Source organism: Aestuariirhabdus haliotis (assembly GCF_023509475.1).
In the GTDB taxonomy this organism is placed as follows: domain Bacteria; phylum Pseudomonadota; class Gammaproteobacteria; order Pseudomonadales; family Aestuariirhabdaceae; genus Aestuariirhabdus; species Aestuariirhabdus haliotis.
The window spans coordinates 1-57671 of the sequence record NZ_JAKSDZ010000013.1 but is presented as its reverse complement, the minus strand read 5'-3'; the positions used below and the strand labels follow the sequence as shown (position 1 = coordinate 57671).

Sequence of the window (57671 nt, the reverse complement as noted above, 5' to 3'; positions counted from 1 at the left end):
CGCATTGTTTAGCTATAACACTAATAATTCCGAGGCGAACCATGATCCCAAGAACTGTCTATGACTCCGATCAGGAGCTCTTTCGCGACTCTGTTCGCAAGTTTCTCGAACAAGAAGCCGTTCCTCATCACGCACAATGGGAAAAGGACGGGCAGGTTTCCCGTGAGCTTTGGAGTAAGGCAGGTGAGCAGGGTTTTCTTTGCCCTACAATGCCTGAAGAATATGGCGGTGTCGGGGTGGATTTTCGCTATAACGCTATCGTCGATGAAGAGATTGCCAAGCTGGGACTGTCCGGCATTGGCTTTGGTCTGCACTCCGATATTTCGGTGCCCTACGTCTTGAACTATGGATCCGAGTCGTTGAAGCAAAAGTATCTGCCCAAATTGATCAGCGGTGAAATGGTCAGCGCCATTGCCATGACGGAACCGGGCGCCGGCTCGGATCTTCAGGGCCTTAAAACGACCGCCATACTGGACGGCGATGAATATGTACTGAATGGATCTAAAACATTCATTACCAACGGTCAGATGGCAGAGCTGGTGGTTGTAGTGGCAAAGACCGACCCGAGCGCAGGCGCCAAAGGCACCAGTTTGCTGTTGGTAGAAGCGGGTACGGCGGGTTTTACCAAGGGTAATAATCTGGAAAAAGTGGGTATGAAAGCCCAGGATACCTCTGAGCTGTTTTTCCAGGATGTTCGAGTGCCCAAGGAGAACCTGTTAGGTAGTGAGGGTATGGGCTTTATCTATCTTATGCAGGAGCTGCCGCAAGAGCGCCTGTCAGTAGCGGTCAATGCGATTGCCAACGCACTGTCGATTTTTGAGCAAACCCGTGAATATGTGAAGGAGCGCCAGGCCTTTGGCAAGAGTATTTCTCATTTCCAGAATACTCGCTTCAAGTTGGCTGAGATGGATACCGAGCTGACCGTGGCTCAGGTGTTTGTCGACAAATGTCTGGAGCTGCATGTCGAAGGTAAGCTGGATGTGCCTACTGCGGCGAAAGCCAAGCTTCACGCGACTGAGGTTCAGTGTCGTGTGATCGACGAGTGTCTGCAGTTGCACGGTGGTTTTGGCTATATGTGGGAATATCCGGTGGCACGGGCCTGGGCCGATGCTCGGGTGCAGAAGATCTATGCCGGAACCAACGAAATCATGAAAGAGATCATTGCTCGTTCTTTATAGATACTGAACGTACCACAAGAGCTTTCAGTCATCTGTAAGCCCATAATAAAAAGGAGCCAAGAAGGCTCCTTTTTATTATTTACTGTGAAAAGGGTTAGTGGCCGGCCTCCATCATTATGGCTTCTGGTTGCAGAGGTGTGCCGCGCTGCTGGCGCTCGGCCTCGGGCAGCACATCCATACTAGGCCATAGCCCGGTTGTCAGGGCCGTGGCGTAGTCGTTGTCCAGACCTTGCTGGATCATTGTGCGCTGCTCGGCGACAGCGTTGTAGCGTAGTCGATGCCAGCTGGCTCGAACGCGTTCGGCCAGGGGTTCCAGTAGCAGATACCAGCCGTCAGCTGTGCCATCGTTGGCCGGCATGCCAATAGCACCACTGTTTAGCCAATAGTTGCCAGGCGCCAGAGTTTCTCCGAAAGGGATGCCGCAATGACCGGCAATTAACAGGTTGGCAGATGTGGTTTGCAGCTCCTGCTGTTTGTCCTCAAGAGCACTGGAAGCAAACAGGAAGCGATTGATGCGCGAAGGGGCGCCGTGCACGACAGAAACCGAGAAACCGTTCCATTGGAAATTGAGTTGTCCGGGAAGTTGCGCCATCCAGCGGAGGTCTTGCTGTGATACTCGCCCGCTGGCGTAGCGATACCAGTCTACCGACAGAGCAGCGCAGGCCGAGCCCTCCTCGAAACCGCAGCCACAATCTGCGGCCTGTTCAACCAGAGACTCTTCGCAGTTTCCCATAATCGAGGTGCAACCCCAGCTACGAATCTCCGCAAGAGTTTCGTTCGGGCGGGCGCAATAGGCAATCAGGTCTCCGGTGCAGATGCAGTTTTCGGGCGGCAGGGACAAGCCTTCGGCAGCGCGGCGTATCGCCCTGGTTGCCTCCAGATTGCTATAGGGGCCGCCAAACACCAGTAGTGGCCCTGGCCCCGGAAGTGGGTGAGTGCTCACGCGGGAGCACTCTCACTGGTCAGCCGATCTTTGTTTGCTGTCATCAGGCCAAGGGCGAACAGGACGCAGCCAGCGACCAGAACAGTCACGCAAATAATGAGGAGCTTGGTGTATTTGTGCGCTTCTCCCATCAGCTGACTGTGACCCGAGGACTCGGTAAAGTAGAGGGCCGCACCGCCCACCGCAACTACGAAACTGCCCAGATAGCTCCACAGGGGAATATCCCGGCGCCCGCCAAGCAGTGAGAAAAAGATCACCGGCAATAGGTACATGGAGGCGGTTCCACTCACCGCAACGGCACTGAACAGATCCTTGTTGCCCACAAATACCAGTAACACACCCAGCAGCATAAAGAGCAGCATGACTCCGCGACCGTTCATGACTTGCCGGGGCAGCAGTTTCATATCGATAACAACCAGTTTGGACGAGCTGGAAAGCGTACTGTCCAGCGTCGACATGGCGGAGATTACCAGTGCAGCATTAAACAGCAGCATGGGGACATCACCTAGCAATCGTTGAAGCACCGCCGTCATGGCTTCTCCGCTGGTGGCCTGGGCTCCGGCAACAATACCCAGAGAGCCAAAGGCGATCATGCACAGAATGCTGATCCAGGCCGCATGCAGAAAGCTTTTTCGGGTAGTCTCTCGATCTGCGAGCAGGCCCCGGTCCATCATCACCGGATCGTGCATCGGGTAGCTCCAGACCTGCAGCAGGGCGACCAGCATTAAAACAGGGCCCGGATCGGAGATAACAAATTCTTTGAACATCAGGTTGTCGAGGGTCATGACCCCGCTACCGGTGGCCAGAATCAGCAGCAGCGCCAGGGTGGCCAGAAAAATCAGCATCTGGAACAGGTCCGTGCGCAGGCTGGCATGAAGCCCTCCCAGCATGGAGTAGAGTAATGTGACCACGGCAAAGCCGATGATGGCTGCTACATAGAGATTCGAGCCAGCAGCTCCAAACAGAATGCCAATCACCAGCAGGTTGGCAAAGACTTCACTGATCAGGCGAATGCCGATAACCAGGTTATAGCATCGGCTTCCCCAAATACCGAAGCGATCTTCCAGGAATGCCTGGATGCTGTTGAACCCGTGACGAAAGCGCAGCTGGTCAATGATGATGCCGCCGGTAATAAAGGAAAGGTAATAACAGGCGTAGGCGAGCGTACCCCAAAGCCCGTAGTAGTAGCCGAGGATGGCAGCATTTAACAGGGAGCGAGCGAAAATCCAGGTGGTGACCTGGGAGAAAACCAGTGTCCAGAGGCCGGGGGCAGAGCCTGCTTCAGACTGCCCGTGAAAAAATGTATTGGGATTACTGGTTCGGTGAGACAGTAGGATCGATGCCAGGGCGATTATTCCGGCAATCAGCGGTAATGCAAAACTCACATGAGTCCCCTTAATTTTATAAAGTGTAGTGTTGGCCTATCCATGGACGGCAAGGTTCCATCCATCAGACCTTGCCGTGAGCTGGAATCTTTCGTTGTTGGTTATTGTCAGGGAGCCGGGTTGGGTTGTTGCCGGTGCAATTGCTCGATGGCCTTGAGGGTGTCGTCGTCAAGCCTGAGGTTGATGCTGTTGAGGTTTGATTGCAGTTGCTCGAGGTTGGTGGCACCAATGATATTGCTGTCAACGAAGGGGCGGCTGGTTACGTAAGCCAGAGCCATTTGCGCAGGGTCCAAGCCTTTTTCCTGGGCCAGAGATACGTAAGCCTCGGTTGCCGAAACGGCTTGTTCATTATTGTAGCGGCTGAAACGGGAAAACAAAGTGATGCGTCCTTTGGCTGGGCGTGCGCCATGCAGGTATTTTCCGCTCAGGACGCCAAAAGCCAGCGGGGAGTAGGCCAGCAACCCCAGATTCTCTCGGTGAGCAAACTCTCCGAGACCCACTTCAAAGGTACGGTTCAGGAGATTGTAGGGGTTTTGGATGCTGACGGCTTTGGGCCAGTCATGGCGCTCGGCCTGGCGGAGATACTCCATGGCGCCCCAGGGAGTTTCGTTGGAGATACCAATATGGCGAACCTTGCCGGAAGAAACCAGCTCGTCAAGTGCTGATAGGGTTTCCTCAATACTGTAGCCGTCCTCTTCAGGCTTATGCTCATAGCCAAGTTGGCCAAAGAAATTGGTACTGCGTTCAGGCCAGTGAACTTGATAAAGGTCGATATAGTCGGTTTGCAGCCGTTTGAGACTGGCGTTACAGGCTTCGATAATGCTCTTTTTGTCGAGTCGTGCACCCGTGTGTCTCATATAACTCACCCATTCGCCGGGCCCGGAAACCTTGCTGGCGATCACCAGATCTTCTCGCTTGGGAAATCGTTTAAGCCATTCGCCCAGGATGGTTTCGGTGCGGGTATAGGTTTCGGCCTTGGGAGGCACAGGGTAGAGTTCGGCGGTATCGATAAAGTTGATCCCGTGTTCAATGGCCATATCCAGTTGCTGCCAACCCTCCTCGGCGCTATTCTGTTCGCCCCAGGTCATGGTGCCCAGGCAAAGGCGGCTGATTTTCAAGTCTGTAGCGCCGAGATAACCGTATTCCATTCGGAGTCCCCTCTTACTAGATGTCACGAAAGAGGTTATAAGAGCACGGTACCCTTGGAAAAAAAAGCAGATAGGGGCTTTTTTTCTGCGCTTGCCTGAGTATAATAGCGCTCCCGTTTCCTACACTATATGCCCTAAGACAGTGAATCCGTCGCCGGACGCCCTATAGGGGAGTCGGTTCGGGTTAGTCTTTCAATTGATGCTGGCCACCCACGGCTGGTCATTTAGGCAAGGTTTAAATCGATGAATACTTTTAGTGCAAAGCCAGAAACAGTTAAGCGTGACTGGTTCGTTGTAGATGCCTCTGGCAAGACGCTTGGTCGTCTTTCCACCGAAATCGCACGCCGCCTGCGCGGCAAGCATAAAGCCGAATACACTCCTCACGTCGATACCGGCGACTACATTGTTGTGGTTAATGCCGAGAAGATTCGTGTAACCGGTAATAAAGCACAAGACAAAATGTACTACCGTCACACCGGTTATCCGGGTGGTTTGCGTAGCATGAACTTCAATGAGCTGGTTGAGCGCGCCCCTGAGCGCATCATCGAGAAGGCCGTAAAGGGCATGTTGCCTAAAGGTCCGCTGGGTCGTGCTATGCACGCCAAGCTGAAGGTCTATGCGGGTGCTGAGCATCCTCATGCCGCTCAACAACCTCAGGCTCTGGATATCTAACGGGAAGCGTTGCTATGTCTACCACTCAATACTATGGAACTGGTCGTCGTAAAACTTCGACCGCTCGTGTGTTTATCAAGTCTGGCTCTGGCGCCATCTCTGTAAATGGCCGCCCTCTGGACGAGTACTTTGGTCGCGAAACTGCTCGCATGATCGTTCGTCAGCCACTTGAGCTGGTTGAACTGACCGAAAAGTTTGATATCAAGGTTACTGTCGCAGGCGGCGGTGGTTTTGGTCAGGCTGGTGCTATTCGTCACGGTATTACTCGTGCCCTGATGCAGTACGACGAAGAGCTTCGTCCGTCACTGCGTAAAGCCGGGTTTGTAACTCGTGATGCTCGTGAGGTTGAGCGTAAGAAGGTTGGTCTGCGTAAAGCACGTAAGCGTCCTCAGTTCTCCAAGCGTTAAGGGTTACCTGCCCTTGCGAGACCAAAAGTCTCGCAAAAGTGGTATCCAAAGCGCCCTTTTTATCGAAGGGCGCTTTTTTTTTGCAAAGGAGTGCGGAATCATTAAAGAAGAGGTGTTTGTGGAGATCTCTCTGCGTTGATTTGAATCAGCTCGAGCCGGGGGTACGCTTGCTTGAAGGCGCCGTTTTCTTTACCATTCGCAAGATTTATTTTGCGAATCCCACAGAATTATTAAAGGATTCACTCTGTTTGCCCGTGAGCCTGGGCAGGCAATAAACATGCTCTTATGGGGAGATAAGATTAATGAGTAACGACGGCGTAGATAAGGGTCGCCGCCGCCTGCTGATCGGAGCAACCTCTGCGGTTGGTGCGGTTGGTGCGGTTGGTGCTGCAGTCCCTTTTGTTGCCTCCTGGAATCCCAGTGCCAAAGCGAAAGCCGCTGGCGCGCCGGTGAGGGTCAAGATTGATAAGCTGGAGATGGGCCAGCAGGTTGTTGCTGCATGGCGGGGGAAGCCGGTATTTGTTCTGCGACGTGAGCAGGTCATGCTGGATAATCTGCCCAAGCAAGATGGTAACTTACGCGATCCCCAGTCGAACGAATCAGAGCAACCTGATTATGCCAAGAACGAACATCGTTCTCGCAACAGCGAATTGCTGGTTCTGGTTGGACTCTGTACTCATTTGGGGTGTTCTCCCAAATTGCACTCCGAAGTGAAGCCAATGGATTTTGAGGCGAATTGGCAGGGTGGTTATCATTGTCCTTGTCACGGTTCCAAGTTTGACTTGGCCGGCCGAGTTTATCAGGGGGTTCCTGCACCGACTAACTTAACGGTCCCTCCCTACTCCTATCTCGATGACAACACCATTATTATCGGCGTCGACGAGGAGAACGCGTAATGAAAGACTTTATGGCATGGGTAGATGCGCGCTTTCCTGCGACCAAAATGTGGGAAGAGCACCTTAGTAAGTATTACGCTCCTAAAAACTTTAATTTCTGGTACTTCTTTGGCTCGCTAGCCATTTTGGTACTGGTCAATCAGTTGCTGACAGGTATCTGGCTCACCATGAGCTACGTACCAAGCGCTGAAGAGGCTTTTGCTTCTGTCGAATACATCATGCGCGATGTTGAGTACGGGTGGATCTTGCGTTACCTGCACTCTACAGGTGCCTCCATGTTCTTCGTGGTGGTCTATATGCATATGTTCCGGGGCTTGATCTACGGCTCTTATCGCGCACCGCGTGAGCTGGTATGGATCTTCGGTATGGCGATCTATCTGGCGCTGATGGCCGAGGCCTTTATGGGTTATCTATTGCCTTGGGGTCAGATGTCCTACTGGGGTGCGCAGGTTATTATTTCTCTGTTTGGTGCCATTCCGGTTATTGGCCCTGACCTGCAGCAGTGGATCCGTGGTGACTTCCTGATCTCCGGTATTACACTGAACCGCTTTTTCGCCTTGCACGTAGTGGCGCTGCCGATTGTCCTGCTGGCGCTGGTCGTGATGCATATTATTGCTCTGCATGAAGTGGGTTCAAATAACCCGGACGGCATTGAAATCAAGAAGAACAAAGATGAGAACGGTATTCCGAAAGACGGTATTCCTTTCCACCCTTACTACACCGTAAAAGATATCGTCGGTGTGGTGGTGTTCCTGTTCGTTTTCTGTGCAATTGTGTTCTTCTTCCCTGAGATGGGCGGCTACTTTATTGAGCACGCTAACTTTGAACAGGCTGATAACTTGAAGACCCCGGCCCACATTGCCCCCGTTTGGTACTTCACGCCGTTCTACGCCATCTTGCGTGCTATCCCTGACAAGCTGTTGGGTGTGGTAGCGATGGGTGCTGCGATTGCTGTGTTGTTTGTCTTGCCTTGGCTGGACCGCAGTCCTGTGAAGTCTATTCGTTATAAAGGGGTGCTGAGCAAGATCGCTATCGTGGTTTTCGCTATCTCCTTTGTGTGGTTGGGTTGGTTGGGTATGGTGCCTGCAACAGCCGAGCGAACTGTTTACTCACAGATCGCTACAGCGTTGTACTTCGCATTCTTCTTGTTGATGCCTTTCTACACCAGAATGGAAAAGACTAAACCCGTACCAGAGAGGGTGACAGGCTAATGAAAAAGCAATTGATTGCATTACTGTTTGCTGTACTGCCTGTGGCTTCCTTTGCTGCAGGTGGGAGTGGCTATCCGCTGGAGCATTTTGAGCCTAATGTGGCTGACCAGGCGTCTCTGCAGGATGGTCTCAAGACCTATATGAACTACTGCATGGGTTGCCATGCCACCAAGTTTCAGCGTTATGAGCGTGTAGCGGATGATCTGGGTGTTCCCCATGACCTGTTCAATGAAAACATCATCTTCAACGGGGCTAAAATTGGTTCCTTGATGGAAAACTCAATGCGTGCTGAGGAATCCAAGCGCTGGTTTGGTGCTACACCGCCGGATCTTACGCTGGTGGCTCGTGTACGTGGCGCTGACTGGTTGTACACCTATCTGCGGACTTTCTATGTTGATCCCAAGCGTCCTTGGGGTGTCAACAACAAGGTTTTCCCTGATGTGGGTATGCCTCACGTTCTTGCTGAGCTGCAGGGCCTGCAGGTTGATAACTGCGCCGGTCAGGATGCGAGCGAGCGTGATACCCTGACGGGTGAGAAGTTGTGTGGCTTCGAGCTGGTCAAGACGGGTAGCATGAATCCTGCGGAGTATGATCAGGCGGTTTATAATCTGGTTAACTTCCTGGTGTACTCTGCCGAGCCCATGCAGCTCGAGCGCGAGCGCATCGGTTACTGGGTGCTGTTGTTCTTGTTGGTATTGCTGATTCCTGCGTATCTGCTCAAGAAAGAGTACTGGAAAGACGTACACTGATAGTATTGTGTCGTTGACGGGCGCGTAGCTGAGTTTTCAGCTACGCGCACTTTTGTGTTTTGACTCCACCTTTTGGGGGTAGAAATGGGCGTAGTCGCCAAGCGTTCTTCAATGATCTTTTATTCCGATGCTGCCGGTCACCTGAGCCATCGTGTACGTATTGTTCTCGCAGAAAAAGGGGTCGCTGTCGATGTTCAGGATATCGAACCCGAAAATATGCCTGAAGAGGTCGCCGACCTTAATCCCTACAATTCGCTACCCACGCTGGTAGATCGTGACCTTGTGCTATACGAACCGAATGTGATGATGGAGTACCTCGATGAGCGTTTTCCCCATCCTCCTTTGCTGCCAGTGTATCCGGTGGCAAGAGCTCAGAGTCGCCTGTTGATCCACCGTATCGATAAGGACTGGAGCGAATTGGTTGCAACGATTCTGGATCCGAAGTCTCGTGAAGCGGCACTGACAAAAGCTCGTAAAGAGCTGCGTGATAGCCTGGTTGGGATTGCGCCTCTGTTTGAAGAGAAGCCTTTCTTTATGAGTGACGAGTTTACTCTGGTAGATTGTTGCGTCGCTCCTATCCTCTGGCGTCTGGCTGATCTCGGTATCGAGTTGCCCAAGCAGGCCAAGGCCCTGCAGGATTACGCAGAGCGCTTGTTTGATCGCGAATCCTTCAAAGAAAGCCTGTCAGAAGTTGAGCGTGAGATGCGGCTCTGATTTCGGTTGTTGAGTTAAGTTAGAATAAAGGGGAGTTGAACTCCCCTTTTTCTTTGTTGGATACTGGTAGAAACGGATTTTCCGAAGCCTTGGAGCAAGATATGTCGATGAGTCCGAGTCGCCCTTATATGGTCAGGGCGCTCTATGAGTGGATAGTGGACAACGAGTGCACGCCCTATTTATTGGTCAATGCGATGGCTGAGGGGGTGACGGTGCCGCAAGAGTTTGTCAATGACGGCCAGATTGTACTCAACATCTCCCCTTCGGCGGTGCGCGAGCTGTTGATGACCAACCAGGAGGTTGAGTTCAACGGCCGTTTTGGTGGGCGGCCGATGCATATTTTTATACCGGTGCAGGCTGTTATGGCAATCTATGCTCGAGAAAACGGTCAGGGAATGGTGTTTGAGGTCGAAGATGATCCTGAGCCGGAACCCATTGGTGGCGGTGATGAGGATAAGTCGGTGAGCCCGGCTAAACCATCGGGGCGACCTAGCTTGAAGGTGGTCAAATAGTTAGTCGTTTCAAGGTAGTTACACCCACTAGTTAATGTAATCAAAAACCTTGACGATACGCTGAACGCCGTAAGTTGTCCGTACCAGTTCTACGGCGCTGTTCGCTTCCGCGTTGGTCACCCGACCCATTAAAAACACCGTCCCGTTTTCGGTAACCACTTTAATTCGGCTGGCAGGAACGGACTCGTCGTTCATCATTTTTGTTTTGACCTTGGTTGTGAGCCAGTTATCACTGTTGGCGGCGACAAAGCTGATGGGGCCGGCAATCTCCAGTTCATTATAAATCTGTTTGACGTCGCGGACGTTACGAACCGTCTCTCCCGCGATACCCTTGAGGCGTTCATTGGGAACCTGTCCGACAATCAAAACCGTACCATCGAAGCTGATTACAGACACCCGTGCTTGTTTGAACCCCGGGTCGGCTTTGTCGATGTTGACCAAGGCTACGGTTTCTATGGTTTCGTCGCTAATAAATCGGCCGGTGGTGCGTTTACCTGGCTCCTGAGTGATGGGTTCATCCTTGATGGCACTGATGGTAGAAGCGCAACCCGATAGGGTTATTAGAGCGGCTAGCGTCAGGAGTCCAATTGTCCTCATTGCATTATGTCTCCAAATAGATATTCATCAATCAAATCACAAAAGCAGTGCACAACCATCATATGTATTTCATGAATGCGCGCCGGGTCGAAGGAGGGCACTCGAATTTCGATATCCTCGGGGTGAAGCAGCGATGCCACGTTACCTCCGTCGCGACCGGTTAAAGCAATGACAGGAATCTGACGGTCGTGGGCTGCTTGTATTGACTGTACGACGCTAGCGGAGTTCCCACTGGTGCTAATGACAAGCAGTACGTCGCTGGCTTGGGCAAGAGCACGAACCTGCTTGGAAAATACATCGTGATAACTGTAATCGTTTGATATAGCGGACAGTATGGTGCTGTCGGCAGTCAGGGCCAAGGCGGGGAGGGCGGGCCGCTCGCGGTCAAAACGATTAAGCAGAAGGGCGGTGAAATGCTGGGCGTGGGAGGCTGAACCACCGTTGCCGCAGCTGATAATTTTCCCCTCGTTGAGTAATGCCTGTACCATCATCTCGCCGGCATCGGCGATGAGTGGAGGCAGGGTTTCGGCGCATTGAATAGTGACATCAATGCCGTCGGAAAAGTGAGTGGTTATACGATCCTGAATACTCATTATTAACCTTTATCGCTCAGAGGCGGTTATTACAGGGTAATGGCGTTTTTGATCCATTCAAAGTGAAAACCTTGTGAATCCGCTTTTCCGTTAGCCGCCAGCACGTCAAACCGGCAAGCTTTGTTGGTCATGTTGTGATGTTGCAAATAGTGCTGAGCGCAATTGATCAGTCGGTGGCACTTACGCTGGTCCAGACTTTCTTCAGCAGTACCGTACCGGCTACTGCTACGTTGTCGGACCTCGACAAAAACAATCGTATCCTGCTCCGTCATAATGAGGTCGAGTTCACCTCCCCGCCAGGCATAGTTTTTAGTTAACAGGCGCAAACCCTGGTGCTGGAGAAAGCTCAGGGCCTCGGCCTCCGCTTGCTGGCCCTTGTTGAAGCGCTGTTTCAGGATCCATCCCATCGATTGCCTCCTTGGCTGGTTGGTTCAGTGGAGGCAGGCTTTCTAGTGCGTGCGGCGCTCCGTCGCGGAATTGATACCAGCTGAGTTCACGAACAATATGCTGTTGTTTATTCATGCGCAGGTTGCCGGTAGCTCCATCAAGCTCGATGCCTTCGATGCGGTTCATCTGTCGTACTCGGGAGTAGAGCATGAAGGCGTCGGCCCCCAATGCATACAGGCCTGCGTAGCTGCCTTCGGCTTGAGACCAGCGCTTGCGGATCTGTTGCATTAATGGATGGCTGTTATTCAGCAGCCAGTCGTAGCCTGTGAATTTGATGCCGTCGAGGTCTTTATCCCGGGAGTTGTTCGGTTTTCCGGAATAGATACTGGATGTGCTGAGTACGGGAAGGTTACCGGCATACTGGAAGGCCAGGGTCGGCTTCAGAATACGCCCCTGCTGCGGCGATGCGAAGACAAAAACCACATCAATGTCCTCACGTCTGCGGGGTTCGAATTCGGGCGATTCTTGTATTTGGGCGGCGAGGCGGCGAGCGCGTCCGCGGCTTTCATCAATGGCAAGTAATGAGCCAACGACCTGTCGGTAATCGTTGTCTCCGGTGAACTGGCGCTGATCGATAACGGTGCCGCCATGGGCTGCCCATTCCTTTGCAAAGGCGTTAGCGACTCGAGTGCCCCGTGCTGTTTTTTGGGTGAGTATTACGGCTCTCTCGAAGCCTTCCTGCCGACCTCGGCGTGCGGCTTGTCGTGCTTCATCTTCGGCTGCCAGGCCAAATTGAAAGAGACCATCGGTTGTAGTCTGAGTATCACTGCTGTAATTAAGCGTTAGGGCGGGCAAAGGCAACAAAGGCTGTTGAGCCAATTCGTTGACGGCGTTTTTACGCAATGGACCGATAATCATCTCTACACCATCGCTGATGGCCTGATTGATCAGCTGGTTGGCAGTGCTTTGACCGCTATCGTAGAAACGCAGCTGGGGGAGTTGGTCTCCCTCCTGGGCGGCATTGTAGTAGGCCGCCATAAAGCCATCTCGCACGGCATTGCCTGCTTTCTCGAGCTTGCCGCTTTGCGGTAACACCAGAGCTATATGGGTGGGTTGGTTGGCGGCACTGTCGCGGATAATGGTTTCCAGTTCGGCCAGCTTCCGGATACCGCTGTGGGTGGGCCAGTTTTGAGACCAGGTTGCGATGCTTTGTAATTGGTTGGCCAGGCTGGCAGGTTTCTTGACGATTTCTGTCAGTTCAATCCAGCCGTCCAGATAGTTAAGGTTGTGATAGTTGCGTGCCTGCTCGAGTTCGCCCAGATCCATTTCCAGCAGAGTATTCCACAGCTGCTCCTCGACGTTAGCTCTCAGGTCGGCGTTGGCAAGTTCAAGAGCGATAAGCAGGTCATCAATGGCTGCCATTGAACTGCCAGTCATATGCAAGGCACGGGCTCTTAATTGCAGCGATTCGATTCGTAAATCGGTGTTGTCAATGGAGAGCAGGCTGGGGTGTTCAAGCCAGGTAAAGGCCAGCACGTTGTTGCGACCCAAGGCGAGTTTTGCCTGAAGTAGCGCATAGCGGGCCCGGTTGTTTCTGTCCAGTTTGTGTGGGGTTAGTTCGGCCGCAATCTGTCTCGCTTCATCGAGCCGTTGTTCGCTGATCATGAGGCTGGCGGCGTCCATTCGTAATTGAGCGCTTTGCGCTGGCGGCGCCTCTTCGGCCTGATCCAATAATGCCTGAATCTGGTCCAGATCCTGGCCCGGTAGTGGTGGCACACGAGGATAGTCAGGGCCACTTGCGCAAGCGGCGATTAACAGGCTCAGAACGGATACGAATGCTAGGCGAGGAAACAATCTCATGGATGATGGCTGACGTCTTCTTGAAAGAGATGGTGTGACAATGCCCCGATTACTGGAATTGCCGAACGAGGCATCATTCTAACCGAGGCAAACAGCGATTTCCTATATACTAGGGCATCTTATGTGGACGGAGTCGAAACTTGATGGAAAACGGTGCAGCGCTTTATGTGGTGGCAACGCCGATCGGTAATCTTGAGGATATATCGGCACGGGCAGTTCGGGTGCTCAATGACGTCGATCTGATTGCTGCGGAAGATACACGCCACAGTGCTCGTTTAATGGATCATCTGGGCATAAAAACCCCTATGGTCGCTTACCATGATCATAATGAGCGGGAGCGAAGTGGTCGCTTACTCGACCGCATAGAGGCGGGTGAATCGGTCGCTTTGATCTCGGATGCAGGAACGCCGTTGATATCAGACCCAGGATACCATCTGGTTCATGAGGCTCGAGCTCGGGGGGTTAAGGTGGTGCCCGTGCCGGGTGCCAGCGCCATTATTGCTGCGCTGTCGGTGGCCGGGCTGCCATCGGATCGTTTTCGCTTTGAGGGGTTTCTTCCGGCAAAAAAAAATGCTCGCAGACAGCGTATTGAGCGGCTGGGCAGTAGTGAGTCCACCTGGATATTTTATGAGTCAACTCACCGCATACTCGATTGTATGCAGGATGTGCAGGAGGTGCTAGGGGGCGAGCGTGAGCTGGTTGTTGCCAGGGAGTTGAGCAAAACGTTTGAAACTGTTTACGGTGGTACGGCCTCTGATGTGTTGGCCTGGATGAATGCTGATAGTAATCAGCAACGCGGAGAGTTCGTTGTGCTGGTGCGTGGCGCACCCGGGCAAAGTGAAGGGGATGATCTGGATCCGGAGGCTCGACGAATATTGGGGATATTGCTGCAAGAGCTTTCCGTCAAGCAGGCCAGCAATCTGGCGGCCCAGATAACCGGTGAGCGGAAAAAGGCCCTGTACCAGCTTGCCCTCGAGATGAAAGCTGGTTAATCTAGCCGGGAGTCAGCTAGGCAGTCGCCGCAACCTCCGGGTTGGGGAGGAAAGTCCGGGCTCCATAGGGTAAGACGCCAGGTAACTCCTGGGGGGCGCAAGCCTACGGAAAGTGCAGCAGAGAGTAGACCGCCTAAGCAGAGTGATCTGCCGGTAAGGGTGAAAGGGTGCGGTAAGAGCGCACCGCGTGTGTGGTAACACATCACGGCATGGTAAACCCCGTCTGGAGCAAGACCAAATAGGAATCCTACAGGTGTGTACCCGCACTGGATTCGGGTAGGTTGCTTGAGGTGTGTAGTGATGCGCACCCTAGATGAATGACTGTCCACGACAGAACCCGGCTTACCGGCTGACTCGTTTTTACCGTCTCTCGCTTCAATGAGATGCAGGTAACAACTCCTCTAATAGATCAAAATATTCTTACTCTTAATAAATCACTTTAACTTGGTGGTTTATCGTTTTGTATTTTCTGAAAAAGCTATCTGAAATTATCAAGATGTTCATTCGTGGGATGAGATAAATCAACTTATCACCCTGATTTTAAAGCCAATTTTGCGATCTGCCCTGTTGACTGGCCCCCTTAGCATTCCTATAGTGTCTCAAAGTGGCATAAAGTGGGTTTAAGTGGGAAAAAGGGGGAGAAGTGAGGTTTAGGGGAGCTAACGCCATCAATCTCGATGCCAAGGGGCGTCTTGCGATACCGACCAGGTATCGCGAGCGACTGCTTGCGCACGATGATGGGTGTCTGGTAGCGACCATTGATACCGACCAGCCCTGCTTGTTGATCTACCCGCTTGCGGAGTGGGAAGAGATTCAAACCAAAATTGAAGCGCTGCCCAGCTTTAACCCTCTGACACGACGCATACAGCGGTTGCTGATCGGCCATGCCACCGATGTGGAGATGGATTCCAGTAGCCGAATTCTGGTTCCACCATTGTTACGGGAACATGCTGCGCTGGAAAAACGCTGCATCCTCGTCGGCCAAGGCAAAAAGTTTGAGTTGTGGAGTGAAGAGCGTTGGGCTGAACGCCTGAATGAAGATTTGCAACTGGGTAATAGCGAAGACGAGGTTCCAGCAGAGCTAAGTTCTCTGTCTCTTTAATATGACGCATCACGATCAACACGAAACGGTTTTACTGCACGAGGCAGTGTCATCTCTGGTGACAAGCCCCGACGGTCGTTATGTGGATGGCACTTTCGGGCGGGGCGGTCATTCCCGTTTGATTTTGTCGAAACTGGACGATGCGGGTTCACTGGTTGGAATTGATAAAGATCCAAGGGCCATTGCAACAGCTAATACATTGGCTGAGCAAGATGGTCGGTTTCAAATTCAGCAGGGATCCTTCGCTGAAATAGAATCGCTGGTTGGTGGTCAGGTTGCGGGTGTACTGCTTGATTTGGGGGTGTCTTCTCCGCAACTGGATGATCCTGAACGTGGTTTCAGTTTCCTGAATGATGGTCCTCTTGACATGCGCATGGATCCGGAGCGCGGAGAGAGCGCTGCGCAATGGCTTGCTCGAGCGTCTGAGGAAGATATTGCCTGGGTATTAAAAACCTATGGCGAAGAGAGGTTTGCTAAACGCATAGCACGAGCGATCGTCGAGGCTCGAGGCGCTTCTGATATTAATCGTACCGCTCAGTTGGCGAAAATTGTCAGTGAGGCTAATCCTCGTTGGGAAAAGGGTAAAAACCCTGCAACCCGCGCTTTTCAGGGCATCAGGATTTATATCAATTCCGAACTTAAAGATCTGGAAGTGTGCCTGGATCAGGCTTTGGAATTGTTAAAGCCTGGCGGCCGCCTGGTGGTGATCAGCTTTCATTCACTCGAAGACCGGATGGTGAAACGCTTTATTCGCAAGCATGTTAAAGGCGACGAGCTACCACCGGGATTGCCGGTAAGAGATGACCAGTTAAACAAACGATTAAAGTCTGTCGGTAAAGCTGTCAAAGCCAGTGCCGACGAAGTTCAACGGAATCCAAGGTCACGCAGTGCTGTTATGCGTGTTGCAGAAAAGATTGGCTAGGGATGCCTGGAAATATGGTGAAGAGCGTGTGGCAGGAATTGATCTGCAAGCAACACCTGCTAATGGTGTTATTGCTGGTTATGGTTGCCGTTTCTGCGTTGTTGGTGACCTACACCGCACACCTTAACCGTTTGGCATTTAATGAGTTGATGGCTGAGCGCAATTCTAAGCATCAGGCGCAGGTGCAGTGGGGGCAGTTACTGCTTCAGCACAGCACCCTGACAACGCCTAGCCGAATTGAGAATCTGGCCCGTAAACAATTGAATATGAATATACCTCACCCAAAGGACACGATTATGGTGGTGCAGTGAACAAGGATGTGCGTAATGGACCCTACCCGGCACGGTTTGTTTTTGTGCTGATACTGGTGGCTATTGCTACCAGTATGGTCTTTTGGCGCATTGTTGATCTGCAGGTTGTTGATCGTCAGTTCTTGCAGGATGAAGGCGATAAAAGAACAGTGCGTTACTCGCGCATTGCCGCTACCCGTGGGGTGATTTTTGATCGCAATGGTCGAGCTTTGGCCGTTAGTACGCCAGTGGTTTCGGTTTGGGTAAACCCTCAGGAACTGGCGCAGAAGCAAATGCCCTGGAAGCAGTTATCCCGGGAGCTTGATCTATCCGTGCGATATCTCAAGGATCGCATCAAAAAAAATAGCAGCAAAGAGTTTGTATATTTGAAGCGCCATGTGACGCCAGAGAAAGGGCAACGACTAATGGATTTGAACATCGATGGTATGTACACCATCGATGAGTATCGTCGCTATTACCCTTCTGGCGAGGTGGCAGCGCATCTGGTCGGTTTTACCGATGTGGATGACAATGGCCAGGAAGGAATGGAGCTTGCCTATAACGAATGGTTGGAAGGCACTCCAGGAAAATATCGGATGTTGAAGGATCGTCGTGGCCGATTGGTAAAAAGTGCTGAACTGGTGGCCAGTGCCAACCCCGGTAAGGATCTGATCCTGAGTATTGATATGCGTGTGCAATATCTGGCTTATCGTGAACTCAAGGCGGCAGTAAGTAAGCAAAAAGCTGACGGTGGTTCTCTGGTTGTGATTGATGTCGACTCTGGCGAAGTGTTAGCCATGGTGAATCAGCCCTCCTATAACCCGAACAATCGCAAGCGTATCAACGTGGCTAGTCTACGGAACCGTGCTATGACCGATGTGTTTGAACCGGGTTCCACTGTTAAGCCGTTGACGTTGGCCGCCGCAATGGGAACAGGCCATTATAGCAAAGGTTCCAGTATTGATACCTCGCCGGGTGTTTTTCGCGTTAGTTCCAAACTGCTGGTTAAAGACCATAGAAATTATGGCGTTGTGGATATGACCAAAATGCTGGCCAAATCGAGCAATGTTGCGACCAGTAAAATCGCCCTGGATATCGGCGCAGAAACGATCTGGGAGACTTTCTATCAAGTCGGTCTGGGGCAAGCGTCCGGAAGTGGATTTCCCGGAGAAAGTGGCGGTATTTTGCCCAATCGAGGGCGTTGGCGCGCTACAGAAACGGCAACGTTATCCTATGGCTACGGTATTTCAGTGACGGCTTTGCAGCTAGCTTCTGCATACAGCGTACTTGCTCGTGACGGCCTTAAAAAGCCAATCACGATTTTGCGTGACGGTAATCGAGATGAAATTGAAGAGCAGGTTATTTCCCAGCGCATTGCAAAAGATGTGCGAGGAATGATGAAGGCTGTCGTTAAAAAAGGTGGAACCGGAACACAAGCAGCCGTTGAGGGTTATGAGGTTGCAGGTAAGTCTGGAACGGTTCACAAGGTAAGCCGTAACGGTTATGAAGAAAACAAGTATCACTCGACGTTTGCGGGTATTGCGCCGGCTAATGATCCTCGCGTGGTTGCTGTGGTAATGATTGATAATCCCAAGGCGGGTGACTACTACGGTGGCGCTGTTGCCGCACCTGTTTTTTCCAATGTTGTAGCAGGGACTCTGCATTTACTGGGAGAAACTCCGGCCGATGTGAAAAGAATTGCAAAAAAACAACAGCCACGGGCGAACAGGTCATGACGGCTGAAGCTCGAACAATGCAACTATCGCAGCTTCTAGAGCCCTATGCTTCAACGACACTGTTGGAAGCTCTGAAGAATGTGGTAATAACGGGAGTTGCGATTGATAGTCGCAAGGTGGTGACAGGAAACCTGTTTCTGGCGTTACCCGGTGTCGATGCCGATGGTCGCCATTATATTGATGACGCAATTAGTGCGGGTGCCTCGGCGGTCGTGGTTGAAGCTGACCATGGCGATAGCTCGTGCGAAATTCGCAATGGCGTTTGCGTTGTAGCGTTGCCTGAGTTGTCGAACCATGTCGCCCGTATTATTGCCGATTACTACCGGTCGCCATCGGATAAGCTGCGCATTTTCGGCGTTACAGGTACCAATGGAAAAACATCCTGTTCACATTATTTGGCCCAGCTACTTGATTGCCTTGGTGAGCCCTGTGGCGTTATGGGAACCTTGGGTTCTGGTTTTGTAGGCTCTATGGAAGAAGGGCTGAATACGACCCCTGATCTGGTTACTACTCAGCAATTTATGGCAGAGCTCGTTTCAGTTGAGGTCAAAAATCTGGCAATGGAAGCGTCGTCTCATGGTCTTGAACAGGGGCGTACAGAAGGCGTTGGATTTACCACCGCCATTTTTACCAATCTGACGCGGGATCATCTTGATTATCACGGCGATATGGAACAGTACTCCGAGGCCAAGGCTCGTTTGTTTGCTGCACCGACATTGGAGTATGCCGTTATCAATAGAGATGACGAATACGCACCTCTGATGAAAAGCTCAGTGAACTCGAATGTGACGGTAATCGACTACAGCTTGCGGTCGGGATCGGGCGACGTTTATCCAGAGCGAATCGTGTATGGGTCACGTGGCATACAGGCACACATTGTAACGCCCTGGGGAGACGGTGATCTGCAATGTGCGCTTTTGGGCGATTTCAATTTAGCCAATGTGTTGGCCGTTATCGCGGCCCTCTGCGTGCAGGGGTATGAGCTTCCTGCCGTATTGTCTGCGGCAAATACTCTGGTAGCCGTAGACGGTCGTATGCAATTGTTTGGTGGTGAAAAGCAACCGCTGGTTGTGATCGATTATGCTCATACACCAGACGCACTCATAAGTTTGTTAGCCGCGGTGTCGCACCATTGTCATGGTCGAATTGTCTGTGTGTTTGGTTGTGGTGGTGATCGGGATGTGGGTAAGCGGCCCTTGATGTTGCAAGCTGCCTTGGCCGGAGCTGAAATGGTAATGGTGACTAGCGACAACCCTCGATGTGAGGATCCCGATGCGATTATCAGCGATGTGATGCGTGGCATTAATGTTGAAGACTTGCCCCGCGTGCAAGTGATCAGTGATCGTAAGAAAGCGATCAGAGACGTCGTTTCCAGGGCTTCAGTAAATGATGTTGTCGTAGTTGCCGGTAAAGGGCATGAGCGGTATCAGGAAGTGAATACGGTACGTCATCCATTTAGTGACCAGGAACAGGTAGAGCTGGCTTTACAGCACTGGCAGGGAGACGCCGCATGATCGGTCAGCCGAAATTAAGCCAGTTAGTGGCCCCTCTCAAGGGGAAAATGCCAGGTGGAGATTGCTCTTTCTCCAGCGTCAGTATTGATACCCGCACACTACAACCCGGCGCCTTGTTTGTAGCGATAGAGGGCCCTTCTTTTGATGGGCATGAGTTTCTTGCCGAGGCCCGAAAAGCTGGGGCCGTTGCCGCTATCGTCAGCCGCGCTGTGGATACTGAGCTACCTCAGTTGCAGGTCGAGGATACGCGTATAGCACTTGGTCTGATCGGTCAGTGGGTGCGACAACAATTTGAAGGCGCTGTTATTGCTATTACAGGCAGTAGCGGTAAGACCAGTGTAAAGGAACTCAGTGCGGCTATTCTTGCGCAGCAAGGTAAGGTGCATGCCACTCGCGGAAATTTAAATAATGACTTTGGTGCACCCCTGACGCTATGCCAGCTTGAATGTGCGCACCACAATGCCGTTATAGAGTTGGGTGCCAGCGCGATCGGGGAAATCAGTTATACCGTGGGTTTGGTAAAGCCCGATGTTGCTCTAATAAATAATGCTTCAGCCGCTCATATAGAAGGCTTCGGATCCTTGCGTGGAATTGCCCAGGCCAAAGGCGAAATCCTCTCCGGGCTATCTGCTGAAGGCGTTGCGGTTCTTAATCTCGATGATCCCTTCTTTGGTTATTGGCAAGGTGTGGCTGCCAATAGGAGGCTGGTGAGTTTTTCGTTGCATCGTCTTGAGGCGGATGTTCATGCGGCAGATGTTGAAGTAGGTAGCGATAGTAGCCGTTTTACGCTTTGTTATCGTGAGCAGAAGCTGCCAGTAAATTTGCAACTTCCTGGCGAGCACAACATTGCCAATGCAATTGCGGCGGCAGCCTGTTGTATTGCATTGGGAGTTTCGCTGCCGCAGGTGGTGGCTGGCCTGGAATCTGCCCAGCCTGTTTCGGGTCGTGGCGTTGTTGTTTCAGGGGTTAACGATTGCAAAGTAATTGATGATAGCTATAACGCAAACCCGGCCTCCTTCAAGGCGGCAGTGGATTTGTTAAGCAAGCATTCGGGTAACAAGGTATTGGTAATGGGTGATATGGCTGAACTGGGGAGTGAAGCCATAGAGGCGCATCGGCACTTGGGGGAATATGCCAGGCAGCGGGGGATTGACGCACTCTATACGGTAGGGCCGTTGAGTGCGGAAGCTGCGATGGCGTTCGGTGCTGATGCGTTCTCAACCCTGAATAAACAAGAGCTGGTTGATAATTTGATAAAAGCCGCTTCGAAGAACACGGTTTTTCTTATCAAGGGATCTCGTAGTGCGCGGATGGAAGAGGTAGTAGCCGCAATGAGTGAAAAAGATTTAGGGGGAGCTCGCTGATGTTGGTTTGGCTGAGTGAATACCTGTCGCAATATTTTAGTGTATTTAATGCGTTTCAATATTTAACGTTGCGCGCAATTCTGGGTGTGCTGACGGCCCTGGCAATCTCTTTATGGTTTGGTCCCTTGATGATCCATCGTTTGCGCCACTACCAAATCGGTCAGGCAGTTCGTGATGATGGCCCACAGACGCACCTCAGCAAGGCGGGTACGCCAACCATGGGTGGGGCATTGATTCTTGTGGCGTTGGGTTTAAGCACCCTGATGTGGGCAAATCTTAGCAATCATTATGTGTGGATTGTGCTGCTGGTAACCTTTGCCTTTGGTGCTGTTGGCTGGGTGGATGACTATCGTAAGGTTGTAGAAAAAAATCCCCGTGGTTTACCGGCACGGTGGAAGTACCTTTGGCAATCGGTCGCGGGCTTGGCCGCAGCCATTATTCTTTACGCCAGCGCCGAGGGTAATGGAGGGTCTGCCGAACTGGATCTTATCGTTCCATTCTTTAAAGAGGTTGCTATTGATCTGGGCCCGCTATTTATTGTCTTGACCTATTTCGTGATTGTCGGTTCCAGTAATGCGGTGAACCTGACGGATGGGTTGGATGGCCTGGCTATCATGCCAACCGTTATGGTTGGCGGTGCTCTGGGGATTTTTGCTTACGCTAGCGGCAACGTTGGTTTTGCCGAATATTTGCATATTCCCTATATCGCCGGTGCCGGTGAGTTAGTGGTGTTTTGCGCGGCTCTAGCTGGCGCTGGGTTGGGGTTTCTTTGGTTCAATACTTATCCCGCGCAGGTTTTTATGGGGGATGTTGGTGCGTTGGCGCTGGGAGCTGCTTTAGGGGTTGTTGCCGTAATCGTGCGTCAGGAAATTGTTTTTTTCATCATGGGTGGTGTGTTCGTAATGGAGACGGTGTCTGTCATTCTGCAAGTGGCATCGTTCAAATTAACGGGCCGACGAATCTTTCGTATGGCACCCCTGCATCACCATTTTGAATTGAAAGGCTGGCCAGAACCGCGAGTCATCGTACGCTTTTGGATTATTACTTTAATGCTGGTCTTGTTTGGACTGGCAACGCTGAAGCTTCGCTAGGAATGCGACCATGTTGATAACGACGGACACTAACAGGGTAATCATCGGTCTGGGTAAGACCGGGTTATCCTGTGCCCGTTATTTATCAAGGATGGGACTCGATTTTTCCGTAGTAGACAGTCGGAAAAATCCTCCTTTGCTAGAAGTGTTTCTTCAGGAATTCCCTCGCGTTCGCGTTGTCTGTGGTGAATTTGAAGCCTCCCAATTTGAACGGGCGACGCAACTGATCGTTAGCCCTGGTATCTCCCTGAAAGAACCCGCATTGGTTCGAGCAGCCGAACAGGGTGTTGAGATTGTCGGTGATATTGAACTGTTCTGTCGAGCTGTCCATAAACCCCTGGTTGCTATTACAGGATCTAATGCAAAAAGCACGGTGACTTCTTTAGTCGGCCTTATGCTACAGGCTTGTGGATTGAGAGTTGCTGTAGGTGGCAATATCGGTACACCAGTGCTGGATCTTCTCCAGCAAGATGTTGATATTTTTGTTCTGGAACTGTCCAGTTTTCAGTTGGAGACGACCGAAAGGGTTGGTGCGGAAGTCGCGACGGTTTTGAATGTTTGCGAAGATCATATGGACCGCTATCAGGGACTGCCTGATTATCATCGAGCGAAGCACAGAATTTTCCGAGGCTGCAATACGGTTGTCGTGAATCGTGATGATGTATTAACCAATCCATTGGTTGGCGATTCGGTTCGTGTAACCAGTTTTGGCTTAGGGGCGGCTGATATTGGCCAGCTGGGTGTCGAGAGCGATGGTGATCGTTTGTGGTTGGCAAAGGGGCATCAACATTTATTACCGGTTGATGAACTGAAAATTCTTGGTCGTCACAATCAAGCCAATGCTTTGGCGGCTTTGGCTATCATCGAAAGCCTACGCTTACCGTTGGAACCGGCATTGGATGTTTTAAAAGAGTTCACCGGTCTACCGCATAGAAGCCAGTGGGTCAGTGAAGTTGCCGGAGTGGTTTACATTAATGACAGTAAGGCAACCAATGTTGGCGCTACCGTGGCTGCCGTTGAGGGTGTTGGCCAGCAAATCAGCGGCAAAGTGATCCTGATCGCAGGAGGGGATGGCAAAGGTGCTGATTTTAGCAGTATGCGTCCTGTGGTCGCTCAGTACGTCAAAACCTCTTTGTTGATTGGGCGTGATGCTCCTCGAATCAGTGCTGCATTGTCAGGGCTTGAGCTTCTCGAATGCGATAACTTTCGGTCAGCCGTTAGTCAGGCTAAAGCCCTGGCCGAACCAGGAGATGCTGTTTTGTTGGCGCCGGCCTGTGCCAGTTTTGATATGTTTGAGAATTTCGAGGATAGGGGAGACCAGTTTATTCAACTGGTACAGGAGGTCGTCCATGGCTAGTTTTGCGACGACCATGCAGATACCGGTGATCAAGCCCCAAGCTACTTTTGATCATCTGTTGGTATTTATCACCCTGAGTCTGATATTGCTGGGCGCGGTGATGATTACTTCAGCATCAATGGAAGTGGCCTATGGCCGTTTGGGTAATCCCTTCTTCTATGCGGCCAGACAGTTTCTTTATGTGGCTATTGGACTGATTTTTCTCTGCTGCACCTTGATGGTTCCGATTAATGTTTGGGAGCGAACCGGCGTCGTTCAACTGGCGGTCACCTTCGGTTTGCTGGCTTTGGTATTAATTATTGGTCGTGAAATAAATGGTAGCGTGCGTTGGATAAATCTCGGCGTGGTTAATCTACAGGCCTCGGAAGTTGCCAAACTCTGTTTGATTCTATACCTGGCCGGTTATCTGGTTCGGCGCAGTGAAGAAGTAAGAAATCATTGGCGGGGCTTTATGAAACCGATGCTGGTAATAGCATTGGCGGTTCTGTTGTTATTGTTGGAACCCGATTTTGGTGCGGTTGTGGTCTTGCTCAGCGCAGCTATGGGTATGATGTTCCTGGCGGGTGTAAAACTGTATCAATTCTTGATGTTAATTCTTGCCTGCGGTGCAGCCGTTGCAGGGCTTGCTGTTTCGCAGCCCTATCGCTTGCAACGTTTGGTGACCTACATCGATCCTTGGGAGCACCAGTTTGATAGCGGCTATCAGCTGACACAATCGCTTATCGCTTTCGGTCGCGGCGAATGGTTTGGTACGGGGCTAGGCAATAGCATCCAAAAGATTTTTTATTTGCCGGAAGCGCACACCGATTTTGTCTTTGCGGTAGCGGCCGAAGAGCTGGGTGTGATTGGTGCGGGTATTATTATCCTCTTGCTGGTGACTCTGTGTGTGCGCGCATTGGTTATTGGTTATCGTGCAGAGAAGCAACAACAGTTTTTTGGGGGTTACGCTGCCTATGGTATTGGGTTGTTGTTTGGCATGCAGACACTGATCAATATCGGTGTGAATACGGGATTATTGCCTACCAAGGGTTTGACGCTGCCCATGCTCAGTTATGGCGGCAGTAGTCTGGTGATCAGCTGTGTATCCATTGGTTTACTGTTGCGTATTGATTACGAACGGCGCCAGCGAGAAAGCCAGGGAGGTCGTCAACATGCTTAGTCGACCCGCTCGTATTCATATTGTTGCCGGTGGCACAGGTGGACATATTTTTCCTGCGCTGGCAGTGGCCAATGAGCTCAAGCATTCGGGTGCCGAAGTGCGCTGGCTGGGTGCGCCAGAGAGCATGGAATCCCGTTTGGTACCCAAGCAAGGTATCCCAATTGATACGATCAATATGCAGGGGGTCCGTGGCAAGGGGCGTCTGCGTTTGTTGTTGGCACCTTTTATGGTTGCTCGAGCTACCTGGCAGGCGCTGCGTTCATTACGTCGTTTCAAACCTGACTGTGTGTTGGGAATGGGAGGATACGTTACTGCGCCAACAGGATTGGCCGCTCGTTTACTAGGTATCCCTGTGTTGATTCATGAGCAAAATGCCATTGCAGGTATGAGCAATAAATTTCTTGCTCGAATCTCCAGTCGCATTCTTGAAGCTTTTGAAGGCACATTTCCGCAATACAATAACCGTCTCTGCACCGGAAATCCGGTGCGAGAGAATATCGTCAGCATAGAGCATTTGCCTGCCGAAACTTATTTACGGGTTTTGATCGTAGGTGGCAGTCTGGGTGCGCTTGCTATCAATCAGGTTATGCCGGCAGCGCTCAATCTGTTACATGACAATATTAAGATATGGCATCAAACAGGTGAACGCCATCAGGAAACAACCCTGGCTCTTTATAAAAAACAGGGTGTCGAGGCCAGAGTTGATGCCTTTATTGAAGATATGTCCGAGGCATATAGCTGGGCGGATCTGGTGATTTGCCGAGCCGGAGCTTTGACGGTAGCAGAGCTTGCCTGTGCGGGCCTGCCATCTATTTTGGTGCCTTTCCCGTTTGCGGTGGACGATCATCAAACCGCAAACGCTCGGCATTTGTCTGGTGTCGGTGCCGCAGTATTACTGCCCCAAAATGAAATGACCAAAGAGAGAATCGCTGAATTGTTAACCGCATTTACCGCTAACCGTGGTCAGCTGGAAACGATGGCTAAAGCTGCCAAAAAAATGGCCCGGGCCGATGCCACCCGAGTAGTTACCAATCAGTGTTTGGAGGTGGCGCATGCCTAATTCATTAAATAAACCCGTACCCGTTTTTGCGGTGCCTGAGATGCGCCGTATTCGCCAAATTCATTTTGTTGGTATTGGCGGCGTGGGTATGTGTGGCATTGCCGAAGTATTATTAAATCAGGGGTATGAAATTTCCGGTTCCGATATTCGTCAGTCAGCCGTGACCGCACGTTTGTCAGAGCTGGGTATGAGTATTTTAATTGGTCATGATGAGAAAAATATTGAAGGTGCGGATGTCGTCGTAACCTCCAGTGCAGTTGCTGACGAAAATCCAGAGGTTGTCGCAGCTCAAGCTCAGCGTATCCCCGTAGTTCCACGTGCGGCGATGTTAGCCGAGCTGATGCGTTATCGTCACGGTATTGCGGTTGCTGGAACTCATGGTAAAACGACAACGACTAGCCTGATTGCTTCCGTGTTGGCCCAGGGTGGTTTGGATCCGACCTTTGTTATTGGGGGGCGACTGAATTCTGCTGGTACTAATGCGCAATTAGGCGGCAGTCGTTATCTGGTCGCGGAAGCGGATGAAAGTGACGCTTCTTTTTTACATTTACAGCCGATGGTTGCTGTCGTTACCAATATTGAAGCTGATCATATGTCGACCTACGATGGTGATTTCGGCAAGCTAAAACACACCTTTATTGAATTTTTACATAACCTGCCATTTTATGGGCTTGCGGTGGTCTGTGTTGATGACCCTGTTGTGCGGGAAATTCTCTCCGAGGTTAAGCGACCAGTTATTACTTACGGTATTGATGAAGAGGCTGACATTCGTGCTACCAATATCAGCCAGGATGGTTTGTTAACCCGTTTCACGGTGACCCGAAAAAGCACCCGGGAGAGCTTTGATGCTTGTCTGCACATGCCGGGCCACCACAATGTATTGAATGCACTCGCAACTATCGCTATCGCGTTGGATGAAGGTATCTCAATAGAGGATATCGGTAAGGGGCTTGAGGGTTTTGCGGGCGTCGGCAGGCGTTTCCAGGTGTTGGGAAATTTTGAACGCCAGCGTGGAGAGATCATGCTAGTGGATGATTATGGTCACCACCCCAGTGAAGTCGCTGCAACCATTAGAGCGATACGCAACGGCTGGCCTGAAAAACGTTTAGTGATGGTCTATCAACCCCATCGATATAGTCGAACCCGTGACCTCTACGACGATTTTGTTGAGGTATTATCAGATGTGGATGTGTTGTTATTGATGGATATTTACCCTGCAGGAGAAGAGCCCATAGCCGGGTCCGATGGTCGCAGTTTATGCCGAAGTATCCGGCAGCGTGGAAAAATTGACCCCATCTTTGTTCAGCGTGGAGCGTCTGTAGAGGAAGTTTTAAAATCCCTCCTTGAAGATGATGACCTGCTTATCACTCAGGGGGCGGGTGATATCGGTGGGTTAGCTCTGGAATTATCAAAAAGCCAATTGGCTTGGTTGGATGAGGCGTAAGTAGCCGTGAGTACACTTAACCATATTAAGCTTGTTGAACCTTCTTTGCTGGGTAAGGTGGCTGTATTGTATGGCGGACAGTCTGCTGAGCGCGAGGTGTCACTCAATAGTGGTAAGGCCGTATTTACAGCCTTGCAAGGTGAGGGTGTGGATGCTGAGCTGATAGATTGTGGCGCAGACGTGTTGGAGCAACTGGGTGGTCGATTTGATCGAGCCTTTATCGCTTTACACGGACGGGGAGGGGAAGATGGCACGCTTCAGGGTGTGCTGGATTGGGCCAAAATTCCTTATACCGGAAGCGATGTTATGGCATCGGCTTTGGCTATGGACAAGTACCGCAGCAAGCTAATCTGGAGTGCGCTTGGTTTGCCGACTCCAGCCTCTCAGCTAGTAAATCGTACGTGCGATGAAGGTGCCCTCAAAATTCATTTGCCCTGCATTCTGAAACCGGTCCACGAAGGTTCCAGTATCGGGATGACCAAAGTTGATCAACTGGTCGATTTCACTCGTGCCGTGAACGAGGCCGCTCGCTATGACCGTGATTTATTGGCCGAAGAATGGGTGTCGGGAAATGAATATACTGTTGCTATTTTGGATGGGGTTGCTTTGCCCCCAATAAAATTAGAGACCGACCACACATTTTATGACTATGACGCAAAATACGTAACGGATGATACACGTTACCTATGCCCATGCGGTCTCAGTGATGAGAAAATTGCAGAGCTAAACGAACTGTCTCTTTCGGCTTTTTTTGCGTTGGGTTGTGAAGGTTGGGGACGAGTTGATGTTATGCAAGACAAAAAAGGTGATTTCTATTTGTTAGAAATAAATACCGCCCCAGGTATGACAGACCACAGTTTGGTACCGATGGCGGCAAAGGCTGCAGGTTTAAGTTTTGGTAAATTGGTTGTCGCCATATTGGCAACAACCTTATAGAGATTATGGAATATGAAGGAAATCCGTAACAACAAGGCGAAAAAGCGAACTCCATCGGGTGCTACAACCCGAGGAGCCAGCCGTCGCCAGCAGACCAACAGTAAACGTTGGCTGCAAAAGGTTGCGCGATTTCTAAAAATAGTCTCACTGGCTGGTTTGATCGCCAGTATGGTAGGAGGGGTTGCCTGGTTTATGGCGCCGGTTATTGGTGATGTCATTAATCAGCCAATAGAGCGGGTAGCTGTAAATGGACGTTTTGTTCATATGCCCACAGAGCAAGTTCAGCTAGCAATGAAGCCTTATCTTCAGGAGCGTTTTTTTACGGTTGACCTGGATGACGTTCAAGCGGAATTGTTAAGCTTGCCCTGGGTACAAAGTGCGAGCATACGTCGTCAGTGGCCCGGTATTCTCGATGTAACTGTCGTTGAGCAAGTGCCGGTAGCGCGTTGGAGAGGCGACGCGCTGTTAAACAGCCGAGGTCATAGTTTTGTCGTTGGGGATACTGAAGGTTTTACTTCGTTACCTCATTTGATTGGTCCTAATGGAAGTGAACAGGAAGTGATGGAACAGTATCAAATCCTCAGTAATATGATACGCCCGCTGGATTTATCGGTACGGCAATTGGCGTTAAGTGAAAGGGGAAGTTGGCAGCTGGTTACTGAGCACTTCTCAATAATGATTGGTCGTAATCGAGTGGTCGATAAAATTCAACGATTTGTAGCGGTATACGATGCCGCATTAAAAGAAAATAACCGCTCCATCAAGCAAGTGGATGTGCGTTATCTCAATGGTGTTGCAGTTGCATGGAACGACCTGGGCAGCCAACAACCGTTGATATCTGAAACTGTGGGAAGAGCAAAATTATGAAGGCTAATGCCGGTGGGAAAATGGTCGTAGGGTTGGATATCGGAACGTCTAAGGTCGTTGCGATTGTTGGTGAAATGAGCGAAGAAGGCCGGGTAGAAGTGGTCGGTATTGGTTCACATCCCTCTCGCGGCATGAAAAAAGGCGTGGTCGTCAATATCGAATCCACGGTCCAGTCGATCCAGCGAGCCGTGGAAGAAGCTGAGCTGATGGCAGGATGTCAGATTCATTCAGTGTATGCGGGCATTGCTGGTAACCACATTCGTAGTTTGAACTCGCACGGCATTGTTGCTATTCGTGATCGTGAAGTCACCCAGGCTGACATTGAGCGGGTTATTGATGCCGCCAAAGCTGTGGCGATTCCAGCGGACCAGAAAATTCTTCATGTACTGCCTCAGGAGTATGTGATCGATGAGCAGGAGGGTGTTAAAGAGCCGCTTGGTATGTCCGGTGTTCGTCTGGAAGCAAAGGTGCATTTGGTGACCTGTGCAGTCAATGCTGCGCAAAATATTGAAAAATGTGTCCGTCGTTGTGGGCTCGAAGTGGAGGACGTGATCCTTGAGCAGTTGGCTTCCAGTAGTGCGGTGCTGACCGACGATGAAAAAGAACTCGGAGTTTGCATGGTGGACCTCGGTGGTGGGACTACCGATATTGCGATCTTTACCGAAGGTTCCATTCGTCATACGGCGGTCATTCCCATTGCCGGAGACCAGGTGACGAATGATATCGCGATGGCTCTGCGCACGCCGACCAAGCATGCCGAGGAATTGAAAATTCGCTATGCCTGTGCATTGACTCAGTTAGCCGGCGCCGAGGAGACCATTCAGGTACCCGGAGTGGGGGAGCGACCGCCGCGCAATTTAACACGCCAGGCCCTGGCGGAAGTCGTAGAACCTCGTTATGACGAGTTGTTCACTTTGGTCCAAGCGGAGTTACGCCGCAGTGGTTTCGAAGATTTGATACCAGCCGGAATTGTAATGACCGGTGGCACGGCAAAAATGGAAGGGGTGGTAGAGCTTGCTGAGGAAATTTTCCATAAGCAGGTTCGACTGGCTGTACCGCAAGATGTGATGGGTTTGTCGGATGTTGTTCGTAATCCGATTTATTCAACGGGAGTGGGGCTGTTACTTAATGGTTTTCAGCACCAGTCTGAAGTAGGTTTTGTTGCTCCTCAAAGAGAAGCAGGGGAAAGCTTTGTGAACCGTATTAAGCAGTGGTTCCAGGGTAATTTTTAATAGACCGGAAAAGTAGTACTAAACAATAAAAGGGGAAAGGAGAGGCTCATGTTTGAACTCGTGGATAACGTACCTCAGAATGCAGTTATTAAAGTAATTGGTGTTGGCGGAGGCGGCGGTAATGCCGTTGGCCATATGCTGTCACAAAATGTTGAAGGCGTTGATTTTGTTTGTGCGAATACTGATGCACAGGCATTAAAGGACCTGTCTGGAAAGACCGTTCTGCAACTGGGAACGGGTGTGACAAAAGGGCTAGGTGCAGGCGCTAATCCTGAAATTGGTCGCGAAGCTGCGCTCGAAGATCGGGAGCGAATTTCTGAAGTCCTGAATGGGGCTGATATGGTATTTATTACCGCTGGAATGGGTGGTGGTACCGGTACCGGCGCTGCACCGGTTGTTGCTCAGGTTGCTAAAGAGATGGGGATTTTGACCGTCGCTGTTGTTACTCGCCCGTTCCCATTTGAGGGGCGCAAGCGCATGACAATTGCCGATCAAGGTATTAAGGAACTGGCTGAAAATGTAGATTCCTTGATCACCATTCCTAACGAAAAGCTGCTCCCTGTGCTGGGTAAAGATGCCAGCTTGCTGTCAGCTTTTGGTGCGGCTAATGATGTTTTGCTCGGTGCGGTACAGGGCATAGCTGATCTGATTATTCGCCCAGGTATGATTAACGTCGACTTTGCCGATGTTCGCACTGTGATGTCCGAAATGGGCATGGCTATGATGGGAACCGGAACTGCATCTGGAGAGAATCGTGCTGTCGAAGCTGCCGAGGCGGCGATTCGTAGCCCGCTTCTGGAAGATGTCGATTTGGAAGGTGCCCGAGGCATTCTGGTTAATATAACAGCGGGTCTGGATCTGGGCTTGGGTGAGTTTTCTGAAGTGGGTAATACTATTGAAGCCTTTGCCTCAGAAAATGCGACGGTGATCATGGGAACTGTTATTGATCCTGAGTTGTCAGATGAGTTGAAAGTTACTGTAGTGGCTACTGGTTTGGGGGAAGTGGCCGAGCGTCCTGTTAAAGTGGTCGATAACACTCGCAGAGACGGATCGGTTGATTACCAGAAACTCGACCGTCCAACAGTTATGCGCAATCAAGCTGTGGTAAATGGAGCCAACGCTGTTAAAGCGGACCAGATTCAGTCTGAGAATATGGACTACCTCGACATCCCTGCGTTCCTTCGCAGGCAGGCCGATTAGTCGGCCTGATTTGTCAGGTTGGTAGATTCTCTACGACTTTGGTACAATGGCCGGCTTGCCATATAGGCTTGGTTAAAAACTGATCAATTTACGGCGTACTTATATGATTAGACAAAGGACATTAAAGAATATTATTCGGGCTACCGGTGTGGGGTTGCATTCGGGTGAGAAGGTATACCTCACGCTCAAACCAGCACCGGTGGGTACGGGTATCGTTTTTTGTCGTACTGACCTCGATCCTGTCGTTGAAATTCCTGCTAGGGCTGGGAATGTTGGCGAAACACTGCTTTGCACCACTTTGATGAATGCGGATGGTGTTAGGGTCGATACGGTCGAGCATTTATTGTCTGCTATGGCAGGTTTGGGTATTGATAATGCCTATATAGAAGTCAGTGCTCATGAAGTACCCATTATGGATGGTAGTGCAGGCCCATTCGTATTTTTGCTGCAATCTGCGGGTATTGAAGAGCAGGATGCGCCTAAAGAATTTGTGCGCATCAAGCGTGAAGTCGTTGTTGAAGAAGATGACAAGCGAGCCGCCTTTCTCCCCTTTGATGGCTTTAAAGTCTCCTTCGGTATCGATTTTGATCACCCGGTTTTTAAGGGGCGAACCCAGGAGGCCTGCGTTGATTTTTCCAGTACCTCCTTTGTAAAAGAGGTCAGCAGGGCCCGTACCTTTGGTTTCATGCGTGATATTGAGTATCTACGTTCCAAAAATCTTGCGTTAGGTGGCAGTGTGGATAATGCCATCGTAGTTGATGAGTTCCGCATCCTCAATGAAGATGGTCTGCGGTACGAAGACGAGTTCGTCAAACACAAAATGCTGGATGCCATTGGAGATCTTTATTTGCTCGGTAAGAGTCTGGTTGGTGAGTTTAAGGGGTATAAATCCGGTCATGCCCTGAACAACAAGCTGATTCGGGAGTTGCTGGCTAACGAAGATGCCTGGGAAATAGTTACATTTGAAGACGCTGAAACCGCGCCGATCTCTTATATGAAGCCTGCTGCTGCCGTGTAGTTGTTAGTTTGTTGCTTTTTTCGAGGGCCATTAGGCCCTCGTTTTGTTTTTGCCAAGGGTGATGGCAGGCCCTAGGCTGGTCATTTGGCGCTGTAAAATGATAGAGTGTCTGGCTAGTTGCTTGATATTGTGGGACTGAAGTGCTTTCTTGTGACTTTGTTCACAAGGGGGTCTAGGCTTTAATTTTGGTCATGGCCTTCTGAAGACGCCTTATGTTATACAGTGCGAGCAAGAGAATTACCCTTTAAGTTGTAGGGTGAATTGATGAGGCAGTTAGGCAGCGTATGAATATTATTATCGTTAGAAACAATAGCACCCAGTCGCGTTCGCTTAAGTTAAGCGGTAAAGGACTGTTTGCAAGCTTGTTTTTTGCCTTGCTGGTTGTTGGGTCCCTGTCTGGATTTGGTACCTATCAGTACCTTACCGCTGATGCCGATGGTTTATTTACTCGAGATACCATGGCTACCTGGAGAGCTCAATTACAGGATCAGCGTGAAGAATTAGAGCTAATCAGAGCAAATTCCATGGGGCAGGTGGATGCCCTATCGCTCCGGGTTGCGCAATTACAGAGTCGATTGCTACGACTGGATGCCCTGGGTGAGCGAATGACGACCATGGCGAAGCTTGATAAGGGAGAGTTTGATTTTAGTGCGCCTCCTGCATTGGGTGGTCCTGAATCCACGGAATTGGGTGATGCTTATCAGCAGCCTCGCTTCGTTGATGTGATCGATGAGCTTACTGCGCGTATTGAATCTCGCGAAGCGCAGCTGGAAGTGCTAGAAACCCTGATGGGTAATCGCCGCTTGCAAGACGATGTGTTTATTGCTGGCCGGCCTGTTAAAAAGGGCTGGATGTCCTCGCGCTTTGGGCGTCGAACGGATCCTATCAATGGGCGTTTGGCCTGGCACCGTGGCGTTGATTTTGCTGGAAAGGCCGGTTCCGATGTGATCACAGTCGCTTCGGGTGTGGTTACCTGGTCCGGTAAGCGTTCGGGCTATGGTTTGCTAGTGGAAGTGAATCACGGCAGTGGCTATGTAACGCGATACGGCCATAACCAGGAAAGCCTGGTCAAGGTCGGTGATTTGATCAAAAAGGGTCAGCCGATTGCTTTGATGGGCAGTAGTGGTCGTTCGACGGGGCCTCATGTTCACTTTGAGGTGTTCCGCAATGGAAAGGCGGTCGATCCAGCCAAATATATCTACCGTGCCAGCCGCTAGGCTCGGCACCTCAGGCCTAACTTCCCTTACCAGGCCCTTCACCTGTAGATCAATTCAAATAATATAAGCCCTCCCCGTCTCAATGGTTTATTGACGGTACCCTTTAGCGGTAGAATGCCCCTTTCTTTTGGTTTGTGATTCGCAAGCCGACGACTGACACTAATTAGAAGACCACAGCACTTATGTTTTCTCCATTACTCAAGAAAGTTTTTGGAAGCCGTAACGACCGACAGTTAAAGCGCATGGGCAAGATCGTTAAAGCGATCAATGGGTTTGAAGAGTCTCTCGAGCAGCTTAGCGACGAAGAATTAGCGTCAAAGACCGATCAATTCAAGCAGCGCATTCAGGACGGTGCCGCGCTGGATAGTTTGCTTCCAGAAGCCTTTGCCGTAGTGCGTGAAGCAAGCAAGCGTGTGATGGGGATGCGCCACTTCGATGTCCAGATGATTGGTGGTATCACTCTTCACGAAGGGTGCATCGCGGAAATGCGCACCGGTGAAGGTAAGACTCTGGTAGCGACCCTACCGGTATATTTGAATGCATTGAGTGGTAAGGGCGTCCATGTCGTGACGGTCAACGACTATCTGGCGCGCCGTGATGCTAACTGGATGCGTCCTTTGTATGAATTTCTGGGACTTACTGTTGGTGTCGTAGTTCCTGGTCAGGATCCCTTTGAGAAAAAAGCCTCGTACGAAGCCGATATATCCTACGGTACCAATAATGAATTCGGTTTCGACTACCTGCGTGACAATATGGCCTTTAGTCCCGAAGACCGGGCTCAGCGCGGGCTGAATTTTGCTGTTGTCGATGAGGTCGACTCCATTCTGATCGATGAGGCTCGTACGCCATTGATCATTTCGGGTGCCGCGGAGGATAGCTCCGAGCTTTACAAGCGAATCAATACCCTGGTGCCCAAGCTGACCCGCCAGGAAGAGCTGGAGGGCGACTACACGGTTGATGAAAAAACTCGTCAGGTAGAGTTAACCGAGCTGGGTCACCAGCATGTAGAGGATATGCTGGCTGAAGCCGGCCTGTTGGAAGAGGGTGAAAGCCTGTATTCCTCCAGCAATCTGACCCTGTTGCACCACGTAAATGCGGCGCTTAAAGCTCACGTTGTGTTCCACAAAGATGTTGAATACATCGTTCAAAACAACCAGATTATGCTGGTCGATGAGCATACCGGACGGACCATGCCCGGTCGTCGGCTTTCGGAAGGGTTGCATCAGGCATTGGAAGCCAAGGAAGGGTTGCAGATACAAGCTGAAAGCCAGACCATGGCCTCAACAACCTTCCAGAACTATTTCCGTCTCTACAATACACTGTCAGGAATGACCGGTACTGCCGATACCGAAGCCTTCGAATTTCGGCAGATTTATGGCTTGGATGTAGTGGTTATCCCGACCAATAAGCCGATGCTTCGGGCCGATTATAATGATCTCGTGTATCTCTCAATTGCCGAAAAATATGACGCGGTCATCGAAGACATTAAACATACCGTCAATGAAAAACGTCCGATACTTGTGGGTACAGCCTCGATCGAGTCCTCAGAGTTGATCTCAGGCGCTTTGAGCAAAGCCAAGATTCCCCATAAGGTGTTGAACGCCAAGTTTCACGAGCAGGAAGCCGAAATCATTGCTCAGGCGGGCAAGCCAGGTTCAGTGACCATTGCGACCAATATGGCTGGTCGTGGTACCGACATAATGCTGGGTGGCAACTGGGAAGCAGAAATTGCCAAGCTGGATAACCCGAGCGAACAGCAAATTGACAAAATCAAGGCAGAGTGGCAAGAGTCTCATCAGCAGGTGCTGGACTCTGGTGGTTTGCACATCATTGGTACCGAGCGCCATGAGTCTCGCCGTATTGATAATCAGCTCAGGGGCCGCTCAGGCCGACAAGGCGACCCGGGCTCCAGCCGCTTTTACCTGTCGCTGGAAGACAACCTCATGCGAATCTTTGCCTCCGACCGTGTGAAAAACTTTATGAAAGCTTTGGGCATGGAAAAAGGTGAAGCCATTGAACACCGTATGGTGAGCAATGCGATTGAAAAAGCCCAGCGCAAGGTAGAAGGCCGTAACTTCGATATTCGTAAGCAGCTGCTCGAGTACGACGATGTAGCCAATGATCAGCGTAGAGAAGTCTATAAGCAGCGTAATGAGCTAATGACCGCTGATGATGTCTCTGAAACGGTTGATGCCATTCGTGAATCGGTTGTTAATGAGCTGATTAGTCAGCATATTCCACCTCAGTCGCTTGAGGAAATGTGGGATATCGAGGGGCTCGAAGAGCAGCTGGCCGCTGAGTTTAATGAGCGTATGCCACTTCAGAAGTGGTTAGATGAAGATGATCATCTTCATGAAGAAACCCTGCGACAAAAAATTCTTGATCAAGTTATTGCCAGCTATCGTGATAAAGAGGCCTTGGCTGGAGCGGAATCTATCCGCATGTTCGAGAAGCAGATGCTGCTTCGTGTTCTGGATGACAAATGGAAGGAGCATCTGGCGACTATGGATCACCTGCGCCAGGGAATCCATCTGCGGGGTTACGCACAGAAGAACCCCAAGCAAGAGTACAAACGTGAGTCTTTCGAACTGTTCAAGGAGTTTCTGGACAGTATCAAGCATGAAACCGTGCGCATTTTGAGCCATGTTCAGGTTCGCCAGGACGATAACACTGAAGAGCTTGAGCGCCAGCGAAGGGAAGAAGCTGCTCGGCGTCTGCAGTTTCAGCATGATCAGGCCAATGCGATGTCACAAGGGCAAGAGCAAGAAGCCTCTCCTGAGAGCGCAACCCCTTACACGCGCGATGGGCGCAAGGTTGGACGTAACGAACCCTGCCCTTGCGGCTCGGGTAAAAAATATAAGCAATGCCACGGCAAAATTGCCTAGCAGGTTGTTATGACGCCTGAGTGGTAGCCTGGCAATTAACAGCCTACCAAGGTGTAGTAATCGGAAAAGGGCGGCATAGGCCGCCTTTTTTGTCAGTTAAATTTAAGGAGGCTGTGATGGCGGTCGGTTTGTCTGAGCTACCCTGGATGCATCCCATTAAAGGGGTTGAACTGGGTACTTGCTGTGCGGGTATCAAATATCCTGAGCGTAAAGATCTGGTCGTCGTTAGGGTGAACGCGGGCTCGTCGATAGCCGGGGTTTTTACCCGAAATGCATTCTGTGCTGCGCCGGTGCAAATTGCCCGTCAACACCTGTCGAGTCAACCAGAGTACCTGTTAATCAATACGGGTAACGCCAATGCGGGTACCGGAGATGCCGGTTACGCCGACGCCATGGCCTGTTGTGAAGCTCTGGCGAATCAGGTTGGAGTTACTTCCGATAGAGTTTTGCCCTTTTCGACAGGGGTTATTGGCGAGCCCTTGCCTTGCGGGAAAATCATCCAATCCATACCTGATGCTGTAGCGGCATTGGACGAAGATGGTTGGAAAGATGCCGCGCAGGGTATTTTGACAACCGATACTCTGCCCAAGGGAGCAAGCCTCACTTTTGAAGTTGATGGTCAGAGCTTTCATATAACCGGCATCTCTAAAGGTGCCGGCATGATCAAGCCTGATATGGCGACCATGCTGGCATTCATTGCAACGGATGTGGCGGTTGCGCCGAATGTGTTGCAACAGTTACTGGCCACCGCTTGTGATCGTTCTTTTAATCGCATCACGATTGATGGCGATACATCGACCAACGATAGTTGCATTTTAATGGCAACCGGAACGGCAGGTAATCCATTGCTGGAAGCTAGCTCGGGGGCACTCTATGAAGCGCTGCTTAGTAAACTGGTTGAATTATGTCAGCAGCTTGCCCAAGCGATTGTGCGCGATGGAGAAGGTGCCAGCAAGTTTGTCTCTCTGCTCGTCGAGCAAGCGTCCACGGAGGCAGAGGCCCTCGATGTCGCCTATACAATTGCTCATTCACCCTTGGTAAAAACCGCACTTTTCGCCAGCGACCCTAACTGGGGCCGGGTGTTAGCCGCAGTGGGTCGTGCCAATATAAGTGATCTTGATGTCAGTCGTGTCCAGATGTGGCTCGATGATGTCAGGATTGTCAGCAATGGAGGGCGTGCCGAAAGCTATCGGGAAGAGGATGGTCAAAGGGTGATGGATCAGGATGAGTTATTGATTCGAGTGCAATTGGGACGAGGGGAAGCAAGTGAGCAACTCTGGACAACGGATCTGTCTCATGAGTATGTGCGCATCAATGCCGAATACAGAAGCTGAGGCGATCGGTGAAAGAGATCCATATTGTGGTGGGTGCATTGAAAAATCATCTCGGCGAGGTACTGATTGCAAAGCGGCCTGATGATACTCACCTGGGGGGGTACTGGGAGCTACCCGGAGGCAAGGTAGAGCCTGGCGAAACCGCTGAACTTGCCCTGTCGCGAGAACTCGCAGAGGAGCTGGGGGTGGTGGTTCGCTCCTTAACGCCCTTGATTCGTATTCATCATCGCTATCCCGATCGTCATATCTTGCTGGATGCTTATCTGATTGATGAGTTCGAAGGCGTGCCTCTCGGTTGTGAAGGGCAGCCTGTGCGTTGGGTTGCGCGGAACGAGCTGGCCCAGATTGACTTTCCAGCAGCAAATCGAGCGCTCAATATGGCGTTGAGGTTGCCCGATACGTATCTGATCAGCGGGCATTTCAATACCGGTGATGAGTTGCTGGCTCGGGTTACCAAGGCGATCGATGACGGCGTTCGTCTGATCCAGTTCAGGGCGCCCTGGCTGGCGGCAGAGGACTATACTGCGCAGCTCCAACCTCTGGTATCAATATGTCATCAGGCAGAGGTGCAGTTGATGCTCAAGGGGAAACCTGATCTGTTCGAGCGTTTTCCAGGTTGTGGCTTGCACCTGACGTCTGAGCAGCTATTTGATCCTGCAATCGCGGTCTGGGCTGCTCAATCCGACCGTAAACCATTACTGGCGGCATCTTGCCATAATGTCCGCGAACTCGAACAAGCAGCCAAACTGGCGGTTGATTTTGCAACCTTGTCACCGGTAGAGCCTACGTCATCCCATCCAGGACAGCCGGGGATTGGTTGGGAATCCGCAACAGCCCTGGTTGGGCAAGCGAGTATGCCTGTTTACCTGTTAGGGGGCATGGGCCGGTCTGATCATGGTCGGGCGATTGCTTCCGGAGCCCAGGGGATTGCCGCGATTACCGATCTTTGGTGATCTGTCGATACGTCTGCTAGACGTAAGTCTCGATGGGCCGAATGGGAGAATCTGTTAGCATGGTCGTATTCGAACGAAGGTTTCGAAACCCAGACTGATACGAACAGAGTGAGCGGGACACTATGCCGACAGCGATTATCTCCCACGTTGAATGCCGTCATCACAGCATGCACGATCACCACCCAGAAGATCCACGGCGCACCGATGCGATCTCTGATCAGCTGATCTCAAGCGGATTAGAACTCTATCTGATGTATGAAGACGCTCCTATTGTCGAGCGTGAGCAGCTGTTGCGAGTGCATGACGAAGACTATCTGGACAGCCTCGACGCTATGTCGCCCGATGAAGGTCAGGCACTGGTAGAGGTGGATGACGATACGGCCATGAATCCCTACACCTTGCAAGCGGCAAGACGAGCTGCCGGTGCTTCGGTACACGGAGTTGATCTGGTGGTTGAGGGAAAAATGGATGCGGTCTTTTGCAATGTGCGCCCGCCAGGTCACCATGCAGAAAAAGACAAGGCGATGGGTTTTTCGTTTTACAACAATGTTGCTGTCGGGGCGGCTCATGCCCTTGAAGCCCATGGTTTGTCCCGTGTTGCGATTGTTGATTTTGATGTTCACCACGGTAATGGGACCGAAGATATTTTCCGCGATGATCCCAGAGTATTGTTCTGCTCCTTGTTTCAACACCCGTTTTTCCCCCACACAGATCCGCACAGTGATCGTGAAAATATATTAAAGCTGCCCATGAGCAGTGGCACGGGAGGAGCTGAGCTTCGAATGGCAGTCGACTGTGCCTGGTTACCGGCTATTGAACGATTCAAGCCAGATCTCATTATGATCTCCGCAGGCTTTGACGCGCACAGAGAGGATGAGATGGGACACCTGCGTTTTGTTGAACGGGATTATCAGTGGATTACTGAACAGTTAATCGCCATCGTCGATAAGGTAGAAGGCTGTCGGGGCATTGTTTCGGTTCTGGAAGGTGGTTATTCACCTTCGGCCCTGGGGCGCAGTGCTGCTGCCCATATTCGCGCTTTGGCCCGGGTATAGCCTGTTCGGAAAAGCGAGCGATGGGAGTGGCGGGAAGGTGAAGTTCCCGCCACCCGTGGGGTACTGGATTGTCTAGCCGGAATTAAACGGCATTCTCATTTCAACCATGCCATCCTCGAGCATAAATTTTACCTTGAAACCCAGCTTGCGAGAGAGCTCTATCATGCCCCGGTTTTCCGGCATGGTATAACCCATAATCTCCTCAATTTGCTGCTCTTTGCAGTAATTGATCACCTTCTCCATCAACATCCTGCCCAACCCCTGTCCCTGCATGTTGGGGCGCAAAATAACCGCGAATTCAGCTTCCGTGTTATCCGGATCAATATGAATACGAACCACGCCCAGGGTCGTGTGCATTCCCTGGTTGTCTTTTTGGGTGGCAATAAAGGCCATTTCCCGGTCATAATCGATCTGGGTGAGGTGAGCCATGGCTTCATGGGTCATTTCACCGACTTCACCAAAAAAGCGTTTGTAGCGATCTTCTCGAGTCAGACTGAGATCAAAGGCTTTATGGCTGGGTTCGTCTTCGGGACGAATCGGGCGCAGCAGCACTGGCTCGCCATTGCGGAGTTCACGCCACTCTTCCAATGCTTTGGGATAAGGTCGAATGGCCATCCGTTGGGCAGGGTGCTCTGGTGTGGGTTGCAGCTTGATGGTGGTATCGAGAACCACAATATCGCTTCCCGATGCCAGGGCAGGGTTCAGGTCTAACTCGACAATTTCCGGGCAGTCGGTGATCAGGTGTGAGACCTGGGTTAATAAAATGCACAAGGCATCTCGGTCCAGACCCTGTGGCAGGCGACGATCTTTGAGTTTGTTCTCGGCCAGGGCTTCGATCACCAGGTAACGGGCGAGTGCCATATTCAGTGGTGGGAGTGCGACGGCAGCATCCCGAGCAGTATCCCAGTCCGACCCACCTTCACCAAGTAGAATGATCGGGCCAAATACGGGATCAGTTTGTACGGCAATACGAATTTCCTGGGAGCCCGAACGCTGAGCCATTGGCTGCAATGCGAGACCGTCCACCTGAGCATCGGGATAGGCATTGGTGACTCGCTCCAGCATCGCCTCGGCGGCGGTTAACACTTCCGCCGATGAATTCAGGTTCAAGACCACCCCACCGACTTCAGACTTATAACGAATCCCTTCGCAGATCACTTTGAGTGCGATCGGGAAACTGAGTTGTTTCGCCAGACTGGCAGCCTGTTCCGGATTCTCGGCAACCAGAGTGGGAATGGTTGGTATACCGTAACTGGAAAGGATGGCGCCCGCATCATGGGTTTCCAGTTGCATATTATTCTGGGCAATCGCCTCGGCAATAGCGGTGTGGGCCGCAGAGATGTCGGATGGCACATTTTCCGGTACGGACTCGGGGGTTTCCAGCAGAAGCTTCTGGTTGCGGCGGTACTGCACCATATGCATAAAGGCACCGACGGCTCCGGCGGGTGTACGAAAGTTGGGGATATTGGCTCGGGCAAAGAGTTTACGAGACTCCTGTACGGTTTCTTCCCCCGTCCAGTTGGTGAAAATATTAGGGCATTGACGGGGTTTGCAGGTGCTCAGTGTATCGATGACCGCATTGGCGTATTCGGTTGCTGGTGCCGCCGCAGCCGGAGCATGCATCAGCAGGATGGCGTCCGCTTCGTTCGCCTCCAGTAATACTTTTAAGACATCGGCATAGCGTTTGGGAGGTGCATCTCCGAGCAAGTCGATGGGGTTTCCGGGTAGCCAGCCGGGTGGCATCACTTGACACAGTTTGTCTTTCAGCTCGTCACTGAATTCTGCTAGCCTGCCCTGGCGTTCGATCAATGTATCTATCGCCATCACGGCCGGGCCGCCGCCGTTGGTGATGATAGCCAACTTTTCTCCCTTGAGGGGTTTGTCATGGGCCAGGGTTTCCACCGCAGCGAACAGTTCATGAAGATCTCTCACCCGTAACATGCCGGAGCGACGAATAGCCGCATCATAGGCGGCGTCCGAACCTGAAATGCCCCCCGTGTGAAGGTGGGTCGCAATAGCCCCCTCATGGGTGCTGCCGGCTTTAAATACCAGTACCGGTTTGTTGCGCGACGCGGCCCGGGCCGCAGACATAAAGCTGCGTCGATGTTGAATCGAATCGATGCAGAGCATAATGGCTCGAGTGTGGGTGTCACGGCACAGGTAATCAATCAGCTCGCCGAAGTCGACATCGCTGGCATCGCCCAGAGAGATAAAGTTGGAGAAACCGATGCCTTTGGGTTTGGCCCAATCGAGAATGGTGGTGCAAATGGCGGCAGATTGAGAGATCAGGGCAATCTTGCCGGGCAGAGCCGGGGTGTGGGAAAAGCTGGCATTGAGGCCAATGGAGGGGATGATCATGCCCAGGCTGTTAGGGCCTAGAATTCTCACCCCGTGGCGTCTGGCACATTCCATCATGGCATCTTTGATGGTCAGCCCGTCTTCGGTTGTACGGTTGGATAACCCGGCAGCCAGGACGATGGCGCTGCGGGTGCCTTTGATCCCTAATTGGTCGATAATATCCGGCACCCGGCGAGCACTGGTGCAAAGGATAGCCAGATCAGGGACGGCAGGAAGATCGTCAATCGAGGCGTAGGCCAGGACACCACTAACGGCTTTGTATTTGGGGGTCACGGGCATTATTGGGCCGGAGAATCCGCCCTGCAAGAGGTTGCGCATCATAACAAAGCCAGCCCGTTTAGGGTTGTTTGATGCGCCAATTACGGCGACAGACTTGGGACGTAATAACTGGGCAATGTGTTTCTGACTCATAGCAGGGAGCCTCAAATGTGCTTCGTTTAGACGACGATAAATTGTTGGGTGTAAAAAACCTTAAGTTAGCTCAATAATGACTTTTATTCCTTGCTCTATTGGTCGCAAAGCGGTTGTTATTCGACAAATCGGGCCATAAAAAAAGGCGGTTCAGTCGAACCGCCTGCCTCAGCTTTGGTGGGGATTAGTACCCCCTAAGTTTATCGATGTACTCCGGCAGAAAGAGAGAGATCTGCGGAATATAGGTGATCAGAATCAGGAAGAACAACAGCAGGCTGAGCCAGGGCAGGCAGGCCTTGATAACCCAACCCATACTCCGCCCGGTAATGCCTGCCGTGACAAACAGGTTGAGACCCACCGGCGGCGTCAGCATGCCTATCTCCATATTGACCACCATGATGATGCCCAGGTGAATAGGGTCGATACCCAGTTGAGTGGCAATAGGAAACAGGATCGGCGCCATGATAAGCAAAATCGCCGAAGGCTCCATAAAGTTACCGGCCATCAGCAACAACAGGTTAACCACAATCAGGAAGCCCCAGGCAGGCAAGCCCCATTGTACGATTGTTTCCGCGATGCTGTGGGGAATCCGTTCGGTGGTCAGAACATGGGCGAACAGCATGGCGTTGGCGATGATAAAGAGCAACATCAGGCTGACCTTGGCGGCGTCCATGACCACCCGGTTGACCTCTTTATCGAAGATCGAACGAGGCAGGGCAACCAGCATGCCGATGCTATTCCGGGCGAATGAGGAGACGATATTCTCGTCCCGATTCCTCCAGGCGGAGTTTTTTAACGGCCCCATATCGCGATAGCCCAGCACGGAAACCAGGTAGGCATAGAGTGCGGCGACTGCCGCCGCTTCTGTTGGGCTGGCGATGCCGCCATAGATGGATCCCAGCACGATTACGATTAGCATCAAACCGCCCATTGCAATGGCTCCGGATTTGAATAGCTGTTTGAAACCAGGAAAAGGCTGGGAGGGTAAACCCTTGATACGAGCCACAACATAGATGGCGAGCATCAAGATGCCTCCCATCATCAAGCCTGGGATCAGGCCGGCCATAAACATCCGCGCTGCCGAAACTTCGGTTGCTGCTGCGTAGACCAGCATAACGATAGAGGGAGGAATCAAAATACCCAGGGTACCGGCGTTGGCAATGACGCCAGCGGCGAAGGATTCCGGATAACCGGCGCGCACCATACCGGCGATAACAATGGTACCGATGGCTGCCACTGTTGCTGGTGAGGATCCGGATACCGCAGCAAAGAGCATACAGGCCATCACCGAAGCCATCGCCAACCCGCCACGTACATGGCCAACGGAGTCAATGGCAAAGTCGATCAGGCGTTTGGCGACACCACCGGTGGAGAGAAATGCCGAGGACAGAATAAAAAATGGAATGGCTAACAAGGTGTAATGTTCGGAGGTTGCTTCGAACAGTTTCAAGGAAATGGATGCCAGCGAATCGCTAGAGAACATCAGAATGGTTGCCACACTGGACAGTCCCAGTGCAATGGCAATCGGCATACCCAGCAGCATAAAAGCAAAGAGCATGATAAACAGAGCGGCTGTGGTCATTGCTTACTTCTCCCTTTGCTCAGACGTTGACTGTGAAAGCGTGTTGTCATGCGCGGCGACTTCATCGGCAAGATGCATACTCTCCTTGGCTTCGTCGGCGAGTTTGAAACCCTCGGCCTGACCAATCATTAACTTCCAGAGCAGGTGAAGAAAGCGCATAGCCAGCAATACAAAACCGATAAACAAAATACTGGTTGCTATCCACTTGGGGTAGGGGAGGTCTTCCAGTTCGATGCCGATCATGTGCAACTTCGACAGGTAAACCCATCCGCCATAAAGAAACAGACCGCAATAAAAAAGACAGAGTACAACGGCGATAATCGCGGCTACGCGACGGGGTGTTTCCGGCAGCAACTTTACAAAGGCGTCTACGCCAATGTGAGCGCCTACTTTAATTCCGTAGGACACTCCGAAAAGTACGAACCATGCCGACATTAGCAGGGTTACTTCCTGCGCCCAGTGAATCCCGGTATTGAAGCCAAAGCGTAATACCACTTCGACAAACACTAGCAGGGTCATTCCAACCAGAAGCAGGCGAATGAATCCCTCCTCCAGGCTGTTAATGAGATCCCTCATAATGGCCTCTCTGTATTTATAGGTTGTCGCAATACATATCCGCTGCGAGTAATAACCCTGGTAACAGGGATTCGGATGAGCCTACGACGATGTATCTGAAAAAATGCTACAGGCAGGGTAAGCATGGCTACCCCGCCTGTAATTACCAAGACATCTTATTTATTGGATGCGACGGCCGCGTCGATATTTTTCTGACCCACTTCGGAAGCAAACTGAGCCCAGACAGGCTTCATGGCGTCAACCCATTGCTGACGCTCGGCATCGGTCAGCATCAGGATTTCAGAACGACCCGAATCGGCAATGGCTTGCTTGTCGTCTTCGGCTTTCTGGGCGGCAATTGCGTTGCCGTGAGCGATGGCTTCGTTCAGTGCTTTGCTGAGCTCGCTGCGAACGTCTTCATCCAGCCCCATCCAGAACTCGGTGGATGTCACAACCAGATAATCGAGTACACCGTGGTTAGACTCGGTGATGTAAGGCTGAACTTCGAAGAATTTCTTAGAGTAGATGTTGGACCAGGTGTTCTCCTGTCCATCGATGGCTTTGGTTTGAAGCAGGGTAAAAACTTCGGAGAATGGCTTTTTCAGGGGCACGCCCTTGACGGCTTCGAACTGCGCCTGCAAAACGTCGGAGGTCATGATTCGGAACTTCTTGCCAGATGCGTCAGCCGGGGTACGCAGTGGATCGTTGGCAGACAACTGCTTCATTCCATTGTGCAGGTAACCCAGACCGATCAGGCCTTTCTTTTTCAGGGAACCCAGCATTTCCTGGCCGGTAGGACCGCTTTGGAAACGTTCAACTGCGGCCATGTCCTTGAACAGGAAAGGTAAATCAAACAACTGCAGGGACTTTGTGTATTTCTGGAACTTGGACAGGGAAGGGGCCGCCATTTGCACGTCGCCGAGCAACATCGCTTCCAGTACCTTGTTGTCACCGAAGAGTTGAGAGTTCGGGAACACTTTCACTTCTACTTTTCCTGCCAGACGCTCAGCAACCAGGTCGCGGAATTTGATGGCCATTTGCCCTTTGGGTGTGTTTTCGGCTACAACGTGAGCAAACTTCAGTTCGACCGGCGCGGCCTGAACCAGTGTGGCTCCTGCGGCAGCGGCGCAAATTGTCAGTGCGGTTAAGGATTTCTTGAGAAGGTTCATGCTTTCTCCCCTGTGGAGTTTTGTGGTTTTTATAGTGCGGGTGCTCGTTGCCGGCCCCGTTTAGCATCATCATTAACGCTCAACTAACATAAGGCAAATAGGGTGCCAGTTGCCGAGTTTTGCGGTAATTACCTATAAAACAAGGGGATACGTCTTGGGTTAGACTTTGGTGTAATGCCGTTTTTGGGTGGTGATCCACCCATCTGTCGTTTTTTTAGGGGTTGGTATACACCCAAAATTTGATCACTAACCCGTCGAATAGCCGATTATGCCTTCTCAGCAGTCTCAAGTTGATTGATTGCAGGGCCACAGGGTGGGTGGTGGCAGTGCTTTTATTGGCATGAGCTTGCTACGTTGCCGTCTTTTCTGGCAACAATCCGGAATGTACAAATATGACCCACTGCTATCTTTATCGCGCCAACTTGTTAGTATCAGGCTACTCTGAGCAATTCTGATAGGGGTTGCACTACCCACTGGAGGAGAAAGACCGATGGAATTATTGCTGGTTGCTCATCTACTGGCCGCCATTATCTGGGTTGGTGGGATGTTTTTTGCCTATATCATTCTGCGTCCGGTTGCTGCCTCCCTGCTGTCTCCCCCCGACCGGTTAAGGCTGTGGAGTGGTATTTTTTCACGCTTCTTTATCTGGGTCTGGTTGGCGATAGTGCTGCTGTGGGGGAGTGGTCTGGGCATGGTGTTCGGAGTGTATGGCTCGCTTATGATGATGGGGTTGCAAGTACACCTGATGCTTGCCGGAAGCGCAGTAATGACTCTGGTGTTCTGGTTTTTATATCGGCGTTTCTGGCCAGAAATGCGTGCCGCTGTTGAGTCGGGGCAATGGGCCCAGGCTGGATCTGCTTTGAATCGGATTCGCTTGCTGGTCGCTTTCAACCTGTTGTTGGGGGTACTGGTTAGTGCCGTTGGTGCGGGTGGGCGCTATGTGTTCTGATACTGTCTGAGCAAAAGGCTTGAAAGGGTTAATGTGCTGGTACATCACCGGATAACATTTTAGCGAGTTGTTTGTTCGGTTTTATCGGCCGTACCAATACAAAAGGCGAGCAGTGGCTCGCCTTTTGTTATTTCCATGCTGATCACTTCAGAAGCGGGTAGAAGCGATAAGGTGCTGCTGAGATGCCTTAGCGGACACCTCGAGGAAGCGTGTCCCGGGCTGCCAGTTTCTGCTTCCACAGTTCCTTGGGCGTCATACCGCCGCTGGTAGAGGTGGTTTTGGTCTTTGCTTTGGGCTTGGCGGTTTTTTTGGCCGCGGGTGCTTTTTTCTCGGCCGCGGCTTTAGGTGCTGCTTCGGGTTTTGCTGGAGCGGCACCGCCGGACAGTTCGGCCGTCATATCGACGAGATCGGCAAGGCGAACCGATTTGCCTCCATCGACGCTGTACCAACTTCCTTTTTGATCCACCACAGGCGCTTTGCCATTGGCTTTTTCAAAAGCTGCTGAAAAATCTGCCAGTACCTGTTCTTTGTCGAGTTTGCTCATAATGTTTCCTGAATCAATCCTGTCGTTATTATCTTATCCAATTGCCAACTGCTTGCTAACCTGTCTAGAGGTTAGGCGTTTCGCGAGGGGATGGCAACTCGAGTGAGTCGCCATCCCTTGTTTGCTGGATTACAGAGAATCTATCTTTTTCAGCTGTTCTTCCAGTGTCTGCTTCGCAGTTTGCGCGTCATTCATTTTTCCACGCTCTTTGTCCACAACCTCTTTGGGCGCCTTATCGACAAATCGGGGATTGTTTAGCTTGCCTTCGAAGCGTTGGATTTCCTTAGAGAGTTTATCGATCTCTTTGCTCAGACGTGCGGTCTCGGCGGCTTTGTCGATCAGCCCGGCCATGGGCACCAGAACTTCCATTTCACCCACCAGACCTGTCGCGCTCATCGGTGCATCAGCCGCGTTAACAGCTTCGATAGAAGCCAGCTTGGCCAGTTTGCTCAGGAAGGTGCGATTAGCTTCAAGGCGCTCGCTCGCGGCGGTGTCCATATTGCTCAGCAGAACCGGGATCTCTTTGCCGGGCGCAATGTTCATTTCGCCGCGAATGTTGCGGACTGCCAAAATGACACCCTTGAGCCACTCGATATCAGCAATCGCTTGCTGATCGACCTTGTTATCTTGGCCGCTTGGATAGGGCTGCAACATGATAGTGTCACCCTTTTTATCAGCCAGCGGAGCCACTCGCTGCCAGATCTCTTCGGTGATGTAAGGCATGATCGGATGGGCGAGGCGTAAGATGCTTTCCAGTACCCGTACCAGAGTGCGCCTTGTGCCACGCTTTAATAATGGACTGGCGTTATCATCCCAGAGTACAGGCTTGGAAAGTTCCAGGTACCAGTCGCAGTATTCGTTCCAGACAAACTCGTACAGAGTTTGCGAAGCGTGATCGAAACGGTAGGCATCCATGGCTTCAGTAAACTGAGTTTCCGTTTGCTGCAGGCGAGAAATGATCCAGCGATCGGCCAGGGACAGTTCTACTTCGGCGCCACTCTGCCCGCAGTCTTCGCCTTCTGTATTCATCAGTACATAGCGCGCTGCGTTCCATATCTTGTTGCAGAAGTTTCGGTAACCCTCCATGCGGCTCATGTCGAACTTGATATCGCGGCCGGTTGAAGCCAGGGAGCAGAATGTGAAACGCAGTGCGTCGGTACCTGAGGCGGCAATGCCTTCGGGGAAATGCTTACGGGTTTGCTGCTCAATCTTCTTGGCAAGCTGAGGCTGCATCATATTTCCGGTGCGCTTGCTAACCAGGTCTTCCAATTCAATGCCGTCGATCAGATCCAGAGGGTCCAGTACGTTGCCCTTGGATTTGGACATTTTCTGTCCCTCCTGGTCGCGTACCAAGCCATGCACATAGACGGTTTTGAAAGGCACTTGCGGAGTGCCGTCATCATCTTTCATAAAGTGCAGGGTCATCATAATCATACGCGCGACCCAGAAGAAGATGATGTCGAATCCGGTCACCAGCACGGAGCTTGGGTGGAAGGTTTTCAGCTCGGGTGTTTTTTCGGGCCATCCCAGAGTTGAAAAGGTCCATAGGGCAGAGGAGAACCAGGTATCCAGCACGTCTTCGTCCTGGCGCAGTTTGACGTCATCCCCCAAATTATTGGCGCTGCGAACTTCGGCTTCATCCCGGCCAACGTAGACGTTGTCATTGTCGTCATACCAGGCCGGAATTCGGTGGCCCCACCACAGCTGTCGGGAGATGCACCAGTCCTGCAGGTCTCGCATCCAGGCGAAGTACATGTTCTCGTACTGCTGGGGAACAAACTTGATGTCGCCATCTTCGACAGCTTTGATCGCGGGTTCGGCCAATTTTTGCACCGCTACGTACCATTGATCAGTCAAGTAGGGCTCGATCACCACACCGCCACGGTCACCGTAAGGCACCTTGAGCGCATGATCGTCGATCTTTGCCAGTAAACCCAGAGAGTCAAACTCAGCGACAATCTGTTTGCGGGCGGCAAATCGTTCCATGCCCCGGTAGTTCTCGGGCAAGGTGTCATCAAGTTCCGTGTTAGGAGTTCCATCGCTGTTGAACACTTCAGCGCTGTCTCGTATGTCGGCGTTGATGGTGAGAATATTGACCATCGGCAGCTGGTGGCGTTTGCCGACTTCGTAATCATTAAAATCGTGGGCCGGGGTGATCTTTACGCAGCCGGTACCAAAGTCGCTGTCGACGTAATCGTCGGCCACGATGGGAATGCGGCGGTTGACCAGAGGCAGGGTCACGTATTGACCTACGAGCGCCTGGTAGCGTTCGTCATCGGGATGTACCGCTACGGCGGTATCGCCCAGCATGGTTTCGGGGCGCGTGGTTGCTACCACCAGATAATCAAGGCCGTCGGCGGTTTTTGCTCCATCGGCTAGCGGATAACGGAAATGCCACAGGTGGCCTTTGCTGTCACGGTTCTCTACTTCCAGGTCGGAGATGGCCGTGTGCAGTTTCGGGTCCCAGTTCACCAGGCGTTTGCCCCGGTAAATCAGTCCCTCTTTATGGAGTCGTACAAAGACCTCTTTGACCGCATTGGAGAGCCCATCGTCCATGGTAAAACGCTCGCGGCTCCAATCAACGGATGCACCCATGCGGCGCAGCTGGCGGGTGATGGTGCCCCCGGACTCAGCTTTCCACTGCCAGATCTTGTCGAGGAATTTTTCCCGGCCGAGATCGTGACGATTGATGCCCTGCGCTTGCAGTTGACGCTCGACAACCATCTGGGTCGCGATGCCCGCATGGTCAGTACCCACCTGCCAGAGTGTGTTGTTACCCTTCATGCGATGATAGCGAATCAGGGTATCCATAATGGTGTCCTGAAACGCATGGCCCATGTGCAGGCTGCCGGTCACATTGGGAGGTGGAATCATAATGGCGTAGGGATCACCTTTGCCACTCGGGGCAAAGTAGCCCTTCTCTTCCCAGGTGTTGTACCAGCTACGCTCGATTTCGTTCGGTTGGTAGGTTTTATCCATGGTGTTCTAGAGGTCTTCTCATTGGATCAGTCAAGCGCAGCATTATACATGCGTCGCCTCCTGACGAGCCATAGGGGATAATCGAATCTACGCGATAATCCTTGCCAATTTATCCTCGGGTCAGGAAAGGGCGAGCAGGGCAAGGTTCGGCGCAAGCAAAGCGAAGGCCGCTTCAAGCGTTGTCGGGCTCATCCAGATTTTCGGGTGGCTCCAGGCTATCGGGGTTATCAAGCAGACTGTACAAATGCTTATGCAATCTCTTGCGCAGGTCGGCCTCCAGGGCGGGAATCATTTCATCGACGATCTCCTGAACGATTAATTCTCCTTCGCTTTCGAGGCGGTTTCGCAGCAAGGCCTGTTGTTCCGGCGATAGTGATGATCGGGGCGATCTTCTTCTCGATGATTTGCGTGATGGGTCTGCGGACAGCGGCTCCAGATAATCATTCTTTGGCGTCTCGGGTTTTATCTGGGCCGGTTCAGGGCTTGATTCCGCGAGGAGACCGCTGGCTTCGGTTTCAGGGGATTGCTCAGGCAATAGGAGTGAGGTTTGTTGCGATGGTTCCCGTGTCACTGATCTAGATTCAAACTCTGAGCTGGATTCAAGCTCTGACCCGGCCTCCGGTTCTGGTTGCGAGGGCTCTTGCGATGTTACCGGCTCCGGCTCTGAGGCTGCTTTTGTCACGGATTTTGTGACTGCGTCAGTTGGAACGGATGTTTTCTCCGGTATGGTTGTTCCGATCTGGTTACTCTGCGCTTTTTGCGCATTGAGCTTATCGAGCGTCTGTTTGGGCAGAAAAGGGTTTTCACCTAGCATGTCTCGGGTGAGCGGCTTTAGAAAGGGAGAGCCACGTTGTACATTTTTGGTGAAGGCCTCTTCGGCGCGTTCGTCAAAATGATCTGTTTCCGTTGTGTCAGGTGGTGACTCTGGCTCGGGGGGCGAAGGCTGGATATTGTCCACTTCGTTGAGGATAGGGATATTATCGCTAGGCGCAGTTTCCCCTTCCAGCTCGTCATCGAGCAGCTGGCGAATCGACATCAGCTCATCCAGCAGATCCTTGTCATCGGCCGATTGTTTCTTGGCCATGGTCGCTTAGCCTCTTATCGAATGGGTGTGCATGGGGTAGCCGCGCTGTTTGTAGAAGCGGAAATTATCTCTCGATTTCTGCTTGGCGTCCGCATGGTTGCTCACAATTTCAGCAACCCGACTAAATCGGCCAAAATAATCTGGTATACGGTCGGATAGATTGATCAGCAGGTCGTGATGATCGCCGGCATCTTCGGTATGACCCAGTTCTATCGGAGTGTTGTTATGCTGTTGCTCGAGTAAGCCATGAGGTAAAAAACGTTCACCTTTATAGCCCCAGAGTAACTCATCCAGCACTTTGGACTGAGTCTCGTCCTGAGTATGGATAAAAACCCTGTGCCCAAGTTGATAGGCTTTCTCGGCCAGGCGGCAGGTGAACAAAAATGCATCCTGTTCCTGTTCGCCTGTCAGCAGATAAAAGTCGATTCGAGTCACAGAGGCCTCGTTATTAAGGTAACAGGCGTCGGCACTGGACGCCTGTCGATCTTTGGTTGGCGCGGATTAGGCAGCGCTATCCAGCAAGAATTGGCTCAGTAAGGCAACCGGACGCCCACTGGCCCCTTTTTTGGCACCGCTGTGCCAGGCCGTGCCAGCGATATCCAGATGAGCCCAGTCGAATTTTTCAGCAAATCGGGCCAGGAAACAGCCGGCGGTAATGGTACCGGCACCGGGACCACCAATATTGGCAATGTCGGCGAAGTTGCTGTCGAGCTGCTTTTGGTAGTCATCGTTCATCGGTAGTCGCCAGGCTTGATCGGCCGCCGAAATTCCCGCCGCGGTGAGCTTGTCAGCGAGAGCGTCATTGTTGCTGATAAGGCCGCTGATATGGTGACCCAGGGCGACAATGCAGGCACCGGTCAGAGTGGCGATATCTACCACGGCAGCCGGCTTGAAACGTTCGGCATACGTCAGGGCGTCGCAGAGTACCAGGCGACCTTCGGCGTCAGTGTTGAGTACTTCGATGGTTTTTCCCGACATGGAGGTGATCACATCTCCGGGCTTGGTGGCCGACGGTCCAGGCATATTCTCGGCGCTGGCGATCATGCCCACCACGTTTATGGGTAATCCCATTTCGCATAAGGTGGTCATCGCCCCCATAACGCTGGCAGCACCACACATATCGAATTTCATTTCGTCCATTCCTGCACCAGGCTTGAGGCTGATACCACCGCTGTCGAAGGTAATGCCTTTGCCCAGCAGAACGATCGGCCGGTCACCTTTTTTGCCCCCCTTGTATTCCATGGTGATCAGTTTTGCCCCTTCGGCACTGCCCGCACTGACTGACAACAATGAATGCATGCCCAATGCTTTCATCTGCTTTTCATCGAGTACTTTACAGCTCAGTTTGGGGTTTTTCTTGGCCAGGTTTTTGGCTCGAGTCGCCAGGTAACTGGGGGTACAAATATTACCGGGCAGGTTACCCAGGTCGCGTGCAGTATGGATGCCACTGACGATTGCCTGGGCGTGTTCGGCGGCACGTTTGGCCTGACCGGTTTGGCTACGATTTTCGGTCAGGACCGTAACTTTGCGCAGGGGTAAGGTCTTGGGGCCCTTTTCGCTTTTCAATTGATTGAACTGATAATTGCTTTCGCCGGTTGCCTGTAACAATTGGCGTGCCTTCCAATAATCATCGGCACCATCGACGGCTTGACCCAGAAGTGCCAGAGTGGCGTCTTTACAACCGGCTTGCTTGATCGCAGCGGCGGTGGCTCGCGCAACCTTGATGAAATCGGCTTGTTTGATCGCTTTATCGCATTGCTGGGTACCAACCAACAGAACCCGTTCAGCCTTGATGCCTGTGAGACCATGAAGCATCAGAGACTGACCATACTTGCCCTTGATATCACCCGCTTTCAATACCCGGCTGATTAAGCCACCGGCGAGTTTATCAATTGCAGTGGCTGCGGCACTCAACTGACCTTTTTCTCCCACAGCAACCACGAGGCAGGCACTTGTTAGTTTTTCCAGATCCCCGGTTTTGGCGATAAATTCCATGTATACTCCGCAAGACATTAGAGGTGGCTTTAAGTGATAATCAATAGCGCAGCAAGAGCCTTGGAGTGCTCCTGTGCTTGACGTTAACTGGACGGGCATTTTAGATATCCAAACTGGATCTCGCGCCGATGACTCAGTTTACGCAACCTAAGGCTTTTTGTCAGCGTTGCAGAGGGTAGCTGCAACCCTATTTGATTCTGGAGACTATTTCGTTTGATCATTTTCCGTTACATAGCAAAAGAGGTTTTACTCTCTTTTTCGGCGGTAGCTGGAATTCTTCTGGTGATCATAATGAGCGGCCGTTTTATCCATTACCTGTCTCGGGCGGCGACCGGGCGGCTCAAGTCTGATTACCTGTTTCAACTGATCGGTTATCAGATTCCCGATTTCCTTCTGGTATTGCTGCCTTTGAGTATTTTCCTCGGCATTTTGCTGGCCTATGGACGTCTCTACGTTGATAGTGAGATGACGGTACTTCGTGCCTGCGGGGTCAGTTCTGAGCGTTTGTTGCTCTACGCCATGGTACCCGGCATCCTGGTGACGCTTATGGTAGGGGCCCTCAGCCTGGCGGTGGCTCCCTGGGCATCGCATAACGCGGAATGGATATTGGCCAAGCAGAAAACCTTTACCGAATTTGATATGTTGTTACCCAGTCGCTTTAACAAGGCATCGCAGGGGCGAGTGACCTATACCGAACGGTTGAGCGAAGATCGTAAACGCATGGATGAGGTCTTTATTGCTTCTCTTGGGGTTGGCGCTTCGCGGGGCAAGGTGACTCTGTTGTTGGCCGAAACCGGTACCCAGGAGATAAAAAGTGATACGGGCAGTCGCTACCTGGTGTTAAACGAAGGCTATCGTTATGACTTCGTTCCCGGTGAGCCGGAACTTCGAATTACCCGATATGAGAAGTACGGTTTTAAAATACCCAAGAACGAAGATGTGATCGAAATATCCGAGGCCAAAGCGCTGAGTACGCCACGTTTATACGGTGATGACCCGGAGCATCGTGCCGAGCTGTTATGGCGCCTGGCGTTACCGGTCATGGTTCCTATTCTGGTGATGTTGGCGGTGCCTCTGAGTCGCGTCAATCCGCGCCAGGGTCGTTTTATTAAACTGATCCCCTCTATTATTTTATACCTTGTTTATCTGGGCTCCATTATGGCTACCCGCGCGGCGGTGGAAGATGATCGGCTGGATTGGCAATGGGCGATGTGGCCTATTCACCTGGGCTTCCTGATGCTTGCGATAGTGCTGAACTGGGGCGGGGCGATCCTGCGCCGCTTCCGTGCCCGCCCCGCAGTGAAGGTGGCATGATGAGACTGCTCGACCGCTATATTGGCACCACAGTCTTTAACGCCATTTTGATGGTGCTGCTGCTGTTGATCTCCCTCGATACCCTGTTTGGTTTCGTGGCCGAGTTAAAGCGTTTGAAACTGGATTATCAGCTCCCGCAGGCGGCCTGGTACCTGATGATGAAGACCCCCAAACGCATCTACGATTATCTGCCCTATGCCAGTCTGGTGGGTTGTCTGGTTGGACTGGGTAGTCTGGCTGGTCATAGCGAGCTGGTGGTGATGCGAGCAGCCGGAGTCAGCTTGAGTCGTATCGTTTGGGCCGTCAGTAAGCCAATGCTGGTGCTGGTGTTAGTGGGCTCGGCGATTGGTGAATATGTCCTGCCCTATACCGAACAAATAGCCGACAGTGAACGGCAGTTACAGCGTGACGGGCTCGAGCCCGGCATGATCAGCCAGTCCGGGGTCTGGCACCGGGAAGGGGATGAGTTTCTCTATTTTAACGTGGTCGAGCCAAACGGTGTATTACACGGCATCAGTCGTTTCAGGTTTGACTCCGACAACAAGTTGCTGGAAACCAGTTATGCGGATCGCGGTATCACCCAGGGAGATCATTGGCTGCTGGAAAATGTCAAAATCAGCCGGGTTGAGGGCGAGCAGATATTCACTGAGCAGCATCAGACCCTGCGCTGGGATAGCGGCCTGACGACTCGTGTCCTCAATATTATTGCCCTGCCTCCGGAAGACCTCTCGATTCAAGGGCTGAGTGCCTATGTAGGTTACCTGCAAGAGCAGGGGCTGGATGCCTCGGAGCAGGCCTTGGCGATGTGGCAAAAGTTGTTACAGCCATTCAGTATCATGGCGCTTGTTATGATCGGAATATCCTTTGTCTTTGGCCCTTTGCGCTCAGTCACCATGGGGCTCAGGATCTTCAGCGGAGTGCTGTTCGGTTTTACCTTTAAGGTGGTGCAGGATCTGCTAGGCCCCGCGAGCATGGTGTTTGGTTTTTCGCCGGTGATCGCAATCGCCTTGCCCATTGTGTTGTGCTTTATGCTGGGGTGGTATCTGCTGCGTAAAGCCGCCTGATTTGCCACTTCGGCATCATTTAAATAAAAAGGCCCGGTCTATGGATCGGGCCTTTTTATTTACACTTGTTATTCGCTATTGTCCTGTTTCCCCAGAGCAACCACCCGAGACATTGAGTAGCGATCGTGCCAGGTCAGGCCCTGCTTATCGATAATGGCCCAAAAAAAACCGCCTCCAAATAGCAGCAACGAAGGGATAGCCACCAGATAACGTAGCAGGCTTTGCCACAAGCTGATCAGGCTACCATCGTCATTCTGTATGCGGATTTTCCAGGCCTGCATTCCCAGAGTCTGCCCGCTTCGGGTCCAGAAGGTTGCGAAAAAAGCAAAAATAACGATGAAAAGCAGTGATGTCAGAAATGCGTCGCCCTGGGTGTTATTGAGCTGTTGCTCGGTTGCCTGACTGCCGCTGGCCATGACACGAACGCCAATATAGAGGGCGGTAATGAGCATCGATAGCGCAATCACCAACAAACCGTCGTAAAACATCGCGGCAAATCGACGCCATAAAGGCGCATTGGGAAGGCGGGTTTCGGGTTTGGGTTGATGCATAGGGCTTGAGTCATAACTGGTCGCTAAAAAGGAGCGACATTCTAGCAGATGCAGTCGGATGTCGGCACTGGACATCGATTTGAAATTTGCGTCATGGGTGCTGTTGTTAAACCTGAAGGTTGGCGTGCAAAGGTCGTATAGCCTTTTTGGGCGTTACGCTGGATACCTTTTATCCCTGTTTTTTTGCCGTCAGGGTCGGTGGGAGTGAAAAATAGTAAAAAAGAGTGATGCTATCGCGTGAAAGGATGGTACACACTGTGTATGGGCAGAACACTGAGCTAGCGCTTGTCAGGGTGAAACAAAAATAACAATCTGCTCATCAAGGGAGATCCGCAATGAAGTTCGCGATGAAACAGATTTGGTGCCTTATCGCACTGATGGCTTTTTCTATCGGCTCCGTTCAGGCAGCTGACATGAGTGATGAAGAGAAGTTTTCCATGCAACTGGTTACCGCCAGTTATATGCTCAGATTCTATAGCTATCTGGGTAATGATTATCACGATTACGCGGGCAGTGATGGCCTGAAGAAAGAGCAGGATCGAGCGGATGGCCTTGCCGCCCGGCTGTCACACTCGGGATCTTACCCGGAGTTACAACCGGCCTGGACGGCGTATCGAGTGGCCATTGAAGAGTTTGAGTTGCGTTGGCAGCAACAGCAGTATCCCGATTGGTATTCCTTACAGGATGTGGATAAGGCTCACCGCAAGGTGCTGGAATTGCTTCACCTGGAGGTGCCTCTGTTCGATACCAATCTTTCTTTGCTCGATATGATGGAATTTTACATGCATAACAGTACGGCGTTGGTGCAAGCGAATCTTCATCCCAGGGGCGTTGACTACAATTTGGCAGCCGAACTCGAGGCGTTTGATAATGGCTTCGAAAGCAAAGTGGAATCCGGTGAAATTGACAGTTTTGCGTCCATGCGTTGGAAGTATATTAAGCCATTGCTGAAAAATACCGAGCTTCGAGTGGCACCCATGACCATGATGCGCCACGGCAGTAGCCTCTCGTTGAATCTGGGTGGTCTTAAGCGTTAGTCAACTAGGGCACCTCTGATTAATTCAGATGAACTCTGGCTTTCAGGCGAATCCAGAATCGCGGCACGTCTTTGCAGTAAGGTCCAGACCTTTCAAAAA

At 51.6% G+C, this 57671-nt stretch carries 51 protein-coding genes and 1 other RNA gene; 35 read left to right on the top strand and 17 right to left on the bottom strand.

The genetic code is table 11. The annotated features are described in order from the left end of the window. The first annotated feature begins 41 nt into the window (after positions 1 to 41). A complete protein-coding gene (locus tag MIB40_RS10065; protein ID WP_249693617.1) occupies positions 42 to 1178 on the top strand; it encodes an acyl-CoA dehydrogenase family protein in 1137 nt (378 codons plus the stop codon). A gap of 94 nt (positions 1179 to 1272) precedes the next feature. Here MIB40_RS10065 and MIB40_RS10060 read toward each other — a convergent pair whose 3' ends face one another. The 3 genes from MIB40_RS10060 to MIB40_RS10050 form a co-directional block, all read right to left on the bottom strand. Then, positions 1273 to 2121 carry a metallophosphoesterase family protein gene (locus MIB40_RS10060; RefSeq protein ID WP_249693615.1) on the bottom strand — a complete coding sequence of 283 codons (849 nt, stop codon included), beginning with the start codon at positions 2119 to 2121 and terminating at the stop codon, positions 1273 to 1275. Further along, positions 2118 to 3506: a sodium:proline symporter gene (locus MIB40_RS10055; RefSeq protein ID WP_249693613.1), complete on the bottom strand. Its 1389-nt coding sequence runs from the start codon at positions 3504 to 3506 to the stop codon at positions 2118 to 2120. The genes MIB40_RS10060 and MIB40_RS10055 overlap by 4 nt, the downstream gene beginning before the upstream one ends. Positions 3507 to 3613: 107 nt before the next feature. Next, on the bottom strand, positions 3614 to 4654 hold the full coding sequence (locus MIB40_RS10050; RefSeq protein ID WP_249693611.1) for an NADP(H)-dependent aldo-keto reductase: 1041 nt from the start codon (positions 4652 to 4654) through the stop codon (positions 3614 to 3616). 243 nt (positions 4655 to 4897) lie between these two features. Between MIB40_RS10050 and rplM the strand changes: the two genes are divergently transcribed. The 7 genes from rplM to MIB40_RS10015 all read left to right on the top strand — a co-directional run bounded on the left by rplM (position 4898) and on the right by MIB40_RS10015 (position 9815). Continuing rightward, positions 4898 to 5326 (top strand): 50S ribosomal protein L13, encoded by a 429-nt coding sequence (gene rplM, locus MIB40_RS10045; protein WP_249693609.1) that lies wholly within the window; start codon positions 4898 to 4900, stop codon positions 5324 to 5326. 14 nt (positions 5327 to 5340) lie between these two features. Further along, positions 5341 to 5733, top strand: coding sequence for a 30S ribosomal protein S9 (rpsI, locus tag MIB40_RS10040; RefSeq protein ID WP_249693607.1), 393 nt, complete (start codon positions 5341 to 5343; stop codon positions 5731 to 5733). Positions 5734 to 6035: 302 nt separating this feature from the next. Continuing rightward, positions 6036 to 6629 carry a ubiquinol-cytochrome c reductase iron-sulfur subunit gene (petA, locus tag MIB40_RS10035; RefSeq protein ID WP_249693605.1) on the top strand — a complete coding sequence of 198 codons (594 nt, stop codon included), beginning with the start codon at positions 6036 to 6038 and terminating at the stop codon, positions 6627 to 6629. Further along, the gene (locus MIB40_RS10030) at positions 6629 to 7840 is read left to right on the top strand and encodes a cytochrome b (RefSeq protein WP_249693604.1); all 1212 of its coding nucleotides are present in this window, start codon (positions 6629 to 6631) and stop codon (positions 7838 to 7840) included. Before petA ends, MIB40_RS10030 begins: the two co-directional genes overlap by 1 nt. After that, the gene (locus MIB40_RS10025) at positions 7840 to 8589 is read left to right on the top strand and encodes a cytochrome c1 (RefSeq protein ID WP_249693602.1); all 750 of its coding nucleotides are present in this window, start codon (positions 7840 to 7842) and stop codon (positions 8587 to 8589) included. The genes MIB40_RS10030 and MIB40_RS10025 overlap by 1 nt, the downstream gene beginning before the upstream one ends. 84 nt (positions 8590 to 8673) lie before the next feature. Beyond that, the gene (locus MIB40_RS10020) at positions 8674 to 9303 is read left to right on the top strand and encodes a glutathione S-transferase N-terminal domain-containing protein (RefSeq protein ID WP_249693600.1); all 630 of its coding nucleotides are present in this window, start codon (positions 8674 to 8676) and stop codon (positions 9301 to 9303) included. Positions 9304 to 9404: 101 nt separating this feature from the next. Continuing rightward, complete coding sequence (locus tag MIB40_RS10015; protein WP_319941650.1) at positions 9405 to 9815, top strand: ClpXP protease specificity-enhancing factor; 411 nt, start codon at positions 9405 to 9407, stop codon at positions 9813 to 9815. Positions 9816 to 9842: 27 nt separating this feature from the next. On the opposite strand, the gene MIB40_RS10010 is transcribed toward MIB40_RS10015, so the two are convergent. Genes MIB40_RS10010 through MIB40_RS09995 form a run of 4 tightly spaced genes read right to left on the bottom strand, consistent with a single transcriptional unit; the run spans position 9843 to position 13252 of the window. Further along, positions 9843 to 10412, bottom strand: coding sequence for a BON domain-containing protein (locus MIB40_RS10010; protein WP_249693598.1), 570 nt, complete (start codon positions 10410 to 10412; stop codon positions 9843 to 9845). Then, entirely contained in the window at positions 10409 to 11005 is a 597-nt protein-coding gene (locus MIB40_RS10005; RefSeq protein WP_249693596.1) for a phosphoheptose isomerase, read from the bottom strand. The genes MIB40_RS10010 and MIB40_RS10005 overlap by 4 nt, the downstream gene beginning before the upstream one ends. A gap of 29 nt (positions 11006 to 11034) precedes the next feature. After that, positions 11035 to 11412 carry a YraN family protein gene (locus MIB40_RS10000; RefSeq protein ID WP_249693595.1) on the bottom strand — a complete coding sequence of 126 codons (378 nt, stop codon included), beginning with the start codon at positions 11410 to 11412 and terminating at the stop codon, positions 11035 to 11037. Further along, on the bottom strand, positions 11315 to 13252 hold the full coding sequence (locus tag MIB40_RS09995) for a penicillin-binding protein activator (RefSeq protein WP_249693594.1): 1938 nt from the start codon (positions 13250 to 13252) through the stop codon (positions 11315 to 11317). The genes MIB40_RS10000 and MIB40_RS09995 overlap by 98 nt, the downstream gene beginning before the upstream one ends. A gap of 143 nt (positions 13253 to 13395) precedes the next feature. Here MIB40_RS09995 and rsmI point away from each other — a divergent pair, with 143 nt between their 5' ends. From rsmI to MIB40_RS09880, 23 genes are all read left to right on the top strand, one after another. Beyond that, on the top strand, positions 13396 to 14244 hold the full coding sequence (gene rsmI, locus MIB40_RS09990; protein ID WP_249693593.1) for a 16S rRNA (cytidine(1402)-2'-O)-methyltransferase: 849 nt from the start codon (positions 13396 to 13398) through the stop codon (positions 14242 to 14244). An 8-nt stretch (positions 14245 to 14252) separates the two neighbouring features. Further along, positions 14253 to 14605: RNase P RNA component class A (gene rnpB / locus MIB40_RS09985), an RNA gene on the top strand. A gap of 282 nt (positions 14606 to 14887) precedes the next feature. Next, a complete protein-coding gene (mraZ, locus tag MIB40_RS09980) occupies positions 14888 to 15346 on the top strand; it encodes a division/cell wall cluster transcriptional repressor MraZ (protein ID WP_249693591.1) in 459 nt (152 codons plus the stop codon). Position 15347: 1 nt separating this feature from the next. After that, positions 15348 to 16268, top strand: a complete 921-nt coding sequence (rsmH, locus tag MIB40_RS09975) for a 16S rRNA (cytosine(1402)-N(4))-methyltransferase RsmH (protein ID WP_249693589.1) — start codon at positions 15348 to 15350, stop codon at positions 16266 to 16268. Positions 16269 to 16282: 14 nt separating this feature from the next. After that, positions 16283 to 16579 (top strand): cell division protein FtsL, encoded by a 297-nt coding sequence (ftsL, locus tag MIB40_RS09970; protein ID WP_249693587.1) that lies wholly within the window; start codon positions 16283 to 16285, stop codon positions 16577 to 16579. Further along, complete coding sequence (locus MIB40_RS09965; protein ID WP_249693585.1) at positions 16576 to 18294, top strand: peptidoglycan D,D-transpeptidase FtsI family protein; 1719 nt, start codon at positions 16576 to 16578, stop codon at positions 18292 to 18294. Before ftsL ends, MIB40_RS09965 begins: the two co-directional genes overlap by 4 nt. Continuing rightward, positions 18291 to 19808: a UDP-N-acetylmuramoyl-L-alanyl-D-glutamate--2,6-diaminopimelate ligase gene (locus MIB40_RS09960; RefSeq protein ID WP_249693583.1), complete on the top strand. Its 1518-nt coding sequence runs from the start codon at positions 18291 to 18293 to the stop codon at positions 19806 to 19808. The genes MIB40_RS09965 and MIB40_RS09960 overlap by 4 nt, the downstream gene beginning before the upstream one ends. Beyond that, on the top strand, positions 19805 to 21172 hold the full coding sequence (locus tag MIB40_RS09955) for a UDP-N-acetylmuramoyl-tripeptide--D-alanyl-D-alanine ligase (protein ID WP_249693581.1): 1368 nt from the start codon (positions 19805 to 19807) through the stop codon (positions 21170 to 21172). The genes MIB40_RS09960 and MIB40_RS09955 overlap by 4 nt, the downstream gene beginning before the upstream one ends. After that, positions 21172 to 22263 carry a phospho-N-acetylmuramoyl-pentapeptide-transferase gene (gene mraY / locus MIB40_RS09950; protein ID WP_249693579.1) on the top strand — a complete coding sequence of 364 codons (1092 nt, stop codon included), beginning with the start codon at positions 21172 to 21174 and terminating at the stop codon, positions 22261 to 22263. Before MIB40_RS09955 ends, mraY begins: the two co-directional genes overlap by 1 nt. 10 nt (positions 22264 to 22273) lie before the next feature. Then, positions 22274 to 23620, top strand: coding sequence for a UDP-N-acetylmuramoyl-L-alanine--D-glutamate ligase (gene murD / locus MIB40_RS09945; RefSeq protein ID WP_249693577.1), 1347 nt, complete (start codon positions 22274 to 22276; stop codon positions 23618 to 23620). Further along, the gene (gene ftsW, locus MIB40_RS09940) at positions 23613 to 24779 is read left to right on the top strand and encodes a putative lipid II flippase FtsW (protein WP_249693575.1); all 1167 of its coding nucleotides are present in this window, start codon (positions 23613 to 23615) and stop codon (positions 24777 to 24779) included. Before murD ends, ftsW begins: the two co-directional genes overlap by 8 nt. Next, positions 24772 to 25839 carry an undecaprenyldiphospho-muramoylpentapeptide beta-N-acetylglucosaminyltransferase gene (gene murG, locus MIB40_RS09935; protein WP_249693573.1) on the top strand — a complete coding sequence of 356 codons (1068 nt, stop codon included), beginning with the start codon at positions 24772 to 24774 and terminating at the stop codon, positions 25837 to 25839. Before ftsW ends, murG begins: the two co-directional genes overlap by 8 nt. Further along, entirely contained in the window at positions 25832 to 27283 is a 1452-nt protein-coding gene (gene murC / locus MIB40_RS09930; RefSeq protein WP_249693571.1) for a UDP-N-acetylmuramate--L-alanine ligase, read from the top strand. Before murG ends, murC begins: the two co-directional genes overlap by 8 nt. Before the next feature lie 6 nt (positions 27284 to 27289). Further along, entirely contained in the window at positions 27290 to 28219 is a 930-nt protein-coding gene (locus MIB40_RS09925) for a D-alanine--D-alanine ligase (protein ID WP_319941649.1), read from the top strand. A gap of 12 nt (positions 28220 to 28231) precedes the next feature. After that, entirely contained in the window at positions 28232 to 29086 is an 855-nt protein-coding gene (locus MIB40_RS09920) for a cell division protein FtsQ/DivIB (RefSeq protein ID WP_249693569.1), read from the top strand. Further along, entirely contained in the window at positions 29083 to 30318 is a 1236-nt protein-coding gene (gene ftsA / locus MIB40_RS09915; RefSeq protein WP_249693567.1) for a cell division protein FtsA, read from the top strand. The genes MIB40_RS09920 and ftsA overlap by 4 nt, the downstream gene beginning before the upstream one ends. A gap of 48 nt (positions 30319 to 30366) precedes the next feature. Further along, a complete protein-coding gene (gene ftsZ / locus MIB40_RS09910; protein WP_249693565.1) occupies positions 30367 to 31518 on the top strand; it encodes a cell division protein FtsZ in 1152 nt (383 codons plus the stop codon). Positions 31519 to 31621: 103 nt separating this feature from the next. Beyond that, the gene (gene lpxC / locus MIB40_RS09905; RefSeq protein WP_249693563.1) at positions 31622 to 32536 is read left to right on the top strand and encodes a UDP-3-O-acyl-N-acetylglucosamine deacetylase; all 915 of its coding nucleotides are present in this window, start codon (positions 31622 to 31624) and stop codon (positions 32534 to 32536) included. Between the two features lie 284 nt (positions 32537 to 32820). Beyond that, the gene (locus tag MIB40_RS09900) at positions 32821 to 33753 is read left to right on the top strand and encodes a M23 family metallopeptidase (RefSeq protein WP_249693561.1); all 933 of its coding nucleotides are present in this window, start codon (positions 32821 to 32823) and stop codon (positions 33751 to 33753) included. Between the two features lie 182 nt (positions 33754 to 33935). Then, the gene (secA, locus tag MIB40_RS09895) at positions 33936 to 36638 is read left to right on the top strand and encodes a preprotein translocase subunit SecA (protein ID WP_249693559.1); all 2703 of its coding nucleotides are present in this window, start codon (positions 33936 to 33938) and stop codon (positions 36636 to 36638) included. A gap of 116 nt (positions 36639 to 36754) precedes the next feature. Continuing rightward, positions 36755 to 37972, top strand: coding sequence for a bifunctional glutamate N-acetyltransferase/amino-acid acetyltransferase ArgJ (gene argJ / locus MIB40_RS09890; RefSeq protein ID WP_249693557.1), 1218 nt, complete (start codon positions 36755 to 36757; stop codon positions 37970 to 37972). Positions 37973 to 37980: 8 nt separating this feature from the next. Then, entirely contained in the window at positions 37981 to 38925 is a 945-nt protein-coding gene (locus tag MIB40_RS09885; protein WP_319941648.1) for a Nudix family hydrolase, read from the top strand. A 122-nt stretch (positions 38926 to 39047) separates the two neighbouring features. Further along, positions 39048 to 39980: a histone deacetylase family protein gene (locus MIB40_RS09880; RefSeq protein WP_249693555.1), complete on the top strand. Its 933-nt coding sequence runs from the start codon at positions 39048 to 39050 to the stop codon at positions 39978 to 39980. Positions 39981 to 40052: 72 nt separating this feature from the next. On the opposite strand, the gene MIB40_RS09875 is transcribed toward MIB40_RS09880, so the two are convergent. The 4 genes from MIB40_RS09875 to MIB40_RS09860 all read right to left on the bottom strand — a co-directional run bounded on the left by MIB40_RS09875 (position 40053) and on the right by MIB40_RS09860 (position 46055). Next, positions 40053 to 42749, bottom strand: coding sequence for a bifunctional acetate--CoA ligase family protein/GNAT family N-acetyltransferase (locus tag MIB40_RS09875; protein ID WP_249693553.1), 2697 nt, complete (start codon positions 42747 to 42749; stop codon positions 40053 to 40055). 184 nt (positions 42750 to 42933) lie between these two features. Continuing rightward, positions 42934 to 44331, bottom strand: a complete 1398-nt coding sequence (locus MIB40_RS09870; protein WP_249693551.1) for a TRAP transporter large permease — start codon at positions 44329 to 44331, stop codon at positions 42934 to 42936. Positions 44332 to 44334: 3 nt separating this feature from the next. After that, positions 44335 to 44907, bottom strand: coding sequence for a TRAP transporter small permease (locus tag MIB40_RS09865; protein WP_249693549.1), 573 nt, complete (start codon positions 44905 to 44907; stop codon positions 44335 to 44337). 155 nt (positions 44908 to 45062) lie between these two features. Beyond that, complete coding sequence (locus MIB40_RS09860) at positions 45063 to 46055, bottom strand: TRAP transporter substrate-binding protein (protein WP_249693547.1); 993 nt, start codon at positions 46053 to 46055, stop codon at positions 45063 to 45065. A gap of 490 nt (positions 46056 to 46545) precedes the next feature. Between MIB40_RS09860 and MIB40_RS09855 the strand changes: the two genes are divergently transcribed. Then, positions 46546 to 47004, top strand: a complete 459-nt coding sequence (locus MIB40_RS09855) for a CopD family protein (protein ID WP_249693545.1) — start codon at positions 46546 to 46548, stop codon at positions 47002 to 47004. A gap of 187 nt (positions 47005 to 47191) precedes the next feature. Here MIB40_RS09855 and MIB40_RS09850 read toward each other — a convergent pair whose 3' ends face one another. The 5 genes from MIB40_RS09850 to MIB40_RS09830 form a co-directional block, all read right to left on the bottom strand. Next, entirely contained in the window at positions 47192 to 47548 is a 357-nt protein-coding gene (locus tag MIB40_RS09850; RefSeq protein ID WP_249693544.1) for a hypothetical protein, read from the bottom strand. Positions 47549 to 47677: 129 nt separating this feature from the next. Then, a complete protein-coding gene (locus MIB40_RS09845; protein ID WP_249693543.1) occupies positions 47678 to 50527 on the bottom strand; it encodes a valine--tRNA ligase in 2850 nt (949 codons plus the stop codon). A gap of 172 nt (positions 50528 to 50699) precedes the next feature. Beyond that, on the bottom strand, positions 50700 to 51611 hold the full coding sequence (locus tag MIB40_RS09840) for a hypothetical protein (protein WP_249693539.1): 912 nt from the start codon (positions 51609 to 51611) through the stop codon (positions 50700 to 50702). A 6-nt stretch (positions 51612 to 51617) separates the two neighbouring features. Next, positions 51618 to 52046 carry a DNA polymerase III subunit chi gene (locus tag MIB40_RS09835; protein WP_249693538.1) on the bottom strand — a complete coding sequence of 143 codons (429 nt, stop codon included), beginning with the start codon at positions 52044 to 52046 and terminating at the stop codon, positions 51618 to 51620. Between the two features lie 66 nt (positions 52047 to 52112). Next, a complete protein-coding gene (locus MIB40_RS09830; protein WP_249693537.1) occupies positions 52113 to 53606 on the bottom strand; it encodes a leucyl aminopeptidase in 1494 nt (497 codons plus the stop codon). A gap of 213 nt (positions 53607 to 53819) precedes the next feature. Between MIB40_RS09830 and lptF the strand changes: the two genes are divergently transcribed. Both lptF and lptG read left to right on the top strand, forming a co-directional pair. After that, complete coding sequence (gene lptF, locus MIB40_RS09825; RefSeq protein WP_249693536.1) at positions 53820 to 54920, top strand: LPS export ABC transporter permease LptF; 1101 nt, start codon at positions 53820 to 53822, stop codon at positions 54918 to 54920. Beyond that, positions 54917 to 55984 carry an LPS export ABC transporter permease LptG gene (gene lptG / locus MIB40_RS09820; RefSeq protein ID WP_249693534.1) on the top strand — a complete coding sequence of 356 codons (1068 nt, stop codon included), beginning with the start codon at positions 54917 to 54919 and terminating at the stop codon, positions 55982 to 55984. Before lptF ends, lptG begins: the two co-directional genes overlap by 4 nt. 68 nt (positions 55985 to 56052) lie before the next feature. Here lptG and MIB40_RS09815 read toward each other — a convergent pair whose 3' ends face one another. Then, on the bottom strand, positions 56053 to 56535 hold the full coding sequence (locus tag MIB40_RS09815; protein WP_249693532.1) for an RDD family protein: 483 nt from the start codon (positions 56533 to 56535) through the stop codon (positions 56053 to 56055). Positions 56536 to 56870: 335 nt separating this feature from the next. Between MIB40_RS09815 and MIB40_RS09810 the strand changes: the two genes are divergently transcribed. Further along, the gene (locus MIB40_RS09810) at positions 56871 to 57572 is read left to right on the top strand and encodes a hypothetical protein (RefSeq protein ID WP_249693530.1); all 702 of its coding nucleotides are present in this window, start codon (positions 56871 to 56873) and stop codon (positions 57570 to 57572) included. The last annotated feature ends 99 nt before the right edge of the window (positions 57573 to 57671 follow it).

Bases quoted from the DNA above. Each gene is read 5' to 3' on its own strand.
- MIB40_RS10065 (WP_249693617.1), top strand. From the start codon at position 42: ATGATCCCAAGAACTGTCTATGACTCCGATCAGGAGCTCTTTCGCGAC.
- MIB40_RS10050 (WP_249693611.1), bottom strand. From the start codon at position 4,654: ATGGAATACGGTTATCTCGGCGCTACAGACTTGAAAATCAGCCGCCTT.
- rplM (WP_249693609.1), top strand. From the start codon at position 4,898: ATGAATACTTTTAGTGCAAAGCCAGAAACAGTTAAGCGTGACTGGTTC.
- rpsI (WP_249693607.1), top strand. From the start codon at position 5,341: ATGTCTACCACTCAATACTATGGAACTGGTCGTCGTAAAACTTCGACC.
- petA (WP_249693605.1), top strand. From the start codon at position 6,036: ATGAGTAACGACGGCGTAGATAAGGGTCGCCGCCGCCTGCTGATCGGA.
- MIB40_RS10030 (WP_249693604.1), top strand. From the start codon at position 6,629: ATGAAAGACTTTATGGCATGGGTAGATGCGCGCTTTCCTGCGACCAAA.
- MIB40_RS10025 (WP_249693602.1), top strand. From the start codon at position 7,840: ATGAAAAAGCAATTGATTGCATTACTGTTTGCTGTACTGCCTGTGGCT.
- MIB40_RS10020 (WP_249693600.1), top strand. From the start codon at position 8,674: ATGGGCGTAGTCGCCAAGCGTTCTTCAATGATCTTTTATTCCGATGCT.
- MIB40_RS10015 (WP_319941650.1), top strand. From the start codon at position 9,405: ATGTCGATGAGTCCGAGTCGCCCTTATATGGTCAGGGCGCTCTATGAG.
- MIB40_RS10010 (WP_249693598.1), bottom strand. From the start codon at position 10,412: ATGAGGACAATTGGACTCCTGACGCTAGCCGCTCTAATAACCCTATCG.
- MIB40_RS10005 (WP_249693596.1), bottom strand. From the start codon at position 11,005: ATGAGTATTCAGGATCGTATAACCACTCACTTTTCCGACGGCATTGAT.
- MIB40_RS10000 (WP_249693595.1), bottom strand. From the start codon at position 11,412: ATGGGATGGATCCTGAAACAGCGCTTCAACAAGGGCCAGCAAGCGGAG.
- MIB40_RS09995 (WP_249693594.1), bottom strand. From the start codon at position 13,252: ATGAGATTGTTTCCTCGCCTAGCATTCGTATCCGTTCTGAGCCTGTTA.
- rsmI (WP_249693593.1), top strand. From the start codon at position 13,396: ATGGAAAACGGTGCAGCGCTTTATGTGGTGGCAACGCCGATCGGTAAT.
- rsmH (WP_249693589.1), top strand. From the start codon at position 15,348: ATGACGCATCACGATCAACACGAAACGGTTTTACTGCACGAGGCAGTG.
- ftsL (WP_249693587.1), top strand. From the start codon at position 16,283: ATGGTGAAGAGCGTGTGGCAGGAATTGATCTGCAAGCAACACCTGCTA.
- MIB40_RS09960 (WP_249693583.1), top strand. From the start codon at position 18,291: ATGACGGCTGAAGCTCGAACAATGCAACTATCGCAGCTTCTAGAGCCC.
- MIB40_RS09955 (WP_249693581.1), top strand. From the start codon at position 19,805: ATGATCGGTCAGCCGAAATTAAGCCAGTTAGTGGCCCCTCTCAAGGGG.
- mraY (WP_249693579.1), top strand. From the start codon at position 21,172: ATGTTGGTTTGGCTGAGTGAATACCTGTCGCAATATTTTAGTGTATTT.
- murD (WP_249693577.1), top strand. From the start codon at position 22,274: ATGTTGATAACGACGGACACTAACAGGGTAATCATCGGTCTGGGTAAG.
- ftsW (WP_249693575.1), top strand. From the start codon at position 23,613: ATGGCTAGTTTTGCGACGACCATGCAGATACCGGTGATCAAGCCCCAA.
- murG (WP_249693573.1), top strand. From the start codon at position 24,772: ATGCTTAGTCGACCCGCTCGTATTCATATTGTTGCCGGTGGCACAGGT.
- murC (WP_249693571.1), top strand. From the start codon at position 25,832: ATGCCTAATTCATTAAATAAACCCGTACCCGTTTTTGCGGTGCCTGAG.
- MIB40_RS09920 (WP_249693569.1), top strand. From the start codon at position 28,232: ATGAAGGAAATCCGTAACAACAAGGCGAAAAAGCGAACTCCATCGGGT.
- ftsA (WP_249693567.1), top strand. From the start codon at position 29,083: ATGAAGGCTAATGCCGGTGGGAAAATGGTCGTAGGGTTGGATATCGGA.
- ftsZ (WP_249693565.1), top strand. From the start codon at position 30,367: ATGTTTGAACTCGTGGATAACGTACCTCAGAATGCAGTTATTAAAGTA.
- lpxC (WP_249693563.1), top strand. From the start codon at position 31,622: ATGATTAGACAAAGGACATTAAAGAATATTATTCGGGCTACCGGTGTG.
- MIB40_RS09900 (WP_249693561.1), top strand. From the start codon at position 32,821: ATGAATATTATTATCGTTAGAAACAATAGCACCCAGTCGCGTTCGCTT.
- secA (WP_249693559.1), top strand. From the start codon at position 33,936: ATGTTTTCTCCATTACTCAAGAAAGTTTTTGGAAGCCGTAACGACCGA.
- argJ (WP_249693557.1), top strand. From the start codon at position 36,755: ATGGCGGTCGGTTTGTCTGAGCTACCCTGGATGCATCCCATTAAAGGG.
- MIB40_RS09880 (WP_249693555.1), top strand. From the start codon at position 39,048: ATGCCGACAGCGATTATCTCCCACGTTGAATGCCGTCATCACAGCATG.
- MIB40_RS09875 (WP_249693553.1), bottom strand. From the start codon at position 42,749: ATGAGTCAGAAACACATTGCCCAGTTATTACGTCCCAAGTCTGTCGCC.
- MIB40_RS09870 (WP_249693551.1), bottom strand. From the start codon at position 44,331: ATGACCACAGCCGCTCTGTTTATCATGCTCTTTGCTTTTATGCTGCTG.
- MIB40_RS09865 (WP_249693549.1), bottom strand. From the start codon at position 44,907: ATGAGGGATCTCATTAACAGCCTGGAGGAGGGATTCATTCGCCTGCTT.
- MIB40_RS09860 (WP_249693547.1), bottom strand. From the start codon at position 46,055: ATGAACCTTCTCAAGAAATCCTTAACCGCACTGACAATTTGCGCCGCT.
- MIB40_RS09855 (WP_249693545.1), top strand. From the start codon at position 46,546: ATGGAATTATTGCTGGTTGCTCATCTACTGGCCGCCATTATCTGGGTT.
- MIB40_RS09850 (WP_249693544.1), bottom strand. From the start codon at position 47,548: ATGAGCAAACTCGACAAAGAACAGGTACTGGCAGATTTTTCAGCAGCT.
- MIB40_RS09845 (WP_249693543.1), bottom strand. From the start codon at position 50,527: ATGGATAAAACCTACCAACCGAACGAAATCGAGCGTAGCTGGTACAAC.
- MIB40_RS09840 (WP_249693539.1), bottom strand. From the start codon at position 51,611: ATGGCCAAGAAACAATCGGCCGATGACAAGGATCTGCTGGATGAGCTG.
- MIB40_RS09830 (WP_249693537.1), bottom strand. From the start codon at position 53,606: ATGGAATTTATCGCCAAAACCGGGGATCTGGAAAAACTAACAAGTGCC.
- lptG (WP_249693534.1), top strand. From the start codon at position 54,917: ATGATGAGACTGCTCGACCGCTATATTGGCACCACAGTCTTTAACGCC.
- MIB40_RS09815 (WP_249693532.1), bottom strand. From the start codon at position 56,535: ATGCATCAACCCAAACCCGAAACCCGCCTTCCCAATGCGCCTTTATGG.
- MIB40_RS09810 (WP_249693530.1), top strand. From the start codon at position 56,871: ATGAAGTTCGCGATGAAACAGATTTGGTGCCTTATCGCACTGATGGCT.